Annotated in this window: 43 protein-coding genes and 1 pseudogene (1 of these 44 running past the window's edge); 24 read left to right on the forward strand and 20 right to left on the reverse strand. The window is 63.6% G+C overall.

Annotation, left to right across the window (positions count from 1 at the left end; all coding sequences use genetic code 11):
- Positions 1-801: the 5' portion of an ACP S-malonyltransferase gene (gene fabD / locus NKH22_RS26425; RefSeq protein WP_023693967.1), read on the reverse strand. It extends 147 nt beyond the left edge of the window; the window shows 801 of its 948 coding nt (coding positions 1-801); its start codon is at positions 799-801; the stop codon falls past the left edge of the window.
- A 247-nt stretch (positions 802-1048) separates the two neighbouring features.
- Here fabD and NKH22_RS26430 point away from each other — a divergent pair, with 247 nt between their 5' ends.
- The 13 genes from NKH22_RS26430 to NKH22_RS26490 all read left to right on the forward strand — a co-directional run bounded on the left by NKH22_RS26430 (position 1049) and on the right by NKH22_RS26490 (position 15091).
- The gene (locus NKH22_RS26430; protein WP_031195194.1) at positions 1049-3007 is read left to right on the forward strand and encodes an LTA synthase family protein; all 1959 of its coding nucleotides are present in this window, start codon (positions 1049-1051) and stop codon (positions 3005-3007) included.
- A gap of 310 nt (positions 3008-3317) precedes the next feature.
- Positions 3318-3818: a 30S ribosomal protein S6 gene (rpsF, locus tag NKH22_RS26435; RefSeq protein WP_023672722.1), complete on the forward strand. Its 501-nt coding sequence runs from the start codon at positions 3318-3320 to the stop codon at positions 3816-3818.
- Positions 3818-4066, forward strand: a complete 249-nt coding sequence (rpsR, locus tag NKH22_RS26440) for a 30S ribosomal protein S18 (RefSeq protein WP_006203718.1) — start codon at positions 3818-3820, stop codon at positions 4064-4066. The genes rpsF and rpsR overlap by 1 nt, the downstream gene beginning before the upstream one ends.
- Positions 4067-4332: 266 nt before the next feature.
- Entirely contained in the window at positions 4333-4920 is a 588-nt protein-coding gene (gene rplI, locus NKH22_RS26445; protein WP_023672721.1) for a 50S ribosomal protein L9, read from the forward strand.
- A gap of 185 nt (positions 4921-5105) precedes the next feature.
- Positions 5106-6455, forward strand: a complete 1350-nt coding sequence (locus tag NKH22_RS26450) for a cyclopropane fatty acid synthase (RefSeq protein WP_023693969.1) — start codon at positions 5106-5108, stop codon at positions 6453-6455.
- A gap of 155 nt (positions 6456-6610) precedes the next feature.
- A complete protein-coding gene (locus NKH22_RS26455) occupies positions 6611-7588 on the forward strand; it encodes a small ribosomal subunit Rsm22 family protein (RefSeq protein ID WP_023693971.1) in 978 nt (325 codons plus the stop codon).
- A gap of 221 nt (positions 7589-7809) precedes the next feature.
- The gene (locus NKH22_RS26460; RefSeq protein WP_023672717.1) at positions 7810-9303 is read left to right on the forward strand and encodes a replicative DNA helicase; all 1494 of its coding nucleotides are present in this window, start codon (positions 7810-7812) and stop codon (positions 9301-9303) included.
- 230 nt (positions 9304-9533) lie between these two features.
- Positions 9534-10937, forward strand: a complete 1404-nt coding sequence (gene radA, locus NKH22_RS26465) for a DNA repair protein RadA (RefSeq protein WP_023693972.1) — start codon at positions 9534-9536, stop codon at positions 10935-10937.
- 48 nt (positions 10938-10985) lie between these two features.
- On the forward strand, positions 10986-11651 hold the full coding sequence (locus tag NKH22_RS26470) for a CvpA family protein (protein ID WP_023672715.1): 666 nt from the start codon (positions 10986-10988) through the stop codon (positions 11649-11651).
- A 108-nt stretch (positions 11652-11759) separates the two neighbouring features.
- Positions 11760-13241, forward strand: coding sequence for an amidophosphoribosyltransferase (purF, locus tag NKH22_RS26475; RefSeq protein WP_023672714.1), 1482 nt, complete (start codon positions 11760-11762; stop codon positions 13239-13241).
- A 30-nt stretch (positions 13242-13271) separates the two neighbouring features.
- Entirely contained in the window at positions 13272-14027 is a 756-nt protein-coding gene (locus NKH22_RS26480) for an SDR family NAD(P)-dependent oxidoreductase (RefSeq protein WP_023693973.1), read from the forward strand.
- A 77-nt stretch (positions 14028-14104) separates the two neighbouring features.
- Positions 14105-14734 (forward strand): hypothetical protein, encoded by a 630-nt coding sequence (locus NKH22_RS26485; RefSeq protein ID WP_023693974.1) that lies wholly within the window; start codon positions 14105-14107, stop codon positions 14732-14734.
- Between the two features lie 135 nt (positions 14735-14869).
- The gene (locus NKH22_RS26490) at positions 14870-15091 is read left to right on the forward strand and encodes a hypothetical protein (RefSeq protein ID WP_023689120.1); all 222 of its coding nucleotides are present in this window, start codon (positions 14870-14872) and stop codon (positions 15089-15091) included.
- 153 nt (positions 15092-15244) lie between these two features.
- On the opposite strand, the gene NKH22_RS26495 is transcribed toward NKH22_RS26490, so the two are convergent.
- Complete coding sequence (locus NKH22_RS26495) at positions 15245-15751, reverse strand: OsmC family protein (protein ID WP_023693975.1); 507 nt, start codon at positions 15749-15751, stop codon at positions 15245-15247.
- Between the two features lie 289 nt (positions 15752-16040).
- Here NKH22_RS26495 and NKH22_RS26500 point away from each other — a divergent pair, with 289 nt between their 5' ends.
- From NKH22_RS26500 to NKH22_RS26510, 3 genes are all read left to right on the forward strand, one after another.
- The gene (locus NKH22_RS26500; RefSeq protein ID WP_352911654.1) at positions 16041-17546 is read left to right on the forward strand and encodes a S10 family peptidase; all 1506 of its coding nucleotides are present in this window, start codon (positions 16041-16043) and stop codon (positions 17544-17546) included.
- A 148-nt stretch (positions 17547-17694) separates the two neighbouring features.
- On the forward strand, positions 17695-18582 hold the full coding sequence (locus tag NKH22_RS26505; RefSeq protein WP_023685677.1) for a DMT family transporter: 888 nt from the start codon (positions 17695-17697) through the stop codon (positions 18580-18582).
- Positions 18583-18634: 52 nt separating this feature from the next.
- Complete coding sequence (locus NKH22_RS26510; RefSeq protein ID WP_352911657.1) at positions 18635-19543, forward strand: DMT family transporter; 909 nt, start codon at positions 18635-18637, stop codon at positions 19541-19543.
- A gap of 134 nt (positions 19544-19677) precedes the next feature.
- On the opposite strand, the gene NKH22_RS26515 is transcribed toward NKH22_RS26510, so the two are convergent.
- Positions 19678-20541, reverse strand: coding sequence for a LysR substrate-binding domain-containing protein (locus tag NKH22_RS26515; protein WP_023693978.1), 864 nt, complete (start codon positions 20539-20541; stop codon positions 19678-19680).
- Positions 20542-20653: 112 nt separating this feature from the next.
- On the opposite strand from NKH22_RS26515, the gene NKH22_RS26520 reads away from it, so the two are divergent.
- On the forward strand, positions 20654-21064 hold the full coding sequence (locus NKH22_RS26520) for a tautomerase family protein (protein ID WP_023672705.1): 411 nt from the start codon (positions 20654-20656) through the stop codon (positions 21062-21064).
- Between the two features lie 3 nt (positions 21065-21067).
- On the opposite strand, the gene NKH22_RS26525 is transcribed toward NKH22_RS26520, so the two are convergent.
- Positions 21068-21574 (reverse strand): RES family NAD+ phosphorylase, encoded by a 507-nt coding sequence (locus NKH22_RS26525; protein ID WP_023685674.1) that lies wholly within the window; start codon positions 21572-21574, stop codon positions 21068-21070.
- On the reverse strand, positions 21571-22059 hold the full coding sequence (locus NKH22_RS26530; protein ID WP_023727360.1) for an Xre family toxin-antitoxin system antitoxin: 489 nt from the start codon (positions 22057-22059) through the stop codon (positions 21571-21573). The genes NKH22_RS26525 and NKH22_RS26530 overlap by 4 nt, the downstream gene beginning before the upstream one ends.
- Positions 22060-22259: 200 nt before the next feature.
- Here NKH22_RS26530 and NKH22_RS26535 point away from each other — a divergent pair, with 200 nt between their 5' ends.
- A complete protein-coding gene (locus NKH22_RS26535; RefSeq protein ID WP_352911660.1) occupies positions 22260-24482 on the forward strand; it encodes an AMP-binding protein in 2223 nt (740 codons plus the stop codon).
- 160 nt (positions 24483-24642) lie between these two features.
- Here the strand turns inward: NKH22_RS26535 and pssA are convergent, their stop codons facing one another.
- On the reverse strand, positions 24643-25458 hold the full coding sequence (gene pssA, locus NKH22_RS26540; RefSeq protein WP_023831150.1) for a CDP-diacylglycerol--serine O-phosphatidyltransferase: 816 nt from the start codon (positions 25456-25458) through the stop codon (positions 24643-24645).
- Positions 25459-25461: 3 nt separating this feature from the next.
- Complete coding sequence (locus tag NKH22_RS26545) at positions 25462-26259, reverse strand: phosphatidylserine decarboxylase (RefSeq protein ID WP_352911662.1); 798 nt, start codon at positions 26257-26259, stop codon at positions 25462-25464.
- A 165-nt stretch (positions 26260-26424) separates the two neighbouring features.
- On the opposite strand from NKH22_RS26545, the gene NKH22_RS26550 reads away from it, so the two are divergent.
- Positions 26425-27102 carry a lysozyme inhibitor LprI family protein gene (locus tag NKH22_RS26550; protein ID WP_352535072.1) on the forward strand — a complete coding sequence of 226 codons (678 nt, stop codon included), beginning with the start codon at positions 26425-26427 and terminating at the stop codon, positions 27100-27102.
- An 11-nt stretch (positions 27103-27113) separates the two neighbouring features.
- Here the strand turns inward: NKH22_RS26550 and NKH22_RS26555 are convergent, their stop codons facing one another.
- On the reverse strand, positions 27114-28361 hold the full coding sequence (locus NKH22_RS26555) for a DMP19 family protein (protein ID WP_023831153.1): 1248 nt from the start codon (positions 28359-28361) through the stop codon (positions 27114-27116).
- 227 nt (positions 28362-28588) lie between these two features.
- Between NKH22_RS26555 and NKH22_RS26560 the strand changes: the two genes are divergently transcribed.
- Positions 28589-29479 carry an SMP-30/gluconolactonase/LRE family protein gene (locus NKH22_RS26560; RefSeq protein ID WP_352911665.1) on the forward strand — a complete coding sequence of 297 codons (891 nt, stop codon included), beginning with the start codon at positions 28589-28591 and terminating at the stop codon, positions 29477-29479.
- Here NKH22_RS26560 and NKH22_RS26565 read toward each other — a convergent pair.
- From NKH22_RS26565 to NKH22_RS26580, 4 genes are all read right to left on the reverse strand, one after another.
- On the reverse strand, positions 29458-29793 hold the full coding sequence (locus tag NKH22_RS26565; protein ID WP_023685667.1) for an antibiotic biosynthesis monooxygenase: 336 nt from the start codon (positions 29791-29793) through the stop codon (positions 29458-29460). The genes NKH22_RS26560 and NKH22_RS26565 overlap by 22 nt on opposite strands.
- A gap of 285 nt (positions 29794-30078) precedes the next feature.
- Positions 30079-31959 (reverse strand): ABCB family ABC transporter ATP-binding protein/permease, encoded by a 1881-nt coding sequence (locus tag NKH22_RS26570; RefSeq protein WP_352499551.1) that lies wholly within the window; start codon positions 31957-31959, stop codon positions 30079-30081.
- 24 nt (positions 31960-31983) lie between these two features.
- Positions 31984-32319: an ArsR/SmtB family transcription factor gene (locus NKH22_RS26575; RefSeq protein WP_023693986.1), complete on the reverse strand. Its 336-nt coding sequence runs from the start codon at positions 32317-32319 to the stop codon at positions 31984-31986.
- Between the two features lie 230 nt (positions 32320-32549).
- Positions 32550-34178, reverse strand: a complete 1629-nt coding sequence (locus tag NKH22_RS26580; RefSeq protein WP_352580048.1) for a LysM peptidoglycan-binding domain-containing protein — start codon at positions 34176-34178, stop codon at positions 32550-32552.
- A gap of 125 nt (positions 34179-34303) precedes the next feature.
- Between NKH22_RS26580 and NKH22_RS26585 the strand changes: the two genes are divergently transcribed.
- The 4 genes and pseudogenes from NKH22_RS26585 (at position 34304) to NKH22_RS26600 (ending at position 37692) form a co-directional block, all read left to right on the forward strand.
- Positions 34304-34915 carry an LOG family protein gene (locus tag NKH22_RS26585; RefSeq protein WP_023673582.1) on the forward strand — a complete coding sequence of 204 codons (612 nt, stop codon included), beginning with the start codon at positions 34304-34306 and terminating at the stop codon, positions 34913-34915.
- On the forward strand, positions 34902-35177 hold the full coding sequence (locus NKH22_RS26590; RefSeq protein WP_023731441.1) for a hypothetical protein: 276 nt from the start codon (positions 34902-34904) through the stop codon (positions 35175-35177). The genes NKH22_RS26585 and NKH22_RS26590 overlap by 14 nt, the downstream gene beginning before the upstream one ends.
- A gap of 121 nt (positions 35178-35298) precedes the next feature.
- Positions 35299-36540: a sulfotransferase family protein gene (locus tag NKH22_RS26595; RefSeq protein ID WP_023692882.1), complete on the forward strand. Its 1242-nt coding sequence runs from the start codon at positions 35299-35301 to the stop codon at positions 36538-36540.
- Between the two features lie 143 nt (positions 36541-36683).
- Positions 36684-37692 (forward strand): annotated as a pseudogene (locus tag NKH22_RS26600) (transporter).
- A 66-nt stretch (positions 37693-37758) separates the two neighbouring features.
- Here NKH22_RS26600 and NKH22_RS26605 read toward each other — a convergent pair.
- From NKH22_RS26605 to NKH22_RS26640, 8 genes are all read right to left on the reverse strand, one after another.
- Complete coding sequence (locus tag NKH22_RS26605) at positions 37759-38445, reverse strand: glutathione S-transferase family protein (protein WP_023673578.1); 687 nt, start codon at positions 38443-38445, stop codon at positions 37759-37761.
- A gap of 11 nt (positions 38446-38456) precedes the next feature.
- The gene (rarD, locus tag NKH22_RS26610; RefSeq protein WP_023673577.1) at positions 38457-39386 is read right to left on the reverse strand and encodes an EamA family transporter RarD; all 930 of its coding nucleotides are present in this window, start codon (positions 39384-39386) and stop codon (positions 38457-38459) included.
- Between the two features lie 139 nt (positions 39387-39525).
- The gene (gene cimA, locus NKH22_RS26615) at positions 39526-41142 is read right to left on the reverse strand and encodes a citramalate synthase (RefSeq protein ID WP_023684468.1); all 1617 of its coding nucleotides are present in this window, start codon (positions 41140-41142) and stop codon (positions 39526-39528) included.
- A 187-nt stretch (positions 41143-41329) separates the two neighbouring features.
- Positions 41330-42286: a prolyl aminopeptidase gene (pip, locus tag NKH22_RS26620; protein ID WP_352911670.1), complete on the reverse strand. Its 957-nt coding sequence runs from the start codon at positions 42284-42286 to the stop codon at positions 41330-41332.
- Positions 42287-42294: 8 nt separating this feature from the next.
- Complete coding sequence (locus NKH22_RS26625; RefSeq protein WP_352911673.1) at positions 42295-42771, reverse strand: GFA family protein; 477 nt, start codon at positions 42769-42771, stop codon at positions 42295-42297.
- Positions 42768-43259, reverse strand: coding sequence for a GFA family protein (locus NKH22_RS26630; RefSeq protein WP_023673573.1), 492 nt, complete (start codon positions 43257-43259; stop codon positions 42768-42770). The genes NKH22_RS26625 and NKH22_RS26630 overlap by 4 nt, the downstream gene beginning before the upstream one ends.
- 22 nt (positions 43260-43281) lie before the next feature.
- Positions 43282-43668 carry a VOC family protein gene (locus tag NKH22_RS26635; RefSeq protein WP_023673572.1) on the reverse strand — a complete coding sequence of 129 codons (387 nt, stop codon included), beginning with the start codon at positions 43666-43668 and terminating at the stop codon, positions 43282-43284.
- On the reverse strand, positions 43665-44069 hold the full coding sequence (locus NKH22_RS26640; protein ID WP_023822736.1) for an endonuclease domain-containing protein: 405 nt from the start codon (positions 44067-44069) through the stop codon (positions 43665-43667). The genes NKH22_RS26635 and NKH22_RS26640 overlap by 4 nt, the downstream gene beginning before the upstream one ends.
- Positions 44070-44377: the final 308 nt, after the last annotated feature.

A 44377-nucleotide genomic window follows, 5' to 3' on the forward strand; every position in this document is an offset into this window, starting at 1 on the left:
CCACTCCACCGTTTCGCGCCAGCGCACGCGGCCGGTGATCTGCTCGACCAGGCGGCGCGCGATCTCGTCGGGGTCGCTGGTCGGGACTACAGTGACGTTGGAGACGACGGGCACCACCGGTGCATTCTTGGTCACGCCGGCCAGCGCCTCGCGCATGACATCGGCCGCCGGCGCCATCAGCGCCGAATGGAAGGGGGCCGAGACCTGCAGCATCAGCGCCCGCTTCGCGCCCTTTTCGGTGCACAGTTTCGCGGCGAGTTCCACCGCCGCCCTGGCGCCGGAGATCACCAGCTGGCCGCCGCCATTGTCGTTGGCGATCTGGCAGACTTTGCCGGATCCCGTTGCGGCCTCGGTGCAAGCGGCTTCGACGTCGGGCTGTTCCAGTCCGATGATCGCCGCCATGGCGCCCTCGCCGGCCGGCACCGCCGCCTGCATGGCGTTGCCGCGGATGCGCAGCAGCCGGGCGGCATCGGCGATCGAAACGAAACCGGCCGCGGCAAGGGCGGAATATTCGCCGAGCGAATGACCGGCAACGTAGGCAACCTTGTCCTTCAGCGAAAAGCCGCGCGCTTCCAGCGAGCGGATCGCCGCCAGCGAGACCGCCATCAGCGCCGGCTGGGCATTGGCAGTCAGGGTCAGCGCCTCTTCCGGGCCTTCCCAGATCAGTTTCGACAGCTTTTCGCCCAGCGCATCATCGACTTCCTCGAACACCCTGCGTGCCTCGGGGAAGGCGTCGGCGAGGTCCTTCCCCATGCCGACAGCCTGGCTGCCCTGTCCCGGAAAGGTGAATGCGACGGCCATTTGGGCGCTCTCCAGCGGCTGATTTTTCCTGCCTGTGACGCAAGGCGGACCGCCAAGTCAAGCCCGGAGGCGGCATTTCGGCTCTCGCTTGAACCGGAGCTGACCTCGAGTCCCTGTTCCCAAAGGCTTTTTGCCGATCACACCTGATGAAAACCGCTCACGAATCGTTTGCTGGCTCTTCTTATTTTCGCCACAGGCGCTAGCTTTTGCATGACAGTTCTATGACAGAACGGTGGCGCGAGTGGAAATGCGCGTTGCTTGGGCCGGGGGAAGAGACGTGGCTAGGATCAGGAAGGGCGCGGCCGTACCAGCGCCACAGTTCTTGGAAGACGATCCGTCCACCGGCTACCTGCCGGGGCGCAGATGGCCGGTCATCCGCTACGGTCTGGTCACGCTGCTTGCCTCCGCCATCCTGGTGTTCGCCATCGAATGGATCGTGCGCGGCGACTTCTTCGGCACAGTCGACTTCTTCCTGCAGCCATTCAAGCCGGGCTGGACCACCATCATTGTCTTTGCATTGGTGCTGATGGGACTGGACGCCGTGCTTGGCCGCAGTCACCAGAGCCTGATGATCGTGGCGCCGCTGACGCTGGCGCTGGCCTTTGTCGGGCATCAGAAGTCGCATTATCTCGGCGATCCGCTCTACCCAACCGATTTTCTTTATTCGCGCCAGATCATGGCACTGATGCCGCTCCTGGTGCGCGAGCGGCCCTGGACGGCGCTCGCCATGGCGGTCGGCATCGTCGCCGGCCTGTCGCTGCTGATCTATGGCTGGCGGTTGTGGCGCCGCAAGGTTCCGATCCTCAGCCGCAAAGGGCGGCTGGCGCGGCTGACGCTGGCAGTGCCGCTGCTCGCCTTCTTCGTCTCGATCATGGACTACGCCACCTTCTCGTGGACCCGCGACCGGCTGCAGATCATCCCGATCATGTGGGACCAGAAGGAGAACTACGCCTCCAACGGGTTTGCGCTGGCCTTCGCGCTCAACGTGCCGATGGCGCATGTCTCGGCGCCGGCGGGCTATTCCGACAAGGCGATCGACGCGATCGACAGGCCTGATGTGGCGGCCTCGGTACCGGATGAGAAACCCGACATCATCGTGGTGATGAGCGAATCTTTCTGGGATCCGACCAAGCTGCCCGGCGTCACAATCACGCCTGACCCGATCCCCAATGTGCGGGCGCTGCGTTCCGGCTATATGTTCTCGCCGGAATTCGGCGGCATGACCGCCAACATCGAATTCGAGGCGCTGACCGGCTTTTCCAATGCCTTCCTGCCGGCGGGCTCGATCCCCTATCAGCAATATGTGCGCACGCCGACGCCGTCGCTGGCGACCTTCCTGAAAAGCGAGGGATACCGGGCGCGCGCCATCCATCCGGGCACCAACTGGTTCTGGAACAGGGGCGCCGTCTATGCCGATTTCGGCTTCAACGATTTCCGCTCGGAAGAGACGCTGCCGCCACTGGAAAAGCGCGGGCCGCTGGCTTCCGATGCCTCGATGACCGACGAGATCATCGCAGAGGCCGACGCCAGCGAGCGGCCGGTGTTCTTCTTCGCCGTCAGCCTGCAGAACCACGGTCCCTACGAGCCGTACCGCTATTACAATCCGACCCACAAGGTCGCGGCGCCGATCAGCACATGGGCGCGGGAATCGCTGCTCAGCTACGCCGAAGGCTCCGCCGATGCCGACCGTGGCCTCGAACGATTGATCGAATGGGCGAAGAAGCGCGAGCGGCCGACGGTCATCGCCTTCTTCGGCGACCATCTGCCGCCGCTCGGCCCCGTCTATGTCGAAACCGGTTACCTGAAAGACAATGTCGCGCCGCGCAAGGAACCGACGCCGGAGGCGGCACTGGAGCATCATCAGACGCCGCTGGTCATCTGGTCTAACCGCACCGGTCCGGCGCAGGATATGGGCGCCGTGAGCCCGGCCTTCCTGCCCTACCATATCCTTACCACGGCCGGGATCACGCACCCCTACTATACCGGCTTCTTAGGCGCGCTGCGCGAACGCTATCGCGTCGTGGATCGCAATCTGCTTTTGACACCGTCAGGTGAGGCCACGGCGGACTGGGCGCGGCAGAAGGACATCGATCCGGCGATCAACGATTTCCGCCTGCTGCAATACGATATGATGTTCGGCAAGCGTAAGGCGGCTCCGGACTTCTTCCCCGAAACGATCAACGGTCGTACCCCGCATACGAGTTGATGCCTGGTCTTTCCAACCCTGCGACGCCAGGACGCTGTCCGGAGCATGCGTTACCCTTGCCTTCCAGCCAAATTGCTATATAGACGCCCGCAATCTGCCGGTCCTTGCTGGGGGCTGAACGGAGGGCCGGAGGTTTTATCCAAAACCTTCGTGTGAAGCCAGAAGCGCTTCCGCCTCCCGTGTCTCCGCTCTCGACCGTCTCGAAATGCTCCTTTCTTCCTCGCCCCCTCGGGACCAGCGGGTCAGAGAAGTTGCAGAGGCTTTTGCCGCGAGGATCCGGGAGAGAAACGAAGAAAGGCACTGAACCACTATGGCTCTATACGAACATGTGTTCCTTGCCCGGCAGGACCTCTCGCAGCAGCAGGTCGATGCGCTTGTCGAACAGTACAAGGGCGTCATCTCCGCAAATGGCGGGTCCGTCGGCCGGGTCGAGAACTGGGGACTGAAGTCCCTCACCTACCGGGTCAACAAGAACCGGAAGGCTTACTACACGCTTATGGACCTCAACTGCCCGCCGGCAGCGCTCAACGAGATGGAGCGCCAGATGGGCCTGTCCGAGGACGTGCTGCGTTTCCTGACCGTCAAGGTCGAGGCGCATGAGGAAGGCCCGTCGGCCATGATGCAGAAGCGCGAAGAGCGCTCGGAACGCGGCGGCTTCGGCGACCGCGACCGTGGTGATCGTGGTCCGCGCTCGTTCGGCGACCGTGATCGCGGCGACCGTGGCGATCGTCCGCCGCGCTCATTTGGTGACGCCGGTGGTGATCGTGGTCCGCGCCGTCCGCGCGAAGGCGTTGAAGGAGGTGCAGAATAATGGTCGACATCAATCAGATCCCGACCCGGCGCCCGTTCCATCGCCGCCGCAAGACCTGCCCGTTCTCCGGCGCCAACGCGCCCAAGATCGACTACAAGGACGTGCGTCTTCTGCAGCGCTACATTTCCGAGCGCGGCAAGATCGTGCCGTCGCGCATCACCGCCGTCAGCCAGAAGAAGCAGCGCGAACTCGCCAAGGCGATCAAGCGCGCCCGCTTCCTCGGCCTGCTGCCCTACGTGGTTCGCTAAGACTTTCGGGCGGGCGGTTCGCCGCCCGCTTCCTTCTCCCACGGCGACGGGCGCCGCAGGGGTAATTTGATGATGCATGTCGTTGTCCCAAAACCGGGACCACTCTTGGCGACATGCATTGAAATCCCGAGTTGAGGTGAAAAGCCTCTAACTGCCGCGACAGGCAGGACAGCGACACCGGCGCCAAGGCGCTCAGAGCTTCCTGACCTGTTCCATTCAATTCGGCGCCGATCCCGCGGTCGGTGCCCAGACGAAGGAACAAAACCATGCAAGTGATTCTTCTCGAACGCGTTTCCCGCCTCGGCCAGATGGGCGATACCGTCAAGGTCAAGGACGGCTTTGCCCGCAACTTCCTCTTGCCGCAGGGCAAGGCGCTGCGCGCCAACGAAGCCAACAAGAAGAAGTTCGAAGGGCAGCGCGCGCAGCTCGAAGCGCGCAACCTCGAGCGCAAGTCGGAAGCCAGCCAGGTTGCCGAAAAGCTCGACGGCAAGAGCTTCATCGCCGTGCGTTCGGCCGGCGAGACAGGCCAGCTCTACGGTTCGGTGTCGACCCGCGACATCGCCGACCTGCTGACCGCCGAAGGGTTCTCGGTCAACCGCAACCAGATCCAGCTCAACCAGCCGATCAAGACCATCGGCGTCACCAATGTGGCGATTGCGCTGCATCCGGAAGTCGAGGTCACCATCAGCCTCAACATCGCCCGCACGGCCGACGAAGCCGAGCGCCAGGCCAAGGGCGAGACGCTGACCACCGCCGAAGCCATCTATGGCGATGACATCAACGACAACGCACGGCCGGAGAACTTCTTCGACCCGAACACCGAGTTCGAAGGCGGCGAAGAAGACAACGCCTGATCCCGCACTGGGCCTGATCGGGAAGCGAGGGAGCAGCGCTCCAATCACTTCCTCGTCATCCAGCCTTAATGGACCAATGCCCGGGCCTCTCGCCCGGGCATTTTTGTGCCAAATGGAACTTTTCGAACCCCTATATATTGTTGCAGAATTGGTCCGCCAGTCTGACCGTGAGGGGACATTTGGTGATGAATATTCTGTTGAAACGCGTTCTCGACCGCCTGGTGCGTACGGGCAATCTGAAAGTCACCGGCCCGAAGGGCTCGACAGTGGTTTTCGGCGACGGCAGCGGCGAGCCGGTGCATATGCACATCAAGACCGCGCATGCCGAGCGCGCCATTACCTTCGATCCGATGCTGGCCGTGCCGGAAGCCTATATGGACGGCGAACTCGACATCATCGAGGGCGGCGTACTGGGTATGATGCGCATCGCCTTCCAGAACATGGGCAGCGGCGGTATCGACGCCACCTGGTCGAAGGCCATCGAGGGTCTGCGCCACGCCTTTCGCCGCCTGCAGCAGATCAACACCGCATCACGGGCGCGCCGCAACGTGCAGCGCCACTATGATTTGTCGGGTGACCTCTACCGGCTCTTCCTCGACGACGACATGCAGTATTCCTGCGCCTATTTCGAACAGCCGGACATGACGCTCGACGAGGCGCAGATGGCCAAGAAACGCCATATCGCCGCCAAGCTCAGGCTGAAGGCCGGCCAGACCGTGCTCGATATCGGCTCCGGCTGGGGTGGACTTGGCCTCTATCTCGCCAAGGCTTTCGATGTCGACGTGCAAGGCGTGACGCTGTCGACCGAGCAGCACGGCGTCGCCACCGACCGGGCGCATGCGCAAGGCTTGCAGGACCGCGTGCATTTCGACCTCAAGGACTACCGCGAACTCAACGAACGCTTCGACCGCATCGTCTCGGTCGGCATGTTCGAGCATGTCGGCGTCAACCACTTCCGCACTTTCTTCGACAAGTCGGCGACGTTGTTGAAGCCCGACGGCGTCATGCTCTTGCACTCGATCGGCCGCTCCGGCGTGCCGTGGGCGACCAGCGCCTTCATCCGCAAGTACATTTTTCCGGGCGGCTACATTCCCTCGCTGTCGGAGGTGATGCCGGCGATCGAGAAGTCGGGCCTTGTGGTCACCGACATCGAGATTCTGCGGCTGCACTATGCCGATACGCTGAAGCATTGGGGCCAGCGCTTTGCCGCCAACCGCGACAAGGCCAAGGCCATCTATGACGAGCGCTTCTGCAGGATGTGGGAGTTCTATCTGGCGGCTTCGGAAGCCGCCTTCCGCTGGCAGGATCTGGTGATCTTCCAGATTCAGATCGCCAAGAAGAACGACACGCTGCCAATGACGCGCGACTACATGGCAAAATGCGAAAAGGCGCTGGAAATGCGCGAGATGGGGCATCGCCAACAGACGGCGGCCGCCGAGCCTGCTGTCGCGAGGTCTGCTGCCGCCAAGTCCGTTGCTGTCAGGTCCATTGCGGCCAAGCCAGCGCGCCGTCGCAAGGTGGCAGATCGCGAATAACGCCTCGATTGCGATTGCCGCTTGCCATTGACGGCTCTGACACTGAAAAAGGTCTCGTTCTCGCGAGACCTTTTAATGACCTGCCTGCCCACCATCGCCACCACCCTTGTCGAGTTCGCCCGCGCCTCGGTGCTCGCGGCACGCGGAGCCTGAGCGTGGAACTCCCCGCCTCGCTGCGACAAGGCGTCGAGCGCCTGCTCGAAACGATACCGCTGGCGGTGCTGCGACAGGCGGCGAAGACGCTGTCTGACCGCTACCGCGCCGAATTGCGCGACGGCCGCCCGCACATGGCCGAAGAGATGGCGGTAAAAGCCTATCTGGCGACGCGGCTGCCGGCGACCTACGCGGCGGTACGGGCCGGTCTCGACGAACTCGCCTATGCGCGGCCCGATTTCCAGCCAACGAGCTTGCTCGATGTCGGCGCCGGTCCTGGCACGGTGCTTTGGGCCACTACAGACCTGTGGCCCGACCTCGAAGAGGCGGTTCTGCTTGAAGCAAGCGCCGCGGTGCGCAAGGTTGGCCAGTCGCTCGCCCTTGATACCATCGCCACCAGGATGGACTGGCGCGCCGGCGACGTGACCATCGACCTTGCCGATCTCAAGCCTGCCGATCTGGTCACCTGCGCCTATGTGCTGGACGAGATCGCGCCGGCATCGCTGCCGAAGCTTGTCGGCCGGCTCTGGCATTTGACCGGCGACACACTGCTGATCGTGGAGCCCGGCACACCGGCAGGCTGGCAGCGCATCCTGGCAGTGCGCAGGCAATTGCTGGAGGCCGGGGCGCACGTGCTGGCGCCTTGTCCGCATGAGGCGCCCTGCCCGCTTGAGCCGCCCGACTGGTGCCATTTTTCGCGCCGCGTCGCCCGCTCGCGCCTTCATCGCCTGGCCAAAGACGCCGACGTGCCGTGGGAGGACGAGAAATTCATCTACGTCGCGGCGTCGCGGCAACCCGCGCCTGTACGTCAGCCGCGCGTGATTGCGCCGCCGAAATCGGGCTCCGGCAAGGTGCTGCTCAAACTGTGCCAGCCGGATGGCGGCGCCGGCGAGACACTTTTCACCAAGCGCGAGGGCGAGCTGTTCAAGGCAGCGCGGCGGCTGGACTGGGGCGATACATTGGACGGAAGAAGTGGATAAACACCGAGATTGTTCTTGCTCTGTTCCAACGACTCGGGTAAAAGTCAGCGCCTTTCTGAGTCAACCGGAATCGGGGCGTGGAAACACTCTTCTGTGGACGGTTTGCCGCCCCTGTGAACAACGGGGCATCGAGGTTGATTGGTCGTGCGGTGATGCAGAAAGGTCAGCACCGATTTATCTCGTTCTGATATCGAGAAGCCGGGATCAAAATCGGGGACATCATGGCAGAGGCAGCGCGAAAATTCGGCGTGGCGGAGCAGCAACCGCTTTATCGTGAAGCGCCGAACAACATCGAGGCCGAACAGGCGCTGCTCGGCGCCATCCTGGTCAACAACGATGCCTTCTACCGCGTCTCCGACTTCCTCAAGGCCGGCCATTTCTACGAGCCGCTGCACCGGAAAATCTTCGAGGTCGCGGCCGAGCTCATCCGCATGGGCAAGGTGGCGACGCCGATCACGCTGAAAACCTTCCTGCCGGCCGACGAGAAGGTCGGCGACATGACGGTGGCGCAATATGTGGTTCGTCTGGCGGTCGAAGCCGTCACCGTCGTCAATGCCACCGATTATGGCCGCGCCATCTACGATCTGGCCACGCGCCGGGCACTGATCACCGTCGGCGAGGACATGGTCAACATCGCCTATGACGCGCCGGTCGACATGGCGCCGTCCGAACAGATCGAGGATGCCGAGCGGCGGCTGTTCGAACTGGCCGAAACCGGCCGTTACGACGGCGGCTTCGAGAGCTTCACCGACGCGGTCAAGACCGCCGTCGACATGGCCAACGCCGCCTATATGCGCGACGGCCATTTGTCGGGCCTCGCCACCGGCATGCGCGATCTCGACCGCCGCATGGGTGGCCTGCAGGCGTCGGATCTGATCATCATTGCCGGCCGTCCGGGCATGGGCAAGACATCGCTAGCCACCAACATCGCCTTCAACATCGCCGAGATGTATGAGCCGGCGCAACAGGCCGACGGCTCGTTCAAGGCAGCCAATGGCGGCGTCGTCGGCTTCTTCTCACTGGAAATGTCGTCCGAGCAGCTCGCCACCCGCATCATTTCCGAACAGACGGAAATTTCGTCGTCAAAAATCCGCCGCGGCGAGATTTCAGAGATGGATTTCGAAAAGCTGGTCGCCTGCTCGCAGACCATGCAGAAGATCCCGCTGTTCATCGACCAGACCGGCGGTATCTCGATCGCGCAGCTGTCGGCGCGGGCGCGGCGGCTGAAGCGTCAGCGCGGCCTCGACCTCATCGTCATCGACTATATCCAGCTGATGCAGGGGTCGAGCGCGAAATCGTCGCAGAACCGGGTGCAGGAAATCACCGAGATCACCACCGGCCTCAAGGCGCTGGCCAAGGAACTCTCCGTTCCGATCATCGCGCTGTCGCAGCTGTCGCGTCAGGTCGAAAGCCGCGAAGACAAACGCCCGCAGCTGTCCGATCTTCGCGAATCCGGCTCGATCGAGCAGGACGCCGACGTGGTGATGTTCGTCTACCGCGAGGAATATTATCTGAAGAACCGCGAACCGAAGCCCGGCACCGACGAATACATCAAGTGGGAACACGAGATGAACGAGATGCGCGGCAAGGCCGAAGTCATCGTCGCCAAGCAGCGCCACGGCCCGACAGGTTCGGTGAGCCTCGCCTTCCATGGCGAGTTCACACGGTTTTCCGACCTCGCCGAAGAGCATCATATTGCGGAGAGGTTCGAGTAGCTTTTTGGCCTACCGCAGCGCTCCGTCACACCCCCCTCTGGCCTGCCGGCCATCTCCCCCGCAAGGGGGGAGATCAGCAGCTTTGCGAATGGCGCTCATCTTGCGACGTTGGGGATTGGCGAAAGCAGCGACGATAGCCAATCTCCCCCCTTGCGGGGGAGATGTCCGGCAGGACAGAGGGGGGTGTGCAGGATCACCCTCCTTCGGTCATTTGCAGGCAGCATCACTCCATGGCTAAATCGCGCGTCCAGTTCATCTGCCAGAATTGCGGCTCGGTGCATCAGCGCTGGGCCGGTAAATGCGATGCTTGCGGCGAGTGGAACACGCTGGTCGAGGAAGGCACCTCGGGCGGCATCGGCTCGGGACCGGCCAACACGCGCAATGCGCGCAAGGGCCGCGCCGTGGTGCTGACCAGCCTGTCCGGTGACATCGAGGATGCGCCGCGGATCATCTCCGGCATTAGCGAACTCGACCGCGCCACCGGCGGCGGTTTCGTGCGCGGCTCGGCGCTGCTGGTCGGCGGCGATCCCGGCATCGGCAAGTCGACGCTGCTTACCCAGGCCGCAGCAGCATTGGCGTCAAAAGGCCACCGCATCGTCTATGTCTCGGGCGAAGAGGCTGTCGCGCAGATCCGGCTGCGGGCGCAGCGGCTTGGCGTCGCCGACACGCCGGTCGAACTTGCCGCCGAGACCAATGTCGAGGATATCCTGGCAACAATAGCCGATGGCAGAAGGCCGGACCTCGTCATCCTCGATTCCATCCAGACGCTGTGGACCGACATGGCCGACTCGGCGCCCGGCACCGTCACCCAGGTGCGCGCCTCGGCGCAAGCGATGATCCGCTACGCCAAATCCACCGGTGCTGCCATCGTGCTGGTCGGCCATGTCACCAAGGAAGGCCAGATCGCCGGTCCGCGCGTCGTCGAGCACATGGTCGACGCCGTTCTCTATTTCGAAGGCGAAGGCGGCCATCACTACCGCATCCTGCGCACGGTGAAGAACCGTTTTGGGCCGACCGACGAGATCGGCGTCTTCGAGATGTCGGACAAGGGCTTGCGCGAGGTCGCCAATCCGTCGGAGCTGTTCCTCGGCGAACGCCACGCAAAATCGCCGGGTGCCGCGGTATTTGCCGGCATGGAAGGCACACGTCCGGTGCTGGTCGAGATCCAGGCGCTGGTGGCGCCGTCCACATTGGGCACGCCGCGCCGTGCCGTCGTCGGCTGGGACGGCGCACGGCTGTCGATGATCCTTGCCGTGCTCGAAGCCCATTGCGGCGTGCGGTTCGGCACCCACGATGTCTACCTCAACGTCGCCGGCGGCTACCGGATTTCCGAGCCGGCGGCCGATCTGGCGGTTGCCGCTGCACTGGTTTCGTCGCTCACCGGTCTTGCCCTTCCCGCCGATTGCGTCTATTTCGGCGAAATCAGCCTGTCGGGCGCAGTGAGGCCGGTTGCGCATGCGCAGCAGCGCCTTAAAGAGGCCGAAAAGCTGGGTTTTGGAAGTGCGGTTCTGCCCTTGGGCAGCGAGGAGGTTGTCGGGGGGATCGGGGCCGGCGCTTTCCAGCCGACCGAACTTGCCGATCTCGTCGCACGCATAGCCGGCTCACGGCGCAGCCGTGTCGACGTGGAAGATTGACGCGGCTCGCCCGAGCCGTGAAAAGACAATCTGAGTGGGGCGAAAGACATGCCGATTACGCTGCTGGACGGAATTCTCGTCGGCTTCACCCTGGTCTCGGCGATGCTCGCCATGGTTCGCGGCCTGTCACGCGAAATCCTGTCCGTCGTGTCCTGGGCGGCTGCCGCCGCGGCGGCATTCTTCTTCTACAAGCCGGTGCTGCCTTACGTTCAGCCCTATGTCGAAAGCGACAAGATCGCCATGGCGGCATCCGCCGGCATCGTCTTCCTCATCGCGCTGATCGTCGTTTCCGTCATCACCATGAAGCTTGCCGACTGGATCATCGATTCCAGGATCGGCGCGCTCGACCGTACGCTGGGCTTCCTCTATGGCGCCGCGCGCGGCGTCCTCGTAGTCGCCGTGGCGCTGCTGTTCTTCAACTGGCTGGCCGGCGCCAAGGCCCCTGCCTGGATCGCCAACGCCAAGTCGAAGCCGCTGCTCGAGACCATCGGCGCCAAGCTGGAAAGCCTGCTGCCCGAAGATCCGGAAAACGCCATCCTGAAGAAGCTCAATCCGAATCAGCCGGCAGCCGAGACGCCTCCGGCGGCCGATGCACCGGCGGCGGATGCTCCGGCAACCGGTGACGATACGCCGGCGCCCGACGACGAGACCGACGCTCCGGCCGATAACGCACCCGCGCCCGCTGCTCCGGCTCCGGCCGCGCCGGCAAACTGATTCGGACGGATGGTGCCGGACAGGCGCCATCCCGGCAGTTCCGGCCTGACTACGTTGCTTTCGCGGTGCTATCGCACTATATGGCCATTTTAGCGGAGCTTGAGCCCCATGGCAGTTTCGAAGGCAGACGCGGACGACGTGCTTTCCGCCGAAGCAGACGATCATTTCCACGACGAATGCGGGGTGTTCGGCATTTTCGGCCGGCAGGACGCTGCGGCCATCGTAACGCTAGGCCTGCATGCGCTGCAGCATCGCGGCCAGGAAGCGGCCGGCATCGTCTCCTATGACGGCACGCAGTTCCATGTCGAACGCCATGTCGGCCTGATCGGCGACACCTTCACCAAGCAGCACGTCATCGACAGCCTGCAAGGCAACCGTGCCATCGGCCACACGCGCTATGCCACGACGGGCGGCGCCGGCATGCGCAACATCCAGCCCTTCTTCGCCGAACTCGCCGATGGCGGCTTTGCCGTCGCCCATAACGGCAATCTCACCAACGCCATGACCGTGCAGCGCGCGCTGCAGAAACAGGGCGCGATCTTCTCGTCGACCTCCGACACCGAGACGCTGCTGCATCTCGTTGCCACCAGCAAGGAACGCGATTTGAATTCGCGCTTCATCGACGCCGTGCGTCAGGTTGAAGGCGCTTTCTCGCTGGTTGCGATGACCTCCAAGAAGATGATCGGCTGCCGCGATCCGCTCGGCATCCGCCCGCTGGTGCTCGGCGACCTCGACGGCGCCTGGATCCTGGCCTCCGAAACCTGCGCGCTCGACATTATCGGCGCCCGCTTCGTGCGCGACCTGAAGCCCGGCGAAATGGTCGTGGTGACCTCGAAGGGCATCGAGAGCCTGTTCCCCTTCGAGCCGCAGAAGACCCGCTTCTGCATCTTCGAATATGTCTATTTCGCCCGCCCGGACTCCTCGGTCGAAGGCCGCAATGTCTACGAAGTGCGCAAGCGTATCGGCGCCGAATTGGCGCAGGAAAGCCCGGTCGAGGCCGATATCGTCGTGCCGGTGCCGGATTCCGGCACGCCGGCGGCAATCGGCTTCTCCCAGGCGGCAGGCATCCCCTTCGAACTCGGTATCATCCGCAACCACTATGTCGGCCGAACCTTCATCCAGCCCGGCGATTCGATCCGCCATATGGGCGTCAAGCTCAAGCACAACGCCAACCGCCGGATGATCGAGGGCAAGCGCGTGGTGTTGGTCGACGATTCGATCGTGCGCGGCACCACCAGCCAGAAAATCGTGCAGATGGTGCGCGACGCCGGCGCCAAGGAAGTGCATATGCGCATCGCCTCGCCGCCGACCAGCGCGTCGTGCTTCTACGGCGTCGACACGCCGGAGAAGTCGAAGCTTTTGGCATCGCGCATGTCGATCGAGGAAATGGCCGAGTTCATCCGTGTCGATTCGCTCGGCTTCCTCACCATTGACGGGCTCTACCGCGCCGTCGGCGAAGCCAGCCGCGACAATGAGCAGCCGCAATTCTGCGACGCCTGTTTCACCGGCCAGTACCCGACCCGCCTGCTCGACTTCGAAGGCCACGACAATGTGCGCACGCTGTCGCTGCTGGCGAACAACGGGGCGTAAAGCCCAACTGCTATCCTTGAAAGCGCTCGCATGACCCTCGACCTCTCCGGCCGCGTCGCGGTCGTTACCGGCGCCTCGCGCGGCATCGGCTACTTCATCGCCAGGGAACTTGCCGCCGCCGGCGCGCATGTCATTGCGGTTGCCCGGACCGTCGGTGGGCTTGAAGAACTCGACGACCAGATCAAGGCCGAGCGCGCGAAAACCGGCAAGGGCGAAGCGACTTTGGTGCCTCTCGACCTCTCAGACATGGCCGGCATCGACCGGCTGGGCGGCGCCATTCACGAGCGCTGGGGCAAGCTCGACATTCTGGTGGCCAATGCCGGTGTGCTCGGCGTCATCTCGCCGATCGGCCATGTCGAGGCCAAAACCTTCGAGAAGGTTATGACCATCAATGTCACCTCGACCTGGCGGCTGATCCGCTCGGTCGACCCGCTGCTCAGGCTGTCCGACGCCGGCCGCGCCATTCTCATGTCGTCCGGGGCCGCGCATTCGGCGCGCGCCTTCTGGGCGCCCTATGCGGCGTCGAAGGCGGCTGTGGAAGCCATGACGCGTTCCTGGGCGCATGAGACGCAGAGCCTGGCGCTCCGCATCAATGCGGTCGACCCCGGCGCCACCCGCACCGCCATGCGTGCGCAGGCCGCGCCCGGCGAGGATCCGGAAACGCTGCCGCACCCGTCAGAGGTGGCAAAACGCATCGTGCCGCTGGCGAGCCCCGAGATGAAAGAGACGGGGCTGATCTTCCAGGTCAAGAACAACCGCTTCGTCGCCTACCGGCAGCCGGAATAAACCGGGTTGTAGCGGGATTAAACAGGCCTCCAGTTACGTTTCTTCGAATGTAGGACATTCGAAACCGGAGGACCGACATGCGTAGACTTCTTCTCGTTGCCGCCGCCGCGATTGCCGCCACAGCCGGCGTGGCGCTGGCGCAAGACGCCAAGATGAGTTTCTTCGTCACCAGCGTCGGTTCCGGCAAGGGCGCCGATCTCGGCGGTCTCAAGGGTGCCGACGCGCATTGCGCCTCGCTGGCGGAAGCGGCTGGGGTTACCGGCAAGGAATGGCACGCCTATCTCTCGAGCGCCAATGTCGATGCGCGCGACCGTATCGGCAAGGGTCCCTGGGTCAACGCCAAGGGGGAGAAGATTGCCGATGACGTCGCCTCGCTGCACAGCGACGCCAACGCCATCACCAAGCAGACGGCGCTCAACGAAAAGGGCGAGGTGGTCAACGGCCGCGGCGACAAGCCGAACCGGCACGACATATTGACCGGCTCGAAGCCTGACGGCACCAAGCTCGCCGACCAGACCTGCGGCGACTGGACCTTGAGCGGGGCGGAGGGCGCGGCGATGATGGGCCATCACGACCGCACCGGCCTTGATGAGTCGGCGGCGGCGAAATCCTGGAACTCCTCGCATGCCTCGCGCGGCGGCTGCAGCCAGGAGGCGCTGAAAGGCACCGGCGGCGACGGCCTGTTCTACTGCTTTGCCGCGAACTGAGAGACGTCTGGGAGCGGTTCGTTCACGGGTCTGTGATGGTCCGGCAGGTCCCTCCCCCATCGCCCTGCTTTCGCCATCAGCCGGGAGTTGCTAGGGTCGACCCGATTCCGACACCCAGCAAAGCGAGGAATTCCCATGGCTGCTCCCAGCGTAGCATTGGTCTGGTACCTGGTGATCGCCGGCCCGCAAGGCGGCATGGTGGTGCTGCCCAGCACCTTCGACACCCGCGAACAGTGCACAAACGCGATTACCGAATATCAGAAGCAGCCGACGCCGGCCGGCTGGGCGGTCAACTGCGTGCCGAGCGCCTCCCCGTTTACCGATGAGGGCGACGCGGAAGAGCCTGCGGCGCAGTAGCGCAGTCTCCCCCCTCGAGGGGGAGATGGCCGGCAGGCCAGAGGGGGTCGCCTCGCGTAGAGTGCCAACCTCCTTCCGCACAAAGGGCGTCGCGTCCAGTCGGCCCGACCCCCTCTGTCGCCTTCGGCGACATCTCCCCCTCAAGGGGGGAGATCAGGCGCGCGCCTTCACCGTCAGCTCCGGCTTGCTGTTGATGGTCTGGAAGACCACGCAATAGCGTTCCGTCAGCTTGATCAGCGCGTCGATGCGATCCTGCGGCTCATCCGTGTCGAGGTTGAAATTCAGCCGGATGGCGCGAAAGCCCACGGGGGCGTCCTTGGCCACGCCCAGCGTGCCGCGAAAGTCGAGATCGCCTTCGGCCTCGACGGTGGCTGCGCCAAGCCTGAATTCCAGCGCCGTCGCCACTGCCTTCAGCGTCACGCCGGCGCACGCCACCAGCGCCTCCAAAAGCATATCGCCCGAACACAATTCGAGCCCGGAACCGCCGGTCGCCGGATGCAGGCCGGCGACCGCCAGCGCCCTGCCCGTCTCGACCTTGCAGGCAATCGACTGGTCGTCGATGGAGCCTTTGGCGCGAAGCGTGATCAGCGCCTGCGTAGCATCGCCGCGATAGGCCTCCTTGAGCGGCGCCTGCATGGCTTTGAGTTCGGTGGCGTCCATGTTGCATTCCTTTTCGAGTCCGTCGCGCTTTGATAGCACTGATATGCCAGCGAGACAGCGCCCCCCTCTGGCCCGGCCACCTCCCCACAGGGGGGAGATCTGCAGCTTCGCCGATGGCGCTTTCTACGCCGGCGATTAGCGAAGGCGGTCGCGACATCCAATCTCCACCCCTGTGGGGGGAGATGTCCGGCAGGACAGAGGGGGCTGAAGGAATGCTACCTCACGAAGAGTTACTTTGACTTCGACCGCCCCGGCCATACCTAAGCAGAGTCATTCCCGCGGAGACATCATGCCGTTCAAGCTGAAACTGATCTCGCTTACCCTGTTGGTGCTTGCAGCCTTCGCGCAGCCAGTCCTCGCCGAAACGCCCGAGCGCCCCGCACCGGCAGGCGGCGTGCTGTCGCTGCTGCCGGCACCGCAGACGACCAGCCATTCAATCACCATTGCCGGGCGCAAGCTGGACTATCAGGCTAAGGCCGGCACGCTGTCACTGCTATCCGGCAAGGGCGAGGTCACCGCGGAAATCTTCTATGTCGCCTATACGCTGCCGCCACTGGCGGGCGCGGAGAAGGCTCGCCCCATCACCTTCGTCTTCAATGGCGGCCCGGGCGCGGCATCCGCCTATCTGCATCTCGGCGCACTCGGCCCGCGTGTCGTCGCGACAGGCCCCGATGGCCAATTCCTGCCGCCGTCGCAAAAGCTGATCGACAATCCCGACAGCTGGCTCGACATGACCGACCTCGTCTTCGTCGATCCGGTCGGCACCGGCTACAGCCACGAGGCCCCCGGCCAGGACACAAAAGATTTTTGGGGCGTCAGCCAGGACGCCAGTTCGATCGGCGCTTTCATCCGGCTCTATCTCGCCCAGAACGGCCGCACCGGATCGCCGCTCTTCCTTGCCGGCGAAAGCTATGGCGGGTTCCGCGCGGCACTTCTCGCCAGGACCCTGCAGGAAGATGTCGGCCTGAGCCCCAACGGCATCGTGCTGATCTCGCCTGCACTGGAGTTCACGCTGGTGCTGCCCGACGAATTCCAGCCGCTGCATTGGGCGCTGGAACTGCCCTCGATGGCGGCGGTGCGCCTGCGCAGCGAAGGCCTCAGCGGCGAAGCACTGCGCGAAAAGCTCGCCGAGGTCGAAAAGTATGCGCTGGGCGACTACCTCACGGCTCTGACCGGCGGGCTGGAACAGGGCGGGCGGCTGGCCAGCCAGCGCGTGGCCGAGATCACCGGCCTGCCGCTCGACCTCGTGCAGCGCAATTCCGCCCGCATCCCGACCGGCCTGTTCGCGCGCGAATTCCAGCGCGCCAGTGGCAAAGTGCTCAGCCCGTATGACGGCACCATCGCCACCAGCGACATCGCCCCGGAGAGCGCCCGCAGCGCCGGCCCGGATCCGGTGCTCGACCGCAGCGTGCCGGCGCTGACCTCGGCCTTTGTCGGTTATGCGCGCGACGAGCTGAATTTTCGCACCGATGTCAGCTACAGGTTGCTCAATGGCGATGTGACCCACGCCTGGGACTATGGCGGCTCGCGGCAAGGCTATGCCGGGGTGATGGACGATCTGCAGCGGGCGCGCTCGCTCAACCCGGGGCTCGGCGTGGTGATCGTCAACGGCGACACCGATCTGGTCACTCCCTATCTGGCCTCACGCTATCTGGTGAGCCAAATCCCGACGCTCGGCGGGGCAAAACCTATCCGTCTCGACGTCATCGAGGGCGGCCACATGATGTATCTCAGGCCGGGCGGCCGGCGCGCCCTGAAGGAGGCCGCTTCGGAGCTCTACCAGGCAACACAGTGAACGGCGTGCCCACGCTGTCGGCCAGGCTGCGCCAACGCAAGCTTGCCACTGGCGTAGCGCCCCGCAGGCTTTCGCCCGTATAGCCTGCAATGGGAGCCTGTTGGGGCAGGCTTCTTCTTCGTCCTCTTGACAGCGCCGGACACGCCGCATGGCCGATATTGCCATTCTGGAAACCCGCGAAAGGGTGCTTGCCGGCATCCTGTTCACCGGCTGCGCCTATTTCCTGTTTTCGACGCAGGACGCCGCGATCAAGCTTCTGGTCGTCGGCATCAGCGTCTGGCAGATCATGTTCTTCCGCTCGATCGCTGTGCTTATCGGCTGTGCTGCAATCGGCGGACCGCCCATCTTTGCCGACACAATGCGCTCGCCCATCGTGCGGCCGATGCTGGTGCGCAGCGCCTTCACGCTCGGCGCCTGGCTCTGCTACTACAACGCGGCCCGCTCCCTGCAGCTGGCCGAACTCACCACCATCTATTACGCCGCCCCGATCATCGTCACCGTGCTGTCGGTGGTGATGCTTGGCGAAAAGGTGCCGCTGTTGCGCTGGCTGGCGGTGTTCATCGGCTTCGTCGGCGTCTTCATCGCCTGTGATCCCACTCGTCTCGGCTTGTCCGTGCCGATGCTCTTGGTACTGGCTGCGGCAGTGCTGTGGGGCATTGCCGTGGTGCTGTTGCGCAAGACGGCGCTGGCCGAGCGCACGCTGATCCAGCTTGTGCTCAACAATTTCTACTTCCTGGTGTTTTCCGCGGTGCCGGCGCTGTTGGTCTGGCAGATGCCGGACTGGCGCCAGTTGCTGCTTTTGATCAGCGTCGGCGCGCTCGGCGGCGTGGCGCAATTTATGCTGTTCGAAGGCATGAAGCGGGCGCCGGTGTCGATCGTGGCGCCGTTCGAATACACCTCATTGGTCTGGGCCTTCGGGCTCGGCTTTGCGATCTGGGGCGACGTGCCGCGTCGCGAGGTGTTTCTGGGGGCGGCGTTGATCGTCGGCGCCGGCCTGCTGATCATCGGCAACGAGCATTTCCGCAAGCGGCTATGAGTACCCCCGTGCTGACAGCATGGTGGCAGGAGAAGACGGATAGGCTGCTGAGATGACGGAAGCGCTCGACGGCCCAGGCACCACAGATACCGCTGCCGAGCGTACGCTCGGCATCATGCTGGTGGCGGCTTCGGCGGCTTTCTTCGCCCTCACCGGCGTGCTGACCAAATCGATCCACGCCGACCCGCTGACCATCACTTGCTGGCGCGGCTTTGTCGGCGCGATCCTGATCACCTTCTATGTGCTGTGGCGCCGGCGCCGCTCCGGCGGGCGGGAAAGCTTGCGGCTTGGCTGGCGCGGCTGGCTGCTGGCCCTCGAGGGCGCCGCGGCCAGCATCGCCTTCATCTCGGCGTTCAAATTCACCTATGTCGCCAATGTCGCGGTCATCTACGCCACCGCGCCTTTCATCACCGCGCTGCTCGCCTTCGTGCTGGTGCGCGAGCCGTTCCGGGCGCAGACGCTTGCCGCCGCCGCCGTTTCGCTGTGCGGCGTAGTGATCATGGTCGGCTCCGGCTTCGGCAGCGGTCATCTGTTTGGCGATGGGCTCGCGCTGCTGATGACCGCCGGCAGTGCGCTCTACATGATCATGGTGCGCGCCTTCCGCGACACGCCGGTGGTGTGGGCGGGCGCAGTCTCGGCGCTTCTGCTGTTCGTGCTCGGCTGGTTCGTCACCGACCCCCTGGCGATTTCTGCTCGCGACACCGTGCTGCTCGTCGCCTTCGGAGGATCGTTCGCAGCGGCGTCGATCCTGTGGACAGAAGGCTCGCGGCTGATCCCGGCGCCTGAGTCCGGCCTTCTCGGTGCCGCCGAAGTGCCGTTTGCGATCCTGTTCGCCTTCCTGTTCCTCGGCGAGATCGCGCCGGCCGCCAGCCTGATCGGCGGCGCCATAGTACTCTGCGCGGTTTTCGCCCATGCGGGGCGCGACTGGCTGGCTGCGAGAAAAAGTGCGGCAACCCAATAATTATTTTCCAAGTCATGGAACCATCATGCGGATCAGGCAGTTTTATGTGCGACGGGTCACCCCCCAAGTCCCCCCAAACCCCTCGACCCGTCCTCCTCAAAGCCGACCGTAAAGGTCGGCTTTTTCTTTGGACATCAGCCGGCAAAGCCGGGCAAGGCGAGGTTGTCGCTGAGCAGGATGGCAAGATCGCGCGCCGGCCGCTCAGCGCCCTGGCCGAGTTTTATCGCGAATTGCGCTGTCGGCACCGGCGGCAGGGCGAATTCGCGCGGTGCTTCGGCAATGCCTGAATGGGCAAAGCGGGCGGTGCGCAAGGTCAGCGCGATGCCGGCATTGACCGCCGTACGCAAGCCGGCAAGGCTGGCGCTGCCGGCGGCGATGCGGTAGCGGCGGCCGGCAGCATCGAGGGCCGCGAGTGCTGCTTCGCGAAAGCCGCAATAGGGGTCGAGCAGCGCCAGCGGCAATTCCTCTTCCCGCACGGCAAGCCCTTTTTGCGAGCACAGCCACAGCATCGGCTCACTGAACAGCCCGACTTCGTCATTGGCCGGCGTCTTGCGCATGACAACGGCCAGATCGAGCTGCCCGGCCTGCAGCGCCTCGCCAAGCTCGGCCGAACGGCCAACGCGGAGTTCGACCCTGACGCGCGGATGGCTGGTCGCGAAGGCGCGCAGCAGCTCCGGCAGGCCGCTATCGGCGAAATCCTGTGTCGTGCCGATGGCGACGCGACCAGCGGCACGCGCGCCCTTGAGCGCCAGCCAGGCCTCGCTGTGCACGGCAAGAATGCGGCGGGCATGACCGACAAGATCCTCGCCGGCCGGCGTCAGCCCGCGCCCGCGCCCCTGCGCCACCAGCAGCGGTTCGCCGACGATCTCCTCCAGACGCTGCATCTGCGCGGTCACCGCCGAGGGCGAGCGGCCGACAGCAGACGCAGCCTGAGCCAGCGAGCCGCCATCGACAAAGGCAAGGAAGGTTTTGAGCAGATCGGGATCGAGAGCTTGCATGCTTCGATAATACAGAACCTTTTGTTCGAAACAATTCGATTTTTTTGATTCAAAGATGATGGCATTGTCTCTCCAACGGCAAACAGACGCCGCTCAAACGAAGGAGAGAAAAATGCCCATCATCAACATCAGCGTCACCGGCAAGCCCGACGCCAAGCTGTCCGCCACAATCGCCAAGGAAATCACCGAGCTGACGGCAACCCATCTGCGCAAGGACCCGACGATTACCGCCGTCGCCGTCACCTATGTCGACCCGCAGCATTGGTTCGCCGGCGGCAAATCGCTGGCGGAGCATGGCGCCAACACCTTCTGGCTCGACATCAAGGTGGTCGACGGCACCAACACCAAGCTGGAACTGGAGGCTTATCTGAAGGCGATCTTTGAGGCCTTTGGTAAGTTGCTGGGTGGTGTGCACGAGGAAAGCTATGCCTTCGTGCATGAAGTCCCGGCCGCTGCTTACGGTTATGGCGGCAAGTCGCAGGAGTTCCGGTTCATCAGTGGGCGGCTGAAGGCCACGGCCTGATTGCTACCCAGCGGGAGGATGAAGCCTTGTATCAAGCACGAAATCCTCCCGGAGATGCAAGCTATAAAGGCCTGCCGCCCGGTTGGGATCGAACACCAGGTTCCAGCTGTGCTGGGATACCGCGCTGGGGATCAGAAAGAACGGATGCTTTGCCAGCAGACCATCGCCGAACTGCTGCTGTCCCGCGCCCGGGATGCCGGGACGCAGCCAGTTCGCGTTCGGAATATCGTCGGTTTGGACCACATAAATCTCTGATGGATCGACGATGTCGAATGCCGTCAGCACGTGAGGGACAGTATCCAGCGTGCGAAACCCCTTGTGGACCGCCACCTCCAAGATGGCGGTCGATGGGTCGATGGACGCATATACGGCTCTGATCCCTTTGCTGTTCCACCTTCCCCCAAGCTTGAAGGCTCCTTCGCCACTGTCCCAGCTCGCCTTGAAGCGTCTGTGATCAAGCCTCCAGCCCAACAACTGCCCTGTTCCGAGGGAGCCCGGCAAAGGCGTCACGCGTAGACACCATAGTCGAGCCGCTCAAGAAACTCCTGCACAAGCGCAGTGCCCGCCGCCGTGGCCAGCAGATCAATCGGCCGGCGATTGTCCAAACCCATGGCAGACTCGATCATCCATTTTTCCGCGTCTTCCTGAGTCCCGAGCACGGACGTGGCCTTTGTCAGGAGCTTGGCGAAGTTCCAGGTTCTGGAACCTTGCTCCCGACTGAGGGTCTTGGAGTGATCCGATTTGTGCCGCTGAAATGTCCGCTCGCTCATGCCGAATGCGGTCTCAAACGCATCGGCGGGATCAATGACCATCAGATGCCTGACGAGGCTTTCGAGCGCCTGGCCCGGAATTCCATGCAGGATCATTTCATGTGCCTCAAGAGGACTGGCTACCGAGAATCCAAGAACCTTCCGTCCACCAAACAGGTCGACCATTCGTTCGAACTCCGGCTCCATATGTGGTGCCTCGGCAAAACCCAGCGGGGAACTGGCCATATTACCTCTCCGTCACGTGTCGCTTTTATTTACGACACGTGTCGCAACATTTCAAGGCCTGCGTTTGGGTCATTGCCTGGTGAGGTCAGGTGGAACACCGCTCCCTCGCACCCGCGCATTGACCTTGCTCCCCATTGCGCTACCCTCTGCTCTCGAAGCGGACGAAGAGCCGCATACCGGACCGTTGGGAGAGACGCGGCATGATCCTGACACTGGCGCTGCTTGCAGGCCTCGTGCTGGCCTGGCTGCTGATTGGCGCTATCGAGACGTTTCGTCTCGACCTGCGCTTTACCCAGGCGCTACTCTATGTGCCGTTCAAGCTCGCCTACCGGATCGATGACCGGCGCATCCGCATTGCCCGCAACGCGCCGACGCCGGTGATCTATGTGGTCTCGCACCAGTCACGCTTCGAGCCGGCGCTGATGCTGTCGCTGCTGCCCGACGACACGCTGCACATTCTCGACGAGGCCTCGGCGCGCTCGCCCTGGATGGAGCCTTGGCGCGAGCTTGGCCGCACCATCGCCTTCAACGCCGAGCATCTCTTCGTCAGCCGGCGGCTGGTCAGGGTGCTGAAGGGTAAAGGCCGGCTTGCCGTCTACCTGCCCGATGACGTCGAGCCCGATGTGAAGACGTTTCGCCTGTTCCGCGCCGTCACCCGCATCGCCATGCAGGCCGACGCCCGCATCGTGCCGATCTTCGTCACCGGCTCGCGCGACCTGCCGGTTTCCTTGACGCCAAAGAACCGGGCGCCGCGCCACTGGTTCCCAAAACTCTCGATCAGCGTGCTGGAGCCAATGACGATTGCCGAACTGGTGGCGCGCAACCCCGACCAGGCTTCCAACACCAATGCGTTGTTCGACCGCATCGCCGAGGCGCGGCTTTATGGCAGCAACCTCGATCGCGGCCTGTTCCTGGCCATGCGCGATGCCGCGGATCGCACCGGCGCCTCGCATCCGATCATCGAGGATGTGATCAGCGGCTCGCTCAGCTATCGAAAAATGTTCATCGGCGCACGCGTGCTCGGCCGCCGTTTCGAGGCGGTGGCGGCGCCCGGCGAAGCGGTCGGGGTTTTGCTGCCCAACGCCAATGGCGTGGTGCTGTCCTTCGTCGGCCTGCTCTCGGCCGGCCGGGTAGCGGCGATGATCAACTACACGGCAGGGCCGGCCAGCGTAACCGCCGCGGTGCGCGCGGCAGTCATCCGAACGGTGGTTTCCTCGCGCGCGTTCGTCGAGAAGGCGGCGCTTGCCGACATCATCGCCGCCATCGAGGCCGGCGGCGCCAAAATGCTGTGGCTGGAGGATGTGCGCGCAAGCGTCACGACGCTGGAAAAGCTCGCAGCAGCGGTGCTGTGGCGGTTCCCGCTGCAGCGGCAGGATGCGGCCAAGCCCGCCGCAATCCTGTTCACCTCAGGCTCGGAAGGCACGCCCAAGGCCGTGGTGCTGTCGCACCGCAATCTCCACGCCAACGCCATGCAGGCCGAGGCGCGCATTACCATTTCGCCGTCCGACATCCTGCTCAACGTGCTGCCGGTTTTTCACTCTTTCGGCCTGACCGGCGGTACCATCCTGCCGCTGGTGACCGGGGTGAAACTGTTCCTCTACCCGTCACCGCTGCACTACAAGATCATCCCGGAGATCGCCCGCAAGGTGAAGCCGACCATCATGTTCGGCACCGACACTTTCCTTGCCAACTATGCCCGCACCGCCAAGGATGGCGATTTCTCCAGCCTGCGCTTCGTCGTCGCCGGCGCGGAAGCGGTGAAGCCGGAGACGCGGCGCGTTTATCGCGAGCGCTTCGATGCCTCGATCATCGAGGGGTTCGGGCTGACGGAGGCCGCTCCCGTCGTCGCCGTCAACACCGCCATCCATGGTCGCGACGGCACGGTCGGACGGCTGTTGCCGGCGATGCGCATGAAGCTCGAACCGGTCGAGGGTATCGAGGGTGCCGGCCGCCTGTGGCTCGACGGGCCGAATTTGATGATGGGCTACATGACCGCTGACCGGCCCGGCGAATTGCAGCCGCTGGACGGCTGGCACGACACCGGCGACATCGTCTCGGTCGACCGCGAAGGCTTCATCACCATTCGCGGCCGGGCAAAACGCTTCGCCAAGATCGCTGGCGAGATGGTGTCGTTGGGCGCCGTCGAGATGCTGGTGCAGTCGCTGTGGCCGGAAGAGCGCCACGCCGCGGTGGCGGTGCCGGACAAGAGGCGCGGCGAGCGCATCGTGCTGGTCACCACCGCCGACGACGCCGATCCGGAAGAACTGCGCGCCTTCGGCAAGAAGGCAGGTGCGGCCGAACTGATGGTGCCCAACGACATCGTCAAGGTCGAGGAGATCCCGGTGCTGGGTTCCGGTAAGACGGATTATGTCTCGACGCGGAACCTGGCGATCGAGAAGCTGGGGCTGGGCCTGGCGGCTTAGCGTATCTCCCTCCTTGAGGGGGAGATGGCCGGCAGGCCAGAGGGGGTCGCCTCGCGTGAAGCGCCGACGTCCTCTTCGCTCAAACGAGGTCGCGTCCAGGGCGTACCGCCCCCCTCTGTCGCCTTCGGCGACATCTCCCCCTCAAGGGGGGAGATAACAACTACCCAATATCCGACGGCGGCACTTTTTCGCCCTCGCGCTTGGCGCGCTTCGAATACGCCCGCACGCTGAAAGGCAGGAAGATGAGATAGCCTGCGACAGAGGCGGTCAGCGTGTACCAGGAATAGGTCATCAACAGCAGGACGTAGAGAACGACCGCCAGGATGATCGGCAGCACCTTGTCGCCCGGCACTTTCAGGCTTTTGCCGGAATAGACCGGCAGCCGGCTGACCAGCAGGAAAGCGACCAGCACAGTGAAGCCGGTGGCGACGAATGCCGTCAGGCGGTCCGGCTCGAGACCGAGCCGCAGGAAGGACAGATAGAGCGGCAGCATAACCAGCACGGCGCCGGCCGGCGCCGGCACGCCGACGAAGTATTCGCCCTGCCAGATCGGCCGGTCATGGTCTTCGTCGAGCACGTTGAAGCGCGCCAGCCGCAGGCCACAGGCGATGGTGAACAGAAGAGCTGCGATCCAGCCGAAGGAGCCGGCGCGGTCGAGCAGGAAGGCGTAGAGCACCAGTGCCGGCGCGACGCCGAAATTGACGATGTCGGCCAGCGAATCCATCTGCGCGCCGAATTTGGATGTCGCCTTCAACATGCGCGCCAGGCGCCCGTCTATGCCGTCCAGGAAGGCGGCGAGCAGCACCATCACCACGGCCGGCTCGAAACGGCCCTCGAAGCCGAAGCGGATGCCGGACAGGCCGGCGCAGATGGCAAGCACGGTGACCAGATTAGGCAGCACCATGCGCATCGGAATTTCGCGGATGCGCGGGCCGCCGCTGCCATGGGCCTCGAACTTTTTGAACGGCGCGCCCACCGCTTACGAAATCCTGACGAGCGGGGTTGCGGCGACGCCGCCGAATTCGGCGAGCACGGTTTCGCCGCCGACCGCCGTCTGGCCGACGGCGACGCGCGGCACCGCGGTCGACGGCAGGAAGACATCGACGCGCGAGCCGAAGCGGATCAGGCCAAAGCGTTCGCCGACGGCAATGGAGCCGCCGGTCTCGGCCCAGCAGACGATGCGGCGCGCCACCAGGCCGGCGATCTGCACGGCGACAACGATGCCGTTGGGACTGTCTATGACCAGCCCGTTGCGCTCGTTCTCCGAGCTTGCCTTGTCGAGTTCGGCATTGAGGAACTTGCCCGGCCGGTGCTCGATTTTGGTGATGCGGCCGCGCACCGGAGCGCGGTTCACATGGCAGGAAAAGACGTTCATGAACACCGAGATGCGGGTCATCTCGGTGTTGCCGAGGCCAAGCTCGCGCGGCGGCACGGCCGGGCCGACCGCCGAGATGACGCCGTCGGCGGGACTGACCACCAGCCTGTCATCGACCGGGGTGACACGCTCGGGGTCACGGAAGAAATAGACGCACCAGGCGGTCAGGATCAGGCCGATCCAGAACAGCACCGAGGAGAAATAGCCGAGGAACAGCGTGCCCGCACCAAAGGCGGCAATGAACGGATAGCCCTCGCGATGGATCGGAACGAAGGCATTCTTGATCGAATCGACAAGGCTCATCGGATGGGGCTCATGGGATGGGGGCGGTCCCTGTTTCAGGTCCGGCCTCAATACCGGAAAGGCTCCGCTGCCGCAACGCAACATTGGGCAAGGCCGCATCGTCCGCAGCCGGCAGGAACGTGACGTGCTTGCCTGTCGGCTGCTTTGCCGCCAGAATTCGGGCCAACGCCGGCTGAACGCGCGGCGAAAAGGCCGACTGCCATGGCGCCAAATTCAGGCAAAACGTATCTTGTTGCCATACGATCGTCAGCCGTGGGTGCCGTTTTGACCGTACTTGTGGCAGCGAGCGACCACGCAGTTGCGCAAGGCAAGCCATCCTTCGACTGCGCCAAGGCCGCCAGCTTGGCGGAAAAGGCCATTTGCGCCGATCCGGTCCTGGCGCAAGCCGATGCCGACGTCGCGAAGAATTATACCGCGCTGCTAAAGAGGCTCGATGCTCATGCCGGGAAGGCGCTGCGGGACGACCAAAGCGATTTCATCGCCTATCGCGATCAGATCGCCGGTTTCAACGAGAACACGCCCAAGGACCAGCAGACATTCGATCTCGGCGAATTCCTGCATGACCGCGCGACCTTCCTGGGCGGCATCCGTAAGCCGGCCGATGGCGGCTTCATCGGCACATGGAGCAGCGTGCGCGGTAGCGTCGACATCAAGGCTGTTGGCGGAGGCAAGGTCGAGATCTCGGAAGATGTCGTTTCCAATCCAGTCTCGGGAAGTGGGTCATGCGAGATCGACGGCACGGTCGAGAAGCGCAACACTCTGCGACTGGTCGACACCGACGACAACGACAACCCAACCGGTTTTGTCTTCACCTTTCGCCGCGACGGCGATGCGCTTGTCGTCGAGCAGAGCGGCGCCGGCAAGGATGGCAGATCGGAGCCCCTGTCATGCGGTGCCAACGGCCATGCCGATGGCATGTTCTTCCTGACGGAGAAAAAGTAGGCTTGCTGTCGCTAACCCGCCGCAGCGGAGCGATCAAAGTGGGCATTGAGCTCGGCCATAGCGGCCTCAGCGAGGCTTTCATCATCCTTGCCGCGCAAGAGCACACCGCCGTTCCGCAACGATTGGAAAAGGAAGACTTGGCCTGATGCCAGCACCACCCAATTCACGATTGCTCCTTCCTCCTTCTGCACCACCGAATTCGCAGAAACGATGGCATCCGTCGGGTCGAAGCCTGCCTTGCGGAGCAGGAGGTCGACGGCGGCGGGAGCATGGTATTGTTCCGCCAGCTCAATGACCGCTGTGATCTCGGGCTCTTCAGCAATGCCAAGCTTGGCGCCAACTTTCGGGGCGTTAGCCGCTAGCGGGCTCTCGCCTGGCGGTATGACAAGCAAGTCTTCTGGAGCGATGTACTCGTAGACCGTGACGTGTGTCTCCGTCGCACTGCATAGTCGGGTCTTCTTCGCGCTGGTCTGAAGCTGTTTCTCTCCTTCTATGTTCAGCATCCTTGCCATGCCGAACGCAATTTTGATCTCGGGCGGCGCGATCTTGGCGCAGGCAAGGCCGGCCCCGACATCGCGCCAGCTCAAGATCATCTGGCCTGCCAAGTTGCCAACGGACTTATGAAGAAGCCTGCCTTCGCGCTTCGGATTGGCCATCACCAGCCGGTGTATGACGTCGTCGTAATCGTCACTATCGACAACTTGCAGATCAGGCCATGACGCGATCCAGCGCGCCAAAAGGTTTTCCATGGGCGCGGCCTCATCCGCAACGTAGAACGCATGATCAAGTGTATCGAGAAAATCATCCCGCCCGCCCTCGAAGCCCGTCTGCTGGGCGGCTTCGTTGGGATGGTCTGCAATCCAGCTGGACATCTTTTCCAAAGTCGCAAGCTGGCCCTTTGCGCCACAAGCAGTGAGTCCAGCTCGTGCGTTGGCAATCATGGCGCCGATTTCCTGCCCGGCATTGTGGATGAATTGACTATGGCCGCCGTTCTTTACCTCCGAAGAGTACGAGTCGGCATGAAGGACCTGCATCGCCTTGGTGTCGATTTCGGGATAACGATAGAGTCCTTTGGAAACCATCGCTGTGACGAATTGCATGACAGCGAAGACGAGAAAAAACGGCTCTTCATCAGGATCCTCGACGTTCGAACGCAGTACGACGACCGGCAACGGCAGGCCGAATTCCAACTGCTTTCCAGAATCTGATGCCGACTTCTCGGGCGTTTTCTTGGATTTGCGGGAAAAGAAACCGAACATCGAAAATACTCTCTTGGTCGCAAAACTTGCGCGAACGGGTTATTTCCGACGCGACAATATCAGCTGCCCTCAAGGATTAAAGGCACTCTGATCCAGAGGCATCCGCACGATGGTTTGCCGAAATAGTCGACGGTCATGTCGGGGCGCCATAGATTCACACGTCCTTGGCAGGAAAGCGCTTCGCGACAAAGCCGAATTGCGGCGAGTCGACAAACCAAGGGTCAGAGATGCCATCCTCGAAATCAGTCGCCCTGAACGCCAAGGTCATTACAGAAGGCCTCGCTTTCGGAGAGTCTCCCCGCTGGCACGACGGACGCCTGTGGCTCTGCAACTGGGGAACCGGAGAGATCGTCGCGGTGGATGAGGACGGCGGGAACCAGGTGATGCTCACCGTGCCGGCCATCCTGCCCTATTCGATCGACTGGTTGCCGGATGGCCGATTGCTGATCGTCTCGGGTCGGGATGGCTTGTTGCTGCGACAGGAGGCGGATGGCACGCTCGCCACCCATGCCGATTTGAGAGAACTGTCAAACAGCCCGTGGAACGAGATCGTCGTCGACGGGCGCGGCAACATCTATGTCAATGGCGGCGGGTCGGCGCCTGCACCGGGCGAGCATTTCGGGCCCGGCACCATCGTGCTGATCACGCCGGACGGCTCGGTTCGACAAGTGGCCGAGAACATCGCTTTCGCCAACGGCATGGCGGTGACGCCGGACAACAGGACACTGATCGTGGCGGAGTCGCATGCCAACCGGCTGACCGCCTTCGATATCGCGGAGGATGGCGGGCTTTCCAACCGCCGGGTCTGGGCCGATCTCGATGGCTTTCCCGACGGCATCTGCCTCGATGCCGAAGGGGCTGCCTGGTACGCGGATGTTCCCAACAAGCGCTGCGTGCGGGTGCGCGAAGGTGGCGAGGTGTTGCAGACAGTCGATGCCGATCGCGGCTGCTTTGCCTGCATGCTGGGCGGGCCGGATGGCACGACACTGTTCATCGTCGCCGCCGAATGGCGTGGTTTCGAGAACATGATCAGCGATGCCCGCACCGGCCAGGTGCTGAGCGTCGAAGCGCCAGCACCTGGCACGGGCTGGCCCTCCTACATCTCAGGCAGACGCTGATAGTTGGCGATATCGGCCTTCACACCCAGCCGGGCAATGGTCTCCTGCGGGTTGAAGCCCGCCCGCTCGTGGGCCGCCTTGACGATCGGCACGACATTGTCGACGGCCGCCTGGTTTTCCCATTCGACAATGGTGACCAGGTTGAACTCACCCGGACCCGAAAATTGCTCGAGCACGAAATCCTGGACGAAGCCTTGCTGCAGGCGCAGCAGTTCATGCGTTGCCCTGACCTTGCGAAGGATTTCTTCACGGGCCTCGGCAGGAACGACGAATTTGTCGACCCTGAACACGGCTGCCTCGGCAAGTTTATCCATTTGAATCTGTCTCCGTTCTTGAACGACTTGGGTTCGGTGGCTCAGGAACGGGTTTGCGATCTCAACTTAGGTTGAGGTCAAGGGGAAAATTTCGGTGGTGATGATGGCGACGACGCTGCATATCTCCCCCCTTGAGGGGGAGATGGCCGGCAGGCCAGAGGGGGTCGGTTCGACTGGATGCGCCCCCCTTGCGACCGATGAAGGTTAGCGCTCCACGCGCGGCGACCCCCTCTGTCGCCTTCGGCGACATCTCCCCCTCAAGGGGGGAGATCGGCGCTCCGCCGCCTAGCTCACCTCCGAAGTCCTTCTGCGCACAACCACACCCAGCTCATCGCTCTCCCTAGCAATGCGCAGCCTCTCCTCGGCTTCCGTCGCTTCGCGCTGGCGGTCCCACATCGAGGCGTAGAGGCCGTGTTGGCGCATCAGCTCGGCATGGGTGCCGCGTTCGGCGATCTCGCCGTCCTTGAGTACGATGATCTCGTCGGCCGTGATCACCGTCGATAGGCGATGGGCAATGACGATGGTGGTGCGGCCCTTGCTGACCAGGTCGAGGGCGGCCTGGATCTCCTGTTCGGTGTGGCTGTCCAGCGCCGAGGTCGCCTCGTCGAGCATCAGGATCGGCGGCGCCTTCAAAATCGTGCGGGCAATCGCCACGCGCTGCTTTTCGCCGCCCGACAGTTTTAGCCCGCGCTCGCCGACCATCGAGCGGTAGCCTTCGGGCAGTCGTTCGATGAACGGGCCGATCTGGGCAAGCTCGGCGGCTTTCTGCATGTCTTCCTCGCTGGCGCCGATGCGGCCGTAACGGATGTTGTAGGCGATGGTGTCGTTGAACAGCACGGTGTCCTGCGGCACCATGCCGATGGCGCCGCGCAGGCTCGCCTGCGTCACATCACGGACATCCTGGCCGTCGATCAGCACCTGACCGCCCTGGACGTCGTAGAAGCGGAACAAGAGCCGCGAAATCGTCGACTTGCCGGCGCCGGACGGGCCCACGATGGCCACCGTCTTGCCGGCCGGAACTTCGAAGGAGACGCCCTTCAGAATCTTGCGGCTGGGGTCGTAGGCGAAGTGCACGTCGCGGAACTCGACCTTGCCGGCTGTAACAGTGAGCGGCTTGGCATCCGGCTTGTCGGTGATTTCCTGCGGCACATCGAGCAGGTCGAACATCTGCTCGATGTCGGTCAGCCCCTGGCGGATTTCGCGGTAGATGAAGCCGATGAAATTGAGCGGCACCGAAAGCTGCATCAGCATGGCGTTGATGAAGACGAAATCGCCGACCGTCTGCGTGCCGGCCTGCACCTCCAGCGCCGACATGCACATGACGATGACGGTGCCGAGACCGAAGATGATGCCCTGGCCGAAATTCAGCCAGCCGAGCGAGGTCCATATCCTGGTCGCCGCCATTTCATAGCGCGCCATCGAACGGTCGAAGCGCTCAGCCTCCATACCCTCGTTGTTGAAGTATTTGACGGTCTCGTAGTTGAGCAGCGAGTCGATCGCCTTGGTGTTGGCGTCGGTGTCGCTGTCGTTCATGTCGCGGCGGATCGAGATGCGCCAGTCGCTGGCGCGCACCGTGAACCAGACGTAGAGCCACACCGTGGCCGCCACCACGACCACATATTTCCAGCCATAAGTGTAGGCGAAGATGCCGGTGGTCAGCGCGAATTCGAGGATGGTCGGCGCCGTGTTCAGCATGATGAAGCGCACGATCGTCTCGATGCCCTTGGTGCCGCGCTCGATGATGCGCGACAGGCCGCCGGTGCGGCGCTCGAGGTGAAAGCGCAGCGACAACTGGTGCATGTGAACAAAGGTGCGGAACGCAAGCTGGCGCACCGCATACTGGCCAACACGGGCAAACAGCGCATCGCGCAGCTGGTTGAAGCCGAGTTGCACCAGCCGCACGACATTGTAGGCGACGACCAGCATCACCGGCGCCAGCAGGAAGGACGGCAGCGGCGGCGGCGATTTGGCGTCACCGGCCAGAGAATCGGTCGCCCATTTGAAGAAGTACGGCCCGGCAACCAGTGTCAGCTTGGCAACGACCAGAAGCAGCGTTGCCCAGGTGACGCGTGCCCTGAGATCGGCGCGGTCGGCCGGCCACATATAGGGCCACAGATTGCGCAAGGTGCTGAAGGTCGAGCTATCGGAAACGGTTTTTTCTGCCACTTGTCTTGCCTTTTGGGTGAGAAATCAGCGGCCGGAGCAGCAGGAATTGACGAGTGCGGTCAGCGATGCGGAAACGTCGGCGAGCGCGGCGCGGTCGAGTTGATAGCGCGAGCGCTGGCGGTCGGGCTCGAAGCGGACCAGCCCGGCTTCGACCAGGATCTTCAGATGCTGGGACACGGTGGACTGCGCCAGATCGAGATGATCGACCACCTCGCGGCAGCAGCAGGAATTGCTGGCCGAGAGATGTCTAAGGATCTCGATGCGCGCCGGGTGCGAGAGTGCGGCGAAGCTCGCGGCAACGGCGCGGCTTTGGGGCGGTGCGCAGTTTGCGTGGTCTGGTTCAGTGAGCGAGTCTGCCATCGTTCATCGGCGATAGACGATGAACGGGTGCGTGGCAAGCTAACCCGATGGGTAGAGCGACCTAATCTCCCCCCTCGAGGGGGAGATGTCGCCGAAGGCGACAGAGGGGGTCGGTACGTCCTGATGCAACGTCGTTTGCAGCAAAGAGAAGGTCGGCGTTCTATGCGCGGCGACCCCCTCTGGCCTGCCGGCCATCTCCCCCTCAAGGGAGGAGATCAAGCGCTCGGCCGCTACTGCGTCTTCGCCGGCGCCGTTGTCACCTGCTCGCCCATCGCCTTGAGGTCGGCGGCTTCGCCTTCCTTGGACTTTTCCGGAACCTTGAACACCTGCCCCGGCCAGATGCGGTCGGGATCGCTGATCTGGTCCTGGTTGGCGAGATAAATGGTCGAGAAGCGCACACCGTGACCGTAGACGCGCCGTGAGATCCGCCACAGCGTGTCGTGCCTGCGGATGATGACCGCGCCGTCTGCATGTTCGAGCTTTGGCGCCACCGTCTCGGGCAGGTCGGGCGTTGCCGCCGCGACGACGGCTGGAGCCTCAGCGGCGGGCGCTGCCGGTGCGGCTGGTGCGGACGCGGCAGCAGCCGGTGCGGGCTTCGCAGGGGCAGCCGCGATAGTGGCTGGCGCCGCAGGCTTCGGAGCGGCCGGTGCTTCGGCAGCAGCCGGTGCGGCCGGCTCAGCAGGGTTTGCTTCGGCGGGCTTGGTCTCGGTGGGCTTGGCCTCCGCGGGCGCCACGGCGGCGATCGCTTCGCCGGGTTCGCGCTCGAACGGCACGGCGGCGCGGGCCACGACCTTCACGCCGTCGGCGTCGAGACCGTCGACATGGATGGTGTAGCTGCCGACCGGGATGTCGCGCGTCGCCTCGACCAGGAAATGACCGTCGGGCGAGGTCACCGCATCGCCAAGCAGGATATCATTGGCATAGGCGCGCACCTTGCGGCCGGCGTCAGCCAGACCGGCGACGAAGATCTTGTTGCCGTCGATCTCGACCGCCTCGACGACGATCTTGGGTGCAGCCACGCCTGCCGCCGGCGGCGCTGCAGGTACTGCTGGCGCTGCAGGGGCAGTTGCGGCTTCCACAGCCGGAGCAGCAGGTGCTGTTTCAGCGGCCACGGCAGGCGCAGCCGTAGCAGGCGCCTCAGCGGCTGGGGCAGCGGCCTGATCGCCGGCGGCCGGTGCCGCGGGCTTGGTCTCAGGCGCCGGGACGCTAAGCAGCTCGGCCGGCTTGCCGGGTTCCTCGACCATCGCCAGCACCTGGCCGGCGGCGTCCTTGGGAACCGAAACGACGGCGGTCTGCACGGAAGGGGTAACCACATCGCCGGCCGTCGCGCGCAACCCAATCGTATAGTCGCCGGGCTTCAGCGGATCGTCGAGAACGATGACGAAGGCGCCGTCCGGACCGGCGACAGTCGAGCCAAGCACCGAGGAGCCGTTGAGGATCTCGACCTTCGAATTGGGCGCAGCATTGCCGGCAACGACGATCGAGCCGTTGCTTTCGACGCGCACGACGTCGAAGCTCGGCGCAACCGGGCCGGCCGCGGCCGGCGCTGGGGTTGTTGGGGCAGCAGCGGGCGCGGCAGGTGCCGCCGGAGCCGCAGCTTCGGTCGCGGGAGCCGTTGCGTCGGCAGGCGCGGGTGCTGCGGGAGCCTTGGCATCGGTGGGCGCGGCGGGCGCCGGCGGCAGCCTTCCCTCGGTCCCCGGATCGGCCGGCTTTTCAGCCGGCGGCGTCAGCGATGCAATCGCCGCAGGCGGCGTGGGATTCAGATACGGGTCGAGTGCGCCCGATACATAGGCGGTTCCGACGACCGCGACGGTCCCACCGGCCGCGAACAGAAACGCCTTCAATGGATTAACAGCCATATTTCCCCTACCCCTTAGCCACCTGAAGCCGGTCTAGCGTGTTTTGCCGGCACCGACAAGAAAAAGCCCGGGCTTGTCAGCCCTTGGGGCTTGACCCCGCATTCAGACCCAATCACCAATCACGAATGAACACGATTCGATCCGTCTGCGTCTATTGCGGCTCGTCTCCGGGCCGCGATGAAATCTATGCCAAGGCCGGGCACCTGCTTGGCCGCTCGCTCGCCAAAGCCGGCCTGCGGCTGGTCTATGGCGGCGGCACCAAAGGCATTATGGGCGCAGTCGCCGAAGGCGCGCTCAAGGCCGGCGGCAAGGTAACGGGCATCATTCCGCGCTTCCTCATCAACAAGGAGGCGACCGAAACCGCGCTTGACCGGCTCGACGAGTTGCTGATCACCGACAACATGCACGAGCGCAAGCACAAGATGTTCGAGAAATCCGACGCCTTTGTGGCGCTGCCCGGCGGCATCGGCACGGTCGAGGAAATCGTCGAGATCATGACCTGGGGCCAGCTCGGCCATCACCGCAAGCCGATCGTCTTCGCCAACGTTCAAGGATTCTGGGATCCGATGCTGGCGCTGCTCGACCATATGGCCAGCGAAGGCTTCATCCACACCGCGCAACGGGTCAAGCCGCTGGTGGTCGAAGACCCCGAGGCCATCGTCGCCGCCATCATGGTGGCGGGGTCGTCGGTCGATGCGCCGACGGAAGGCGTGCAGTCTGTAATTGACAAGATGTGAGGACGAAGCCGGCCTTGGCGCAGGCGGCCAGGAATTGAGCCCGGTTGGTGTCGTCGGCCTGGCGCATCAACTGCGCCGCGTCGTGCTGGCGCTCAAGGCTGCCGGCTACGAAACACTGGGCAACATCTGGATCGGCGACAGCAACAAGGCCAGCCTGGCCCAGAAGCAGAAGTCCAATGCGAAGCCACTGATCGACTGCATCTGCTTGGCAAGGATCTGTAGCGTTGGGGCAGCTGACTTCGATCTGTCCAGCTTTTCTTGAGCTCCGTCTTGTGCGCAATGTAAGCACGTTGGCGACGATTTCCATTTGCAGCCCGCTTCGCAGTTGGTTAACGGAGAACATTGGGCGGGAACGGAAATTTGGAGAGCGAGACAAAGGGGAGATGAATCCGCGCGAGCGATTGAAGGCCGCGAAGGGCGAGATCGCGTCGGAACCAAGGACGGCGATCCTGGTCCTCGGAATGCACCGCAGCGGCACCTCGGCGCTCGGCGCCCTCGTCGCCGCGCATGGAGCCACGCCGCCGAAACATCTGCTGCCCGGGAGCCTCCACAATCCCAAGGGACATTGGGAAAGTACCCCACTCACCATCGCCGACGACCACCTGCTCACGGCGGCCGCCTCCTCCTGGCAAGATTGGCTGCCGCTAGATCGGCAGTGGCTGCAGTCGCCGGCAGCCGAGCGATTTCGGCCCATGATGACGGCGATCATTGCCAGCGAGTTCGGCGATGCCCCCCTGTTTTTCGTCAAGGATCCGCGGATCTGCCGGTTCCTCCCCTTCATAGCCTCGATCCTGGCCGATCTCAGGATTGACCCGATCGCATTTCTGCCTGTCCGCAACCCGCTCGAAGTCGCCTGTTCGCTGCAGGAACGGGATCAAATGGAACTGCCGACAGCGTTCATGCTGTGGCTCAGGCACGTGCTCGAAGCGGAGCATCATTCGCGACACATGCCGCGCTGTATCCTGCGCCACGAAGACCTGTTGAGCGACTGGCGACATCAGATGGACCGCGCGGCCAGGGAGACCGGAATCGTCTGGCCTGTCACGTCCGATCAGGCCGACACCGCAATCGCCGAGTTCCTGGACAAGGACCTGCATCATCAGCGGGCCTCGGTCGCTGATCTGCAAAACCATCCGGATGCCACGCCATTAGTCCGCAGCGCCTATGCCATTTTGCGCAGTATGGCGTCTGAAGGCGACAGCCAGGACTTGCGCGACCAGCTCGACAGGGTGCGGGCGACGTTCGATGAGAGCTGCGATGTGGTTGGCAAGGCCGTTACCGCAGGGAACCTGGCCGCTAAACGGCTACACGGCGAACTGGAAAAGGGCATCGTCGAGCGTGACGCCCTCGCTGACGCCCAACAGGCCCTCATCCGAGACCGAGACAGCTTCATGGCGGAGCGTGACGCGCTTGCTCACGCCCAGCAGGACCTCATCCAAGCCCGAGACAGCTTCATGGCGGAGCGTGACGCGCTCGCCCTGGCCCAAGACGGCCTCGTAGCCGAGCGTAGCGCGCTGGCCAGGATCCGAGACGACCTGGTGGCGGAGCGCGATGCGGCGCTTGCGTCACGCAGCTGGCGATTGACCGGACCGTTGCGATGGGTGAGCTCCATTCGTCGGCGATAGCAGCAAACACTCTAAACGCTGCTCGACAAACTGTGATCGCCTGTCAAGAAACCGTCACACGGAACCCGCCTCACTCGTGTTACGAAGGACGGGTCGGCATCCGCGCGTCGGCATAGTCGAAATCTGAACCTGGTCGAAATTTCTTGGCGAGGCGAGCCGCGAACATTGCTCTCAACGCGGAAGGCCTGTCGCCTTACCTGCCCGACGAGCACGGGCTGTTCTTCATCTACCATTTCACCGCCGAGGGCCTGCGCACCAAGGACGCGGCCGAGGTTGCATGGACATGGCGCAGCTACCAGCTGTCCGACCTGCGCGCCCGTCATGAGATCGCCGCCGAGCAGGCTCTGCCCGGGCCGGTGCGCGAAGCTTTCCTCGGCGCCAGCCAGGGTTGCCACATCGATCTCGAGGATGCCTGGCTTTATGGCGACCTGCCGGATCTGCGCCACGACTATTCGGCGGAAGCGCGCGGGCTCGGCCATTTCCGTTTTGCGCTCAACGACAAGACGCTGATCGGCGCGCGCAAGCAGCCACTGGAATCGGTCGATCTCATCCGCAAGGCGGTGGAGAGCGGCTCGCGCAAATTCCGCTCCCCCGCCGACCTGGTCGAAGCGGTCATGGGCCAGTCGCTCGACGGCATGGCGGCCGAGCTCCACGGTCTTGGCGATACGCTGGACGGCATCGAGGACCGTTATCGTGCGCGATGCCTGGCACGGCGAGCGGCAGTCGCTGGTCGACGCGCGGCGTCAACTGGTGGTCATCCACCGGCAGATGGCGACGCTCACAAACCTTTTTCGCCATCTCGACCATTCGCATCGCAATGAGCTGCCCGATCGGATCAATGACATGGCGACAAGGCTCTCGCACCGGGCACACACGCTCTATCACGACGGCGAGCAGTTGCAGGCACGCGCAAGGTTGCTGCAGGACGAGTTGATGGCCAAGCTGACAATGCAGTCCAACCAGCTGCTCTATGTGCTGTCGGTGATGACGGCGGTGCTGTTGCCGATGACCATCATATCAGGCCTGTTCGGCATGAATGTCGGTGGCCTGCCCATGGTCAATACGCCGATGGGCTTCTGGGTGGTCTCGGCAGTTTCGATCGTGATCGCCGCGGCGACCTACATGTTCGTAAGGCGGCTCGGGCGGACGTAACGCCTCGGTCCCTTTGTTTTCACTCAATTCCCAAGGGAACGCGACGCGCTTTTCCTGGAATGCCCATCACGCCGTAGCGCGAAGATCCTCGACGATGGTGCCGGCGGCAGCGACCTCCGCCTCATGGTCCGGCTCCCGCCAGGTCTCGGCGAGACCCGCCGCATACCATTCCTGCATGGCCGGCAGGCCAAGCAATTGCGGGGGATAGGCTGCAGCTGCCCCTTCGAAAGACAGCCCATAGGATAGCACACGGAACGCCACCGGAGCAAAGAAGGCGTCGACGGCGGTAAAATGGCCGCCGGCAAGGAACGGCCCGCCGAACAGGGCAAGGCCATCGTTCCAGAGATCGCCCAAACGGAACAGATCCTGCTTCAGCGCGTCCGACATCGGCAACGGTTTCACCCGCAAGCCGCAATTCATCGGGCATGCGCCGCGCAAGGCCGTGAAACCAGAATGCATTTCGGCGGCGGCCGAGCGCGCCCAGGCTCGCGCCTTGGCCTCAGCAGGCCACACACCATGGTGGCGCTCGGCGAGATACTCGGCAATAGCCAGCGAATCCCAGACAGCCCAGCCGTCATCCACCAGGCAAGGCACGCGCCCGCTGGGCGAGAACGCCCGGTAGAGATCGAAACTGGGCCCGGTCGGAAACGGCGTCAATTGCTCCTCGAACGGAATGTCGAGGGTGCGCATCAGCACCCATGGCCGCAGCGACCATGACGAATAGTTCTTGTTGGCAATATGCAGCACGTACATCGAAAGGCTCCCTACTTCGGGGCCAACGCCACCGGGCGGATTTCACGGCCACGAAACATCGACCAGGAATACATCGCCAATGCCGCCCAGATCAGCGCGAAGGCAATTGCTTGCGTGGTGCCGAACGGCTCGTCGAAAATCAGCACGGCGATCAGGAACACCATGGTCGGTGCGATGTACTGCATGATGCCGATGGTGGAGAGGCGCAGAAGCTTGGCGCCGAAGGCGAACAGAAGCAGCGGCACCGAGGTGACTGGGCCGCAGCCGATGAGCAAAGCCATATCGGTGCCGTTGCTGGAGATGAAATGGTCCTGGCCGTTGACGACCAGGAAGACGATGTAGGCAAGCGCCGGCACCGACAGCAAAAGCACTTCGAGCAGAAAGCCCTGGCTCGGGCCGATCGGCAGCGTCTTGCGGAAGAACCCATAGGCAGCGAAGGAAAACGCCAGCGCCAACGACACCCAAGGCAATTTGCCGGCATCGACGGTCAGAACGGCAACTGCGACCGCCGCCAGCAACACGGCCGCGATCTGCAGCCGGTCGAGCTTCTCGCCGAGCAACAACGCGCCGACGACGATGCTAACTAATGGGTTGATGTAGTATCCGAGCGCGGTCTCGACAGTGCGGTCGACCGAGATCGCCCAGACATAGATGGCCCAGTTGACGGAGATCAGGGTCGCCGTCAGCGCCGCCATGGCGATGCTGCGCGGCGAGCGGATCGCCGCCTTGAAATCGGCTGTGCGGCCGGCCCAGACCAGCACTGCAGCAGCAATCGGCACCGACCAGACGATGCGGTGGGCGATCACCTCGATCAGCGGCAGATGCGCAACCGCCTTCATGTAGAAGGGCAACAGGCCCCATAGCAGATAAGCGCCGAGCGCGAGGAGAAAGCCGCTGCGGGCTTTGGAGTCGGCGTCGGGCTGGATCGTGTCGCTGGCCATGGCAAACGCTATGGCCCAGTGGGCCATCCAAAACCATCGCAAAATTATGATGGATCAATGGACTTCCGCTGATGGCTCAAGGGGCGGCGCCAGTTCCTCGCCCCACTTCGGGGGGCGAGGAAACCCACGTCTTGCAACCCTACTCCGCCGCCACCAATCCCGCCATGTCGCGGTTCTTCATCAGCTTGTAGACGATCGAATCCATCAGCGCCTGGAAGGAGGCGTCGATTATGTTTTCCGACACGCCGACCGTCCACCAGCGTGCGCCGGTGCCGTCATGCGATTCGATCAGGACGCGAGTGATCGCCTCGGTGCCGCCATTGAGGATACGCACCTTGAAATCGGCGAGCTCCATGTCGGCGATCTCGCTCTGGAATTTGCCGAGGTCCTTGCGCAACGCGATGTCGAGCGCGTTGACCGGGCCGTGGCCTTCGGCCACCGACATCTTCTCCTCGCCCTCGACCATCACCTTGACGATGGCTTCGGAGACCGTCTTCAACTGGCCGTTGGCATCGAAGCGGCGCTCGACCATGCAGCGGAACGAAGTGACGTTGAAGAACTCCGGCAGGCCGTGCAGCATTTTGCGCGCCAACAGCTCGAAGGAGGCATCGGCGCCCTCATAGGCGTAGCCCTCGGCCTCGCGCTCCTTGACCACCGAGATCAGCGCATCGAGACGATGGTCGTCTCTGGGCACATCGATGCCGCGCCGCTTCAGCTCGGCGAGGAAATTGGCCTTGCCGCCCTGGTCCGAAACCATAACGCGGCGGCGGTTGCCTACCGCCTCGGGCGGCACATGTTCATAGGTCGCCGGCTCCTTGGCCAGTGCGGAGGCATGGATGCCGGCCTTGGTGGCGAAGGCCGAGGCGCCAACATAGGGCGCCTGCGCTTCCGGAGCACGGTTCAGCAATTCGTCGAAGGCGCGGGAAAGCCGGGATATCCCGGTCAGCGCCTCGGCCGAGATGCCGGTTTCAAACCGATCGGCGAAGGCCGGCTTCAGCGCCAGCGTCGGTACGATCGAGACCAGATTGGCGTTGCCGCAGCGCTCGCCGATGCCGTTCAGCGTGCCTTGGATCTGGCGCACGCCGGCCTCGACGGCGGCGAGCGAATTGGCCACCGCTTGGCCGGTGTCGTCATGGGCATGGATGCCGAGATGGCCGCCCGGAATACCTGAAACAATGACCTTGTCGACGATGGCGCGCACTTCCGAGGGCTGCGTGCCACCATTGGTGTCGCACAACACCACCCAGCGCGCGCCGGCATCATAGGCGGTCCTGGCGCAGGCCAGTGCGTAGTCCGGATTGGCCTTGAAGCCGTCGAAGAAATGCTCGCAATCGACCATCGCTTCCTTGCCGGCGGCAACAGCTGCTTCGACCGACGCGTTGATCGAGTCGAGGTTTTCCTCATTGGTGCAGCCGAGCGCGACGCGGACATGATAGTCCCAGCTCTTGGCGACGAAGCAGATGGCGTCGGACTTGGACTGCACGAGCGCTGCCAGGCCCGGGTCGTTGGAGGCCGACACGCCTGCCCGCTTGGTCATGCCGAAGGCGACGAACTTTGCCTTCGCCGTGCGCTTCTGCTGGAAGAAGGCGGTGTCGGTCGGATTGGCGCCGGGATAGCCGCCTTCGACATAGTCCATGCCGAACTCATCGAGCAGCTTGGCAATCGCGATCTTGTCCTCGACGGAAAAGTCGATGCCCGGCGTCTGCTGGCCATCGCGGAGGGTTGTGTCGAAGAGATAGAGGCGTTGTTTGGTCATTGTTCTGTTGGCGCGCGAGCACCCCCCTCTGGCCTGCCGGCCATCTCCCCCTCAAGGGGGAAGATCGGCAGCTTTAGCGTCGGATCGTTTCCTGCAGCGATGAAGATTTGCGAAAGCGCCGATGACAGCCAATCTCCCCCCTTGAGGGGGAGATGTCCGGCAGGACAGAGGGGGGTGCCACGCGCTGTCATTTCCTCGCAAACCCATCCGTCGCGCGTATCAGCCGATCCAGAATCCCCGGCTCCGAATAGGAATGGCCGGCGCCTTCGATGAGGTGGAAATCCGCCTTCGGCCAGGCCTTGTGCAGGGCCCAGGCATAGCGCGCCGGGCACGGCATGTCGTAGCGGCCGTGGACGATTGTGCCGGGAATATCCGCGAGCTTATGGGCATCGCGCAGAAGCTGCCCCTCCTCCAGCCAGCCGGCGTGGACGAAATAGTGGTTCTCGATGCGGGCAAAGGCGATGGCGAAGTCGTCCTCGCCGAACTTGTCGCTGGTCTCCGGCTCCGGTAGCAGCGTGATCGTCTCACCTTCCCACAGGCTCCAGGCAAGGGCGGCTTCCAGCTGCGCCTTGCCATCGGCGCCGACCAACCGCCTGCGGTAAGCGGCCATCATGTCGCCGCGCTCGGCTTCAGGAATTGGCGCCAGGAAACGCTCCCATTTGTCGGGGAACATCTCGGAGACGCCGAACTGATAGTACCATTCGAGTTCGGCGCGGGTCAGCGTGTAGATGCCGCGCACGACAAGCTCGCTGACGCGATTAGGATGCGTCTCGGCATAGGCCAGCGCCAGCGTCGAGCCCCACGAGCCGCCGAACACCAGCCATTTTTCGAAGCCGCACATCTCACGCAGCCGCTCGATGTCGGCAACCAGGTGCCAGGTGGTGTTGGCCTCGAGCGAGGCGTTGGGTGTCGATTTCCCGCAGCCGCGCTGGTCGAACAGGATGACGTCGTAAAGCTTCGGGTCGAACAATTGCCGATGTTTTGGCGAGAAGCCGCCGCCGGGACCGCCATGCAGGAAAACGGCCGGCTTGGCGCCCCTGGTTCCGGCGCGCTCCCAGTAGATATGATGGCCGTCGCCGACATCGAGCATGCCGGACTCGAACGCCTCGATCTCTGGATAAAGAGTACGAAGTTCACTGTTCATTTCATTGCTCATATGTTCAGGCCGCGCGCGGGCCAGTCCGTGGTTTCGTGGTCGGGATGCTGGAAGGAGATGATCTGCTCCTGGCGGGAGTAGAAATCCGGATCCTGATGCATGGGCTGGTCAAAGATCGTTTCCACCCAAGGCAATCGGACCGCGTAGTTGACCTGGATCTGCGGCGCCAGATCGGAGCGGTCGTCGGAGGCGCCGATGGCGATCTCCAGTGCGCCAGGTTGGCGATAGGTCAGCGGTGTACCGCAGCGGGCACAGAAGCCGCGATCGATGTTGACCGACGACTGGAAATAGGTGGGCTCTTCGCGCATCCATTCGACGCCATCCTTGGGCACTGTCACCAGCGCGCCGAAAAACGAACCGAACTGTTTCTGGCACATGCGGCAATGGCAGATGGACGCCCGGCCGAGCTTGCCCTTGATGCGGAAACGCACGGCACCGCACTGGCAGCCGCCGGTTCGAACTTCATCGGTCATAACTTTTCCTCTGGCGGCCATTGTTCGGTGTCATGGTCGGGATGCTGGTAGGAGACGAGCTCGGCGAGATAAGGCGCCGACGACATGTCGGCCATAGTGTCCTCGCCCGGCAATTGCGGGATGGTATCGACATAGGGAAGTTTTGCCTCCGTGCCCCACTGGATCAGCGGCACGATATCAGCCGGATTGTCGAAGGCGCCGATGGCGAGGCCGATGCCGTCGGGCGCGGTAAAGGTCAGCGGCGTGCCGCAATTGGCGCAAAAGCCACGATCGACATGGCTGGACGAGGCGAAATATTTCGGTTCGCCGCGCGTCCAGTCGAGTTTGGCGCCACGCACCGAGACCAGGGGCGCGTAAAATGAGCCGAACGCCTTCTGGCACATGCGGCAATGGCAGATCGAGGCGTCACCCAGCGCACCCTCGACGCGAAAGCGCACCGCGCCGCACTGGCAGCCACCGGTGTAGATCGGCCGGTTGTCGAGGCTCATGGCGTCTCACTCCGTTTCATAGTCATTCGGGCGCATGGCAGACGGCCTCGACATTGTTGCCGTCGGGATCCAAGACGAAGGCGCCGTAATAGTCCGGGTGATAATGCGGGCGCAGCCCCGGCCCGCCATTGTCCTTGCCGCCGGCGGCGAGCGCCGCGGCATGGAAGGCGTCGACCTCGGCGCGGCTGCGCGCGGTGAAGGCGACGTGCTGATGGGTCCTCGGCTTGTCATCGCTGGCCTGCAGCCAGAACACCGGCCGGTCGCGGCCATAGCCACCGACCTTGGCGCCGCCGGTATATTCCAGTGGCACCATGTAGATCAGCGAGGCGCCAAGCGGCGCTATCGCCTGGTCATAAAAGGCTTTCGACGCGTCGAAGTCGGCGACATTGATGCCGAGATGGTCGATCATGAAACAAGCTCCTCCCTTGCTGGCGCCGGCACGTCGGCGCCGGCCAAGCCGGCCCCGATGACGATGTGCTGGCAGGCATTGTCGATATCGCGGATGACGTCGTCATTCCAGAAGCGCAGGATGGTCCAGCCACTGGCGCTCAATTGAGCGCTGCGTGCCTTGTCGCGTTCTGCATCTTCTACGTCGGCATGCTGACTGCCATCAACCTCGACTACGAGGTGGTGGGCCGAACAGGCGAAATCGACAATGTAGGGCCCAATCGGTACCTGTCGGCGAAAGCTCATCCCCATCAGCCGGTGAGCCCGCAACTCATTCCACAGTTTCAGCTCGGCATCGGTCATGACGCGACGCATGGACTTTGCATTCTTGCGCTGACGCGATGGAACGAGGTCGTGACCCATGCTCAGGCCACTCCGCGCTGGCGATTAGCGAAAACCGAGGCGAGGGCTGATCTCCCCCCTTGCGGGGGAGATGTCCGGCAGGACAGAGGGGGGTGCTGTCCCGCCAGCGTCTCAACCGGCAGCCATTGCGTTCTCAGAAAGTGGCCGAAATGAAAGTGGGCAAGAAGGAACGCTGGCGTTCCTTCGAACCCCCCTCTGTCCTGCCGGACATCTCCCCCGCAAGGGGGGAGATTGGCTGTCGCTGCCGCCTTCGCCAATCTTACAACGGTGTCTCGCGCCACCCTCACCGCTTCACCTCCCACGTCGTC

The sequence above is a fragment of the Mesorhizobium sp. M1252 genome (genome assembly GCF_040318265.1).
Taxonomy (GTDB): Bacteria; Pseudomonadota; Alphaproteobacteria; order Rhizobiales; family Rhizobiaceae; genus Mesorhizobium.

Bases quoted from the DNA above. Each gene is read 5' to 3' on its own strand.
- NKH22_RS26430 (WP_031195194.1), top strand. From the start codon at position 1,049: ATGCGCGTTGCTTGGGCCGGGGGAAGAGACGTGGCTAGGATCAGGAAG.
- rpsF (WP_023672722.1), top strand. From the start codon at position 3,318: ATGGCTCTATACGAACATGTGTTCCTTGCCCGGCAGGACCTCTCGCAG.
- rpsR (WP_006203718.1), top strand. From the start codon at position 3,818: ATGGTCGACATCAATCAGATCCCGACCCGGCGCCCGTTCCATCGCCGC.
- rplI (WP_023672721.1), top strand. From the start codon at position 4,333: ATGCAAGTGATTCTTCTCGAACGCGTTTCCCGCCTCGGCCAGATGGGC.
- NKH22_RS26450 (WP_023693969.1), top strand. From the start codon at position 5,106: ATGAATATTCTGTTGAAACGCGTTCTCGACCGCCTGGTGCGTACGGGC.
- NKH22_RS26460 (WP_023672717.1), top strand. From the start codon at position 7,810: ATGGCAGAGGCAGCGCGAAAATTCGGCGTGGCGGAGCAGCAACCGCTT.
- radA (WP_023693972.1), top strand. From the start codon at position 9,534: ATGGCTAAATCGCGCGTCCAGTTCATCTGCCAGAATTGCGGCTCGGTG.
- NKH22_RS26470 (WP_023672715.1), top strand. From the start codon at position 10,986: ATGCCGATTACGCTGCTGGACGGAATTCTCGTCGGCTTCACCCTGGTC.
- purF (WP_023672714.1), top strand. From the start codon at position 11,760: ATGGCAGTTTCGAAGGCAGACGCGGACGACGTGCTTTCCGCCGAAGCA.
- NKH22_RS26480 (WP_023693973.1), top strand. From the start codon at position 13,272: ATGACCCTCGACCTCTCCGGCCGCGTCGCGGTCGTTACCGGCGCCTCG.
- NKH22_RS26485 (WP_023693974.1), top strand. From the start codon at position 14,105: ATGCGTAGACTTCTTCTCGTTGCCGCCGCCGCGATTGCCGCCACAGCC.
- NKH22_RS26490 (WP_023689120.1), top strand. From the start codon at position 14,870: ATGGCTGCTCCCAGCGTAGCATTGGTCTGGTACCTGGTGATCGCCGGC.
- NKH22_RS26495 (WP_023693975.1), bottom strand. From the start codon at position 15,751: ATGGACGCCACCGAACTCAAAGCCATGCAGGCGCCGCTCAAGGAGGCC.
- NKH22_RS26500 (WP_352911654.1), top strand. From the start codon at position 16,041: ATGCCGTTCAAGCTGAAACTGATCTCGCTTACCCTGTTGGTGCTTGCA.
- NKH22_RS26505 (WP_023685677.1), top strand. From the start codon at position 17,695: ATGGCCGATATTGCCATTCTGGAAACCCGCGAAAGGGTGCTTGCCGGC.
- NKH22_RS26510 (WP_352911657.1), top strand. From the start codon at position 18,635: ATGACGGAAGCGCTCGACGGCCCAGGCACCACAGATACCGCTGCCGAG.
- NKH22_RS26515 (WP_023693978.1), bottom strand. From the start codon at position 20,541: ATGCAAGCTCTCGATCCCGATCTGCTCAAAACCTTCCTTGCCTTTGTC.
- NKH22_RS26520 (WP_023672705.1), top strand. From the start codon at position 20,654: ATGCCCATCATCAACATCAGCGTCACCGGCAAGCCCGACGCCAAGCTG.
- NKH22_RS26530 (WP_023727360.1), bottom strand. From the start codon at position 22,059: ATGGCCAGTTCCCCGCTGGGTTTTGCCGAGGCACCACATATGGAGCCG.
- NKH22_RS26535 (WP_352911660.1), top strand. From the start codon at position 22,260: ATGATCCTGACACTGGCGCTGCTTGCAGGCCTCGTGCTGGCCTGGCTG.
- NKH22_RS26545 (WP_352911662.1), bottom strand. From the start codon at position 26,259: ATGCGGCCTTGCCCAATGTTGCGTTGCGGCAGCGGAGCCTTTCCGGTA.
- NKH22_RS26555 (WP_023831153.1), bottom strand. From the start codon at position 28,361: ATGTTCGGTTTCTTTTCCCGCAAATCCAAGAAAACGCCCGAGAAGTCG.
- NKH22_RS26560 (WP_352911665.1), top strand. From the start codon at position 28,589: ATGCCATCCTCGAAATCAGTCGCCCTGAACGCCAAGGTCATTACAGAA.
- NKH22_RS26565 (WP_023685667.1), bottom strand. From the start codon at position 29,793: ATGGATAAACTTGCCGAGGCAGCCGTGTTCAGGGTCGACAAATTCGTC.
- NKH22_RS26575 (WP_023693986.1), bottom strand. From the start codon at position 32,319: ATGGCAGACTCGCTCACTGAACCAGACCACGCAAACTGCGCACCGCCC.
- NKH22_RS26580 (WP_352580048.1), bottom strand. From the start codon at position 34,178: ATGGCTGTTAATCCATTGAAGGCGTTTCTGTTCGCGGCCGGTGGGACC.
- NKH22_RS26585 (WP_023673582.1), top strand. From the start codon at position 34,304: ATGAACACGATTCGATCCGTCTGCGTCTATTGCGGCTCGTCTCCGGGC.
- NKH22_RS26595 (WP_023692882.1), top strand. From the start codon at position 35,299: ATGAATCCGCGCGAGCGATTGAAGGCCGCGAAGGGCGAGATCGCGTCG.
- NKH22_RS26605 (WP_023673578.1), bottom strand. From the start codon at position 38,445: ATGTACGTGCTGCATATTGCCAACAAGAACTATTCGTCATGGTCGCTG.
- rarD (WP_023673577.1), bottom strand. From the start codon at position 39,386: ATGGCCAGCGACACGATCCAGCCCGACGCCGACTCCAAAGCCCGCAGC.
- cimA (WP_023684468.1), bottom strand. From the start codon at position 41,142: ATGACCAAACAACGCCTCTATCTCTTCGACACAACCCTCCGCGATGGC.
- pip (WP_352911670.1), bottom strand. From the start codon at position 42,286: ATGAACAGTGAACTTCGTACTCTTTATCCAGAGATCGAGGCGTTCGAG.
- NKH22_RS26625 (WP_352911673.1), bottom strand. From the start codon at position 42,771: ATGACCGATGAAGTTCGAACCGGCGGCTGCCAGTGCGGTGCCGTGCGT.
- NKH22_RS26630 (WP_023673573.1), bottom strand. From the start codon at position 43,259: ATGAGCCTCGACAACCGGCCGATCTACACCGGTGGCTGCCAGTGCGGC.
- NKH22_RS26635 (WP_023673572.1), bottom strand. From the start codon at position 43,668: ATGATCGACCATCTCGGCATCAATGTCGCCGACTTCGACGCGTCGAAA.
- NKH22_RS26640 (WP_023822736.1), bottom strand. From the start codon at position 44,069: ATGGGTCACGACCTCGTTCCATCGCGTCAGCGCAAGAATGCAAAGTCC.